The following is a 57,157-nucleotide window of genomic DNA, read 5'->3' as shown; positions in this document are numbered from 1 at the left end:
AGGCCGAACTGTTCCCGACCGAAATTCGCGCCCTGGGCGTGGGCCTGCCGTATGCCCTGACCGTGTCGATCTTCGGCGGCACCGCTGAATACATCGCGCTATGGTTCAAGAGCATTGGCATGGAAACCGGTTACTACTGGTATGTCACTGCCTGCATCGCCGTGTCGTTGCTGGTCTACATCACCATGAAAGACACCCGCAAGCATTCGCGGATCCTCACCGACTAAGTCCAGGCGCGTCTTGGCAAAAGGGGGCAGTCCGTCGGGATCTGCCCCTTTTTTGTTTGTCCTGAGCGCTGTAGGAAAAATCTGTCATGCACAGCGTCAGACGGATTAATCACGAGTTAATGCCCGCCCGCCATCCTGAACACGTCCACTCGATTGACTGCGATTCGCTCATTCAGCTTCTGATAGCGAAAAAGCCTGACGGCCTTAACATCTAATTAATCGATTGTTCTTAGCATTATTTTGCGCTTTTTAATCAGTTTAATTGGCGTAGCATGAAACCCATACCCAAGACACAAAACGCCAAAGAACCTGGAGAAATGAACATGAAAACCAAACTGATCCTCGCCATCGCCCTGTCCGTATTGGCCGCCAACACCTTTGCCGCCGACGGATTCGACCGCACAGGCTCCGCCGTTGCCGCCGATGGTTATGACCGCACTGGCTCCGCCACAGTCGCCGCCGATGGCTACGACCGCACCGGCTCCGCGACCATCGCTGAAGATGGCTATGACCGTACTGGCGGCGCCACCGTCGCCGAAGATGGCTACGACCGTACTGGCGGCGCCACTGTCGCCGAAGATGGCTACGACCATACTGGCGGCGCTTCCGTCAGCTGATTCATTCAAGCGGCATCACAGCCCGGCTTCGGCCGGGCTTAGTCATTTCTGTGGCACCGAAAATCTGCGGGCAAACCATAGAACCTGTGGGAGCGGGCTTGCTCGCGAATGCGGTTTTACATTCAACATTTCTGTTGCATGACACACCGATTTCGCAAGCAAGCCCGCTCCCACATTGACTGATTCCGTACTGGAAAAATGTCGGCGGTCCTTGCACCATGTCCGCCTCCCGTAAGTGCCAGGAATTCCCGCCATGCCCGACGACATCCACTACTACGAACCCGTCAACGGCCACGGCCTGCCCCACGACCCGTTCAACGCGATCGTCGGGCCGCGTCCCATCGGCTGGATTTCTTCACAGGATGCCGAAGGCCGCTTGAACCTGGCGCCCTACAGCTTCTTCAACGCCTTCAACTACATTCCGCCGATCATTGGTTTTTCCAGCGTCGGACGCAAAGACAGCCTGAACAACATCGAACAGACCGGTGAGTTCGCCTGGAACCTGGCCACCCGGCCATTGGCTGAGCGAATGAACCAGAGCAGCGCCATGGTCGAGCCGCAGGTCAACGAATTCGAACTGGCGGGCCTGAGCACTGTTGCCTCGAAAGTCATTCAGGTGCCACGGGTCGCCGAAAGCCCGGTGTCTTTCGAGTGCAAGGTCACGCAGATCATTCAGTTGCAGCGGGCGGACGGCAATGTGGTGCCGAGTTGGCTGATTCTCGGCGAAGTGGTCGCCGTGCATATCGCCAAGTGGCTATTGAAGGATGGGGTGTACGACACCGCCGCGGCAGAACCGATTCTGCGCGGCGGCGGTCCGGCGGATTATTTCCAGTTGGGGCCCGAGGCGTTGTTCAAGATGTACCGCCCGGGGGCGGTGAAGTAATTACCAGATCAGCCCGCCGTCCTCACTGACCCCCTTGAGGTGGGTCAACTGCAGGGCTGCGGCTTCGTCCGCATCTTTGGCGGTCTTGAAAGTCTGTTCTTCCAGCAATTTGTTGAAGCGAGGCGCACCGGAGCCACCGATGGCTTTGGTGGCGATTGCCGCGTAATACCCGCCCTCACGGGGGACTACAGCCGATACGGCTTCGAAGGTTTCAAAGGCTTTACGTGCCATGTCGCGAATCCTGGCTGGTTGAGAATGCCGTCATTAAACCCTCAACCGGCCAGTTTGTGTATATCTGCCCCGGACTGACGCAAGGCCTGCGCCGCCGACACATCCTTGAAGGTGTGAAAATCCAGGCTATCGACCACCAGTTCCTGGACCAATTCGGCAAAAACCTCCATCGCCGGCGTGCTGAAATACGCGGTCATGGCTTGCTGGTTGGCCCAGAAACCGGACACCAGCCACAACTGCGGGTCGCATTGTGAATGCTGCAAGGCAAAATTCAGGCAACCGGGTGCGGCGCGGGACGGCTCGATCAGCGCACTCAGGCGCACACCCAGCTCTTGGGAACGCCCGGCGCGCGCTCGGACAAAGGCCATATGACTGACGGGGATCTGCTTGGACATGTTCAACCCTCCCGGGGAGTCGCGTGGCAGCCAGGGGACGGGCTGCGACAGGATCAAAGGTTAAAGGCCACGGCGCCTGTGTCGTTAGTCGATTCCTGCTGGCGCGTTGCACAATCCTGCGAACGTGCATGGGCGACCTGTAACAATGTGTGAAACCCAGGCAGGCTCGTGCCATACGTGTTTCAAGCAAGTTTTCCCGTCTGCGTCCTGCCTTGTCCGGATCCGCAAACAATCCCGTGCAGAATCAGGCAAGCATCAGGCAGGATGTGTCTACCGCTATTGCTTGCACAAACTTATGCTCTGCCCATCACCCATGCCTTGCCGAGGATGCCTTGCATGTCGTCGTTCGATCAATTCCAAGCCCCGCTTGACACCGACATGGAAAAGCAACGCGCGGAACTGGCGGCGATCATCCGTCGCAACACCGCCGAAGATGGCAGTTATGCCACTGCCATCGGCTCACTGTTCATGTCGCGCCACAGCCAGTCCCACGAGTTCGCCCCGGTGCTCGCGCAACCGGCGCTGTGCATCATGGCCCAGGGGCGCAAGGAAGTTCAGCTGGCTAACGAGTACTTCAATTACGACCCGCTGAACTATCTGGTGGTCTCGGTCTCGATGCCGCTGAGCGGGCGCGTGGTCGATGTCTCGGCCGAGGAGCCGATCCTGGCGTTGCGGCTGGACATCGACCCGACGGAAATCACCGCGCTGATCGCCGACGCCGGCCCTCTCGGCGTACCGACCCGGCCAACCGGGCGCGGGTTGTATGTCGAGCAGCTCGACAGCGCCATGCTCGACGCCGTGCTGCGCCTGGCACGGTTGCTCGACACTCCGAAAGACATCGCCATGCTCGCGCCGCTGATTCACCGGGAAATTCTCTACCGCCTGTTACGCAGCAAGCAGGGGCACAGGCTGTATGAAATCGCCATTGCCAACAGTCAGAGTCATCGCATCAGTCAGGCGATCAAGTGGCTCAACGGCAACTATGAGCAGCCGTTGCGCATCGATGAGCTGGCAAAGGAAGTGAACCTGAGCGTGTCGACCTTGCATCACCGCTTCAAGGCGATGACAGCGATGAGTCCGTTGCAGTATCAGAAGCAATTGCGCCTGCAGGAAGCACGGCGATTGATGCTGGCCGAAGGGCTGGAAGCTTCGGCGGCGGGTTATCGAGTGGGGTATGAAAGCCCCTCGCAATTCAGCCGGGAGTACAGCCGATTGTTCGGGGCTCCGCCGTTAAGGGATCTGGCGCGGTTGCGGTTGACGGTTTGATCCGGCGCCTTCGCTGGCAAGCCAGCTCCTACAAGGGATCGCTGTAACCTGTAGGAGCTGGCTTGCCAGCGAAGGGGGCCTGTCAGGCGCCGAGTACCCGGCAAGCCTCAGCTGGCAATGTCACCGACACCGGATGCCCAACGCTCAAGCCAAAGCCCTGGCACGGCGTACTCAGCGCCGTAAACGACACCCCGGAACACTCCACCGTGGTCTCGATGGTCGCGCCGATATCGCGCACGAACGTCACCTTGCCCAGCAAGCGGTTACCCGCCGTGGCCTGCGGTGCCGACAGTTGCAGGTCTTCCGGGCGAATCAGCATCTTCACTTTCTCCCCCACCACGATGCTGCTGCAGATCGGCACTTGCAGTGCATCGCCGCCCGGCAGGCTGATCTTGCCGTTGCCCAGCGCCGTGGCCGGGAAGATATTGCCCGAGCCAATGAAGTCGGCGACGAACTCGTTGGCCGGGTGCCGGTAGATCTCGATCGGGGTACCCACCTGCTGCACCTTGTGTTCGCCCAATACGACGACGATATCGGCCATGGTCATGGCCTCACGCTGGTCGTGGGTCACCATGATGGTGGTGATGTTCAGGCGCTGTTGCAGCTGACGGATCTCCACCTGCATCGACTCGCGCAACTTGGCATCCAGCGCCGACAGCGGTTCGTCGAGCAAGAGGATTTTGGGGTGCGAGGCAATCGCCCGGGCAATCGCCACGCGCTGACGCTGGCCGCCGGACAGTTTCGCCACCGGCCGATCGATCATGGGTTGCAGCTGGATCAATTCCAGCAACTCCACCACCCGCGCCTGCCGATCCGCCTTGCTGACCCCGCGCAGTTTCAGAGGATAAGCAATGTTTTCGCCCACGGTCATGTGCGGGAACAGCGCCAGCGACTGGAACACCATGCCGAAATTTCGCAGGTGCGCCGGGGTGTGACCGATGTCTTCGCCGTCCAGGCGAATTTCGCCACCGCTCAGGGTTTCCAGCCCGGCGATCATCCGTAGCAAAGTGGTTTTGCCGCAACCCGAGGGGCCGAGGAAACACACCAGTTTGCCTTCGGGCAAATGCAGGTTTACATCCTTTACCGCGCAGGCCGAGCCGTAATGTTTCTCGACGTTTTCCAGAATCAGACCAGTCATGTGAATCACCTCAAGAAATCAGAACGAAACGCCACCTTCACCGACCAGCTTCTCCAGCGCCCAGATCAGGACGAAGTCGATCAGCACGATCAGCACGGCAAACGAAAATACGGTTGGGTCGAGCGAAGACACGGTGCGGCTGTACATCCAGATCGGCACGGTCATGACGTCGATGGTGTAGAGGAAATAGGTCACGGTGAATTCGTTGAACGAAACGATGAACGCCAGCAGCATGCCCGCCAGGATCCCCGACTTCATCAACGGCACGACCACGTCGACAATCGCCCGCAGCGGCGAAGCGCCAAGCATTTGCGCAGCTTCCTCGACTTCGCTGCCGATCGAGAGCATGGCCGCCGTGCAGTTCTTCACCACGAACGGCAAGGCCAGGATCACGTGGGCAATCACCAGGCGCGAGGTGGTCATATGGAACGGCAGGCTGTCGAACACCAGCAGCAGCGCCAGGCCCAACACCACCATCGGGAACACCAGCGGCAACGACATCAGTTGCAGCGCCACGGCCTTGCCGCGGAACTCGCAACGGGTCAGCGCGTAGGCTGCCGGCACCGCGATGATCGTAGCGAAGATCATGGTCAGGCATGACACCAGCAAGCTGGTGGTCATGGCTTGGCCGAGACTCAGCACGTCACTGGAATCAGGTGACACAAAGGTGTGCCAGGCGGCCTTGTACCATTGCAGGCTGTAGCTGCTCGGCGGGAAGTCGAGGTTCGATGCGCCGCTGAACGACATGACGATCATGGTCAGGATCGGCAGTACCGCCAGCAGCAGGATGAAGCCCGAAAGGATGCCGGCAAACTTGCCGGTCTCGCCGGGCAACAGTCCATAACGCTTCTTGGTCAGGGTGCTCATTGGGAAGCCTCCAGCATGCGCCGACGACGGCCAGTGATGTATTCGGACAAGGTCATGATCGCGAGCGTGGTGACGATCAGCACCACGCCGGCAGCGGACGCGGCGGGCCAGTTCATCAGCGGGGCGATCTGGTCATGCACCATCACCGCCAGCATCGGCACGCGCCGGCCACCGAGCAGCAAGGGCACCACGAAGCTGCTGGCGTTGTAGGCGAACACCAGGGTCGCGCCGGTGATGATCCCCGGCATGCTCATCGGCAACACCACCTGGCGGAACACCTGGAAGCGACTGGCGCCGAGGGTGGCGGCCGCTTCTTCGTAACTGCGGGCGACGCCGCGCATGGCGCTGGCAATCGGCAACACGGCCAATGGGAAAGCGGTTTGCACCAGGCCCATCAACACGCCGTTCTGGTTGTAGAGCAGCATGATCGGGCGCTTGATCAGGCCCAGGCCCATCAGCGCCTGGTTGAGCATGCCACCGGGGCCGAGGATCACCAGCCAGCCGTAGCTTTGCAGCAGCAGGTTGACCAGCAATGGCAGCAACACCGCCGCCAGGAAGATCCGTCGCACGAACGGCGAGGTCAGGCGCGACATGGTGTAGGCCACCGGGATCGCCAGGATCACTGCGATCACCGCGCTGATCAGCGCCAGGCGCAGGGTCAGCATCAGCGACTTGAGGTAATAGGGTTCAAGCAACTGGGCGTAACTGGCCAGGCTGAAGCCGGACCATTCCGCGCCCTTGGTGCCCACGCTCATGCGCAGCACCAGCAGGCTGGCGGCAATCAGCACGCCCAGGAACAGCATCGACGGCGTGAGGAAAAACCAGGCGCGGGCGGTCGGCGAAACACCGAGGCGTGGGCGCGACTCAGCGGCGCTGACCGAATGGGTCAAAGGTTGGTGTTCCATAGCAAAGGTCTCGTCAATGGAAAGCAGCTGACAGACACAAGACTTCCAGACACATCGGCCCCCTTGTGGGAGCGAGCCTGCTCGCGAAAGCGGTGTGTCAGTCACATCAATATTGAATGTGCTGACGCATTCGCGAGCAGGCTCGCTCCCACAGGGGATCTTCAGTGTTTGAAGATCCTGTGTAGGTCACTCGATCAGGAAGAAAAGATTTCCGTGTAACGACGAATCCATTGGTCATGCACGGTGGCCAGGAAGGCGTTGTCGTGCATGATCGCCTTCTCGGCAATCTGCTCCGGCGTGAGGATGTACGGGCTCTTGCGCGCTTCGGCGGAGATGATCGCCTTGGCGTTGACCGGGCCGTTGTAGATGTCTTCCGCCATCTTGCCCTGCACCAACGGGTCCAGAGAGTGGTTGATGAACGCGTAGGTCAGGTCGGTATCGCCCGGACGATTCTTCGGCATCACCGAAAGCATCAGGTCGGTGTAGAAACCTTCCTTCATGCCGAAGGTGGCGCCCAGGCCGTAGTTCGGATCGCGGATCTGTTTCGGGAAAAACGCCGGGGCGTACAGGCCGCCCATGTCCAGGGAACCGGTGCGGAACAGTTCGGCGATCTGGTTCGGGTTTTCGCCCAGGGTCACCACACGGTCCTTGAGCTCGGCGAGTTTCTTGAAGCCCGGCTCGATATTGTGCTCGTCACCACCGGCCAGTTTGGCGGCAATGATGATCAGGTCCATGGCCTCGGTCCAGTTCGGCGGCGGCAGGAAGATGTTCGGCGACAGGTCGGCATCCCACAGGGCGGCGTAGCTGTTCGGCGCTTCCTTGATCGTACGGGTGCTGTAGACCAGGCTGTTGCACCAGAGCAAGTAGCCGATACCGTGGCCATTGGCGCCGGTGCGGTATTTCTCAGGTACGTCGACCAGGTTGGGAATGCGGTTGAGGTCGGGTTTTTCCAGCAGGTTGGCGGCGGCCAGGCCTTCGGCGCCGACGCCGGCCAGGGTGATGATGTCGTACTGCGGACGATCACCGCCAGCCTTGAGTTTGGCGACCATTTCCGAGGTACTGCCGGTGCGGTCGGCGATGACCTTGCAGCCGTACTTGTCTTCAAACGTCGCGGCGATGTTGCGCAGCGCAGCCAGACCGGTGTCGTCGGACCAGGTCAGCAGGCGCAGGGTCTTGCCTTGAAAGCGGGTGTCGCTGGCATTGGCCTTGACGAACGGAAGGCTCATGGCTGCCGCGGCAACCGAGGCTACGCCCACGGTCTTGATGAATTGACGTCTGTTCAGATCATGCTCGCCCATTACGGACTCCCTTTGTTTTTGTAGGTATAAGGCAGGTCGAAACTGTTGCTTCCGCGCGGCTGGACCAGCGTTACCCCTCGTATTTTCGGGGGTTTTACTGAGCCAGCGAGGTCATCCTGAGGTCGTGTAAAACAGCTGACTATCGATAAAAACTCATTGAAGCCATGACGCCGGCGCATGCCTCATCACATGGCACGCGCCGACCGTTTTCGTGCCGTCAGACGGCACGAATCACGTGCTTGATTTCCTGGAAAGCCTGCAAGCCCCACGGCCCCAATTCGCGGCCGATGCTGCTCTGCTTGTAGCCACCCCAAGCGGTCTGCGGGAAGATCACCTGCGGCGCGTTGATCCACACAAGCCCCGCCTGTAAGGCGTTGGCGACGCGGTCCGCAGTCTCGGCATTGCGCGTAACCACGCTGGCGACCAGGCCGAACTGGCTGTCGTTGGCCAGGGCAATCGCTTCGGCCTCGGAGGCGAAACGGCGCACGCAGATCACCGGGCCGAAAATCTCTTCACACCACAGCGCACTGTCCAGGGGCACGTCGGTGAAAACCGTCGGCTGCAAAAAATACCCGCGCGGCAGGTCGGCCGGACGATTGCCACCGCACACCAGCCTGGCGCCAGCGCTCAAGCCGCGATCGATGTGGCCGAGCACGCGCTGGTATTGCGCCTGATTGACCAGCGCGCCCATTTCCACGTTCGGGTCGAACGGGTCGGCCACGCGGATGGCTTCAGCGCGGGCTTTCACACGGGTGAGGAATTCATCGGCCAGTTCATCGGCGACCAGCACGCGGCTGGTGGCGGAGCACATTTGCCCGGCGTTGAAGAAACCACCACCGCAGGCCACCTCCACCGCCAGGTCGAGATCGGCATCGGCCAGCACCAGCAAGGAAGATTTGCCGCCCAGTTCCAGGCTCACGCCCTTGACGGTTTCCGCTGCACGCTGCATCACCTGCACGCCGACTGCGTTGCTGCCGGTGAACGACACCTTGGCGATACGCGGGTCCGCTGTCAGCGGTGCGCCAACGGACAGGCCCGTGCCGCACACCAGGTTGAACACACCAGCCGGCAAGCCGGCCTGGGCAATGATCGTCGCCAGTTCCAGCTCCGGCAGCGGCGTCACTTCCGACGGCTTGAGCACCACGCAGCAACCGGCGGCCAGGGCCGGGGCGAGCTTCCACGCGGTGGTGACCATCGGGAAGTTCCACGGCACGATCAGGCCGACCACACCGCAAGGTTCACGGCGCAGGCGCGCACTGAAGTCGCCAGTCGGCAGTTCGACCGGGCTGTCCTGTTTCGCATCCAGCCCCTCGGCCAGGCCTGCGTAATACTCGAACGTGGCGATCACGTCATCGACGTCGATGGCCGCCTCGAACAATGGCTTGCCGTTGTTGCTCGACTGCAGGTGCATGAGTTTTTCGCGACCGGCCTGCACGCCTGTCGCAATTGCGCGCAGGATTGCACCGCGCTCGGCACCGCTGGTGTGCGACCAGGCGGCGAAGGCCTTGGTTGCCGCGCCCACGGCCAGGTCGACGGCGCGTTCGTCGCCGCCGTTGACCGTGGTCAAAAGCGCTTCAGTGGCCGGGTTGATCACCCGCAAATGTTCGTCGCCCGCCGACCATTGACCGTTGATGTACAAGCCGTCCAGGGTGATTGGAAAACTCATTTCGACACCGCCTTGGTCCACTCGGCCTGATCGATTTCAATCAGGGTCGGGCCCTGGCGATCGGTGGCGACACGCAATGCCGTGCGCAGTTGCTCGACACCATTGACCGCCTCGGCCGCGCAGCCCAAAGCCTTGGCGACACCGATGAAGTCCGGGGTATAGATGTCCACGCCGACCGGCTCGATGGCGCGGTTGACCATGTACTTCTTGATCTCTTCGTAGCCCTGGTTATTCCACAGCAGCACGATCACCGGCGTGCGCGCTTCAACGGCGCTGGCCAGTTCCGGCAGGGTGAATTGCAGGCCACCGTCGCCGATCAGGCACACTACCGGAGGACGTGCGCCGCCTTCGACAGTGCCGCCCAACCAGGCGCCAATCGCCGCTGGCAAGGCGTAACCGAGGGTGCCGTATCCGGTGGACGAGTTGAACCAGCGACGCGGGCGCTCAGGGTTGAATGTCAGGTTGCCGGTGTACACCGGTTGGGTCGAATCGCCGACGAATACCGCGTTCGGCAGTTCGTGCAGGACGGTTTCCAGGAAACGGGTCTGGGCCAGGGTCGGCGCATCCCAGTTGGCGGCCAGCGCTTCACGCAAGCGGGCCGCGCGCACCTGGCCCCAATCGTTGCGGCGCTCGGCCAGTGGCTTGTGCGACAGTGCGCTGAGCAAGGCCTGGGCGGCGTTGCGCGAATCGGCCACCAGGGCCACGTGTGGCGGGTAATTGCGTACGGTCTGGTCCGGGTCGATGTCGATGCGCAGCAGTTTGCCGGGAATCTCGAAGCCACCGGCGAAGGTGACATCGTAGTCGGTCTCGGCCAGTTCGGTACCGATGGCCAGGACCACATCGGCCTCGGCGACCAGTGCGCGAGTGGCGACCAGGCTCTGGGTCGAACCGATCAGCAGCGGGTGAGCGGCGTGCAGCATGCCCTTGGCGTTGATGGTCAGCGCAACGGGCGCGTCCAGCAATTCAGCCAGCTCGGTCAGCTCGGCGGCTGCATCGATGGCGCCGCCACCGGCGAGGATCAATGGCCGCTTGGCGCCCGCCAGCAGTTCGGTCATGCGCGAAACGGCGGACGGCGAAGCGCCAGCGCGGTCGATGTGCACCGGCAGGCTGCCCAGCAGGTCGTCGGCGTCTTCAACCAGGACGTCCAGCGGAATCTCGATGTGCACCGGACGCGGACGACCCGCCTGGAACAGCGCGAAGGCGCGGGCCAAGACACCCGGCAACTCGGACGCCGACATCAGGGTATGGGAGAACGCCGCCACGCCGCCGACCAGTGCGCTCTGGTTCGGCAACTCGTGGAGCTTGCCGCGACCGCCGCCCAGTTGGTTGCGGGTCTGTACGCTGGAGATCACCAGCATCGGGATCGAATCGGCATAGGCCTGGCCCATCGCCGTGGTGATGTTGGTCATGCCGGGGCCGGTGATGATGAAGCACACACCTGGCTTGCCGCTGGTGCGGGCATAGCCGTCGGCCATGAATCCGGCGCCCTGTTCGTGACGAGGGGTGACGTGGTTGATGCTCGAACGGGCCAACCCGCGATACAGCTCCACGGTATGCACCCCGGGAATGCCGAACACCTGCTCGACCCCGTAACCTTCGAGTAACTTGACCAATACTTCGCCGCACGTCGCCATGTGATTGCCCTTCTTGTTCGTTTGAGACGCCGGGCCTGCGCAGTGTTTATGATGGATTCGCAGGTCCAGGGATGGCCTCATTGGAACGGGCGACACGTAGCCGCAACAATGGATAAAAAGTCATACTAGCCATGTCCTCACGTCATACCTTGGATCCCAATGAAACGATTGCCTCCCCTGCCGGCGCTGCACACTTTTCTGATTACCGCGCAGTGCTGCAACTTCACCCGGGCCGCCGAGCAACTGCACATCACCCAGGGCGCCGTGAGCCGGCAGATCGCCGGGCTGGAAGATCACCTGGGTTATGAACTGTTCATTCGCCAGGCCCGAGGCCTGGACCTGACCGCCGAGGGACGCGAGTGGCTGCCCCGGGTCCAGCAGATTTTCGGCCTGATCGACGAAGCCGTTGAGCAGATCGGCGAGAAGCGCGAAACCCTGCAACTCAAGGCCCCGACCTGCGTCATGCGCTGGCTGTTGCCTCGGTTGTTGCAGTGGCAAAAAGAACGCCCTGACGTGCCGGTCGAACTGACCACCACGGTCAAGCATGGGGTGGATTTTCACCTCGAACAATTCGATGCGGCGGTGATGTACGGTGCGTCGCCAGACCATTCGCTGGTGGCGCAAAAACTCTTCGATGAGCAACTGACGCCGGTGTGTTCCCGGCCCATGCTCGAAGGCCCCATGGCCCTGCAGACACCGACCGACCTGCAACAACACCTGCTGCTGCACCCGACTCGCGATGAACGGGACTGGAAGGCCTGGTTGAAAGCCGCTGATGTGCAATTGAGCAATGTCGGCAAGGGCCAGCATTTCGAGACCCTGGACCTGGCCATGTCGATGGCGTCCCAGGGGACCGGCGTGGCGATCGGTGACTGGTCGCTGATCGGCGACGACTTGAATGCCGGCCGATTGGTCATGCCGTTCGAATTGAAGGTGAAAACCGGACTGGCGTATTACCTGGTTTTCCCGGAAAAACCCGGGCCTTCGGCGAAGTTGCGTGAATTGATGGGGTGGTTGGTGGAACAGGCGCAGGCGCGTTGAAACGCCCCCGCGCCTTCATTTGATACCGTGGGTTACCACTTCATCTCGCCCTTGGCGACCTTCGCGCTCAACTGCAGTGAGCTCTCTTCACCCAGTGCCGGGTAGCGCTTTTTCATCGCCGCGATCAGGACCGCCGAATCCTTGGCCTTGGCGGTTTCCTCGTCAAAGGCCTTGATGTAATCGGCGGTGAATTGCACGGCGGCCAGGGAACGGGCGCTGTCGCCAAGGTAGTGACCCGGCACGATGGTGGTCGGCTTCAGGGTTTCGATCGAGTGCAATGTCGCCAGCCAGTCGGCGTGAGACTGCGGGGTTTGGGTGTCGGCCATCCACACGTGGATGTTGTCTGCCACGACCACGCCACCGACCACGGCCTTGATCGATGGAATCCACACGAAACTGCGATCCGGTTGCTTGCCCTCAAGGCCGACCACCTGCAGCTTCTGCCCTTCGAGCATCAGGCTGTCGCCCTTGAGCACGTCCGGCACGAGGGTTCTGGCCGGCACATCGGCGCCCATTTTCGGGCCCCAGAACGCCAGTTTGCCGTCGACGGTCTGCTTGATGTGATCCACGGTCGGCTGTGATGCGAGCACCTTGGCCTTGGGGAATGCAGCGGTGAGGGTATCGAGGCCGAAGTAGTAGTCCGGGTCGCCGTGGCTGATGTAGATGGTGGTCAGTTGCTTGCCGCTGGCGCGGATTTTTGCCACCACCTGTTCGGCCTGGGATTTGCCGAACTGGGCGTCCACCAGAATCGCCTCTTTCTCGCCGCTGACCAGCACCGACGTCACCGGGAATATCGCTTTTTCGCCGGGGTTGTACACGTCCAGGGTCAATGTCGTCGCCGCGGCGTGTGCGGCGAAACCGAAGGCGGTTGCCGCCAGCAAAACGCGCTTGAAGGTAGTTAAACCGGTCATCTGTTGCTCCGTTGTTTGAAGGCCTGGGTTGGCCGATAACTGGGAACAGAGCTTAGTTGCCTGGATCAGTACAAAAAATGCGATGCTTGAACATAGTTTGTTTCTGAAATCGGGCAAATCATGGATCGTCTACAAGCAATGCGGGTGTTCGTCACGGTGGTCGATCTGGGCAGCCAATCGGCCGCCGCCGATCATCTGGAGCTTTCAAGGCCGGTGGTTTCGCGTTACCTGGCGGAACTGGAAGACTGGGTCGGCGCACGCCTGATGCACCGCACCACGCGCAAATTGAGCCTGACCGCCGCTGGCAGCGAAATACTGCCGCGCTGCCGGCAGATGCTCGACTTGTCCACGGACATGCAGGCCGCCGTCAGCGTGCCGGATGATGCACCCCGTGGCCTGCTGCGCATCAGCGTCAGCACCTCGTTCGGCCAGGCGCAACTGGCCGATGCCATGGCGGCCTACGTCAAGCGCTATCCCGGTGTCAGCATCGACCTGCAGATGCTCGATCGCACGGTGAACCTGGTGGATGAGCGCATCGACCTGGCGATTCGTACCAGCAATGACCTGGACCCCAACCTGATTGCCCGTCGCTTGACGGTGTGTCGCTCGGTGATCTGCGCCGCCCCTGCCTACCTGCGCGAACACCCGGCACCCCAGCGGATCGAGGACCTGAGCGCACACAATTGCCTGACCCACTCCTACTTCGGCAAAAGCCTGTGGCACTTTGAATTGAAGGGCGAGCAAGTGTCGGTGCCCGTGCAAGGCAACATCAGCGCCAACGAAGCCAGCACGCTGCTGCGCGCCACCCTGGCCGGCGCCGGTGTGGCGATGCTCCCCACTTACCAGGCCGGTGTGCACATCCACAGCGGCGAACTGGTCCGCCTGCTGCCCCAGGCCGAACCGCGGCAGATGAACGTGTACGCGGTGTATGCCTCACGCAAGCACATGCCGGCGGCGCTGCGCAGCTTGCTGGATTTTCTGGTGGCGAGGTTTCCGGAAGAACCGGAGTGGGATGTTGGCCTGTAATCGGATCAAAAATGTGGGAGCGGGCTTGCTCGCGTAGAGGTCGGTACATCCGACGCAAATTTTGCGCGTGAACTACCGCTTTCGCGAGCAAGCCCGCTCCCACAAGGGGGTCATCAGTGTTCTGAATACCAGGTCAAATGCGACGCCCGTAACCCTGGCAACTCACCACCCCTGACCTATGCTCAAGGTAATACCCAAGGGTATCCGTTCAGAGGTCTACGCCATGAACATCAAGACAAGAAGGTACCTCGCCATCTTCATCACCTGCGCGGTCACGCTCGGGCTATACGGTGCTGCCGCGTGGCGCGTCGAGCAGCTGCGCAATCTGCCCCGGGAGTATGCCAGCTGCAATTTCGAGCGCTGCATTCCCCACAACGCGACCCTTAACGCCCTGCGCTAAGCCGGTGGGTCAGGCGTCGTTGTCCTGATCGGCCTTCAGGCGGTCGCGGAACGCCTTCGGCGAGATTCCCACTCGGCGTCGGAACAGGCGCGTGAAGTTGGTCGGATCAGAGAACCCCAACACGTCGGACATTTCATAGATGGTCATGCTGGTGTAGGTCAGCAGTCGCTTGGCCTCCAGCAACTGCCGCTCGTGCATGATCTGCAACGCCGGTTGTCCCGCCAGCTCTCGGCAGGTGCCGTTCAGGTGAGAGACCGAAATCCCCAGGCGATGGGCCAGGTCCTCGACCTTGACGTGCTGGCGATAGGTCTCTTCCACCAGCTGGATGTAGCCATTGAGGTATTCCCGCGCCCGCTGCGGCCGTTGACTGGCCGACCGGCGCTGGATCACCTGGCGGCTGACCCAGACCATGATCACGCTGACCAGCGAATGCATGAGCATTTCCCGCGCCGGTTGATGGCTGGTGTACTCGTTCTGCAACGCGCAAAACAGACTGTTCAGGTACTCGGCGTCCTGGCCTGCGGGGTAGCTCTCGGCCTGGGCCAGGGCATTCACCGAATGCCCCAGTTGCCCCTGAAGGTGCGCGATCAGGGGCGCCGCGAGGGTGACCACGAACCCCTCGACATCTTCGCTGAAGCGGAAGCCATGCACCGACAGCGGCGGCAGGATCTGGATCGCCGGCTCAGTCAGTTGCGTACGTTTGCCTTCGATTTCAAGCTCTGCCTGACCTTTGAATACGAAGAGCAACTGACATAAATCGGCGTGACGGTGGGGTTTGATTTCCCATTGATGTTCGCGACTGCGTTTGGAAATGGTTTCACAGTGCAGCAAGTCCGGAGTCGGCCAATCCAGGCTTTCCCCGTAGAGCTTGAACACCGGAATCGAAGGCAGGTCAGGCTTGTTCATCACTTCAATCCAGGTTTCGGAATGGACGGCGGGCGATAATCGCACCGATTGGCAGAATGTACAGCTATCCGCTCAGTTTTCACCTTCAATTGACAGACCCGCAAGTGAAAAATGCAAGCACTCGATCCATAAAAATCATTCACCGACCCCCGTCGCGTGTAGCTTGCGAGTCATAAAAACAATGAAAACACTGAAAACCCAAGTTGCCATTATCGGTGCCGGTCCGTCCGGTTTGCTGCTCGGCCAGTTGCTGCACAACGCCGGCATCGACACGGTCATTGTCGAACGACAGGCCCCGGATTACGTGCTCGGGCGAATCCGTGCCGGCGTACTTGAACAAGGCATGGTAGAGCTGTTGCGCCAGGCCGGTGTGAGTCAGCGCATGGACGCCGAAGGGCTGGTCCACGGTGGCTTCGAACTGGCGCTGGACGGCCGCCAGGTGCATATCGATCTGCAGGCGCTGACCGGTGGCAAAACGGTGATGATCTACGGTCAGACCGAAGTCACCCGTGACCTGATGGCCGCTCGTCAGGTCGCCGGCGCGCAGACGATTTACCAGGCAGCCAATGTCGTTCCCCACGGCATGAAAACCGATGAAGCGTTCGTGACGTTCGACAAGGACGGCGAAAGCTGGCGACTCGATTGTGACTATATTGCCGGTTGCGACGGGTTCCATGGCGTAGCGCGGCAGTCGATTCCCGCCGAATGCCTGAAGGTCTTCGAACGGGTCTACCCGTTCGGCTGGCTGGGGATTCTCGCCGATACTCCGCCGGTGCACGAAGAATTGGTGTACGCCCGCCATGCGCGGGGCTTTGCCTTGTGCAGCATGCGTTCGGCCACGCGCACCCGCTATTACCTGCAGGTGCCAGCGGACGAAAAGGTCGAGGCCTGGTCCGACCAACGCTTCTGGGATGAACTCAAGAGCCGCCTGCCCTCAGCCTTGGCGGACAATCTGGTGACCGGTCCATCCATCGAAAAGAGCATCGCGCCATTGCGCAGTTTCGTGGTCGAACCGATGCAGTATGGGCGCATGTTCCTGGTCGGCGACGCGGCGCACATTGTCCCGCCCACCGGCGCCAAGGGCCTGAACCTGGCGGCCAGCGATGTCAGCACTCTGTTCAATATCCTGCTCAAGGTTTACCGCGAAGGCCGTCTCGATCTGCTCGAGAAGTACTCCGAGGTCTGTCTGCGTCGGGTGTGGAAAGCCGAGCGGTTTTCCTGGTGGATGACCTCGATGCTGCACCGTTTCGATGATCACGACGCCTTCAGCCAGCGCATTGCCCAATCGGAGCTGGATTACTTCGTCGACTCCGAAGCGGGCCGCAAGACCATTGCGGAAAATTACGTCGGTCTTCCCTATGAGGCTATCGAATAGCTTGCTACCGACTTAAACTGGCGAGCATCCCGCTCGCCTTGCCTCTGGCGGGTCTATCACTGCCGCAGGTTTCCCCGTGACCACTCTCCACCAGCCTGAATTGCCCAAACCGGCCATCCGCAGCGTGCTGATCGCGCTGATGCTGGCCATTTTTCTCGGCGCACTGGACCAGACCATCGTTGCCGTGTCGATGCCGGCCATTTCCGCGCAGTTCAAGGACGTCAGCCTGCTGGCCTGGGTGATTTCCGGCTACATGGTGGCAATGACGGTGGCGGTGCCGATCTACGGCAAACTGGGTGACCTGTACGGCCGGCGCAAACTGATGCTGTTCGGCATGGGCCTGTTCACCCTCGCGTCGTTGTTCTGCGGCATGGCCCAGAGCATGGAACAGCTGGTGCTGGCGCGCATTCTCCAGGGGATCGGTGCCGGTGGCATGATCTCGGTCAGCCAGGCGATCATCGGCGACATCGTGCCGCCCCGCGAGCGCGGCCGCTATCAGGGCTACTTCAGCAGCATGTATGCGGTCGCCAGCGTGGCCGGTCCGGTGCTGGGCGGGTACATGACCGAATATCTGTCCTGGCACTGGGTCTTCCTGATCAATCTGCCGCTGGGCCTGGGGGCGTGGCTGGTGGCCAATCGCACCCTGGTGGGCTTGCCGATTCCACAACGCAAGCCGGTGATCGATTACCTCGGCACGCTGTTGATGATCATCGGGCTGACGGCCTTGCTGCTGGGCATCACCCAGTTCGGCCAGGGCCATTCCTGGCGCAGTGCCGAAGTCCTGGGTTTGCTGGCGTGTGCGGCAGCTGTGCTGGGCCTGTTCGTGCTGCATGAACGACGAGCGGCGGAGCCCTTGCTGCCGATGCACCTGTTTGCCAACCGTAATGCGATCCTGTGCTGGTGCACGATCTTCTTCACCAGCTTCCAGGCCATCTCGTTGATCGTGCTGATGCCGCTGCGTTTCCAGAGTGTCACCGGTGCCGGCGCAGACGCCGCCGCCCTGCACCTGTTGCCGCTGGCCATTGGCTTGCCGATCGGTGCGTATTTTGCCGGCCGCCGTACCTCCATCACCGGGCGCTATAAGCCGATGATCCTGGGCGGCGCTCTGCTGATGCCACTGGCGATTCTCGGCATGGCGTTCAGCCCGCCCCAAGCCTTTTTGCTCAGCAGCCTGTTCATGCTGCTCTGTGGGATCGCCTCGGGGATGCAGTTTCCAACCTCTCTGGTCGGCACGCAGAACTCGGTGCAACAGCGCGACATCGGCGTGGCCACCAGCACCACCAACCTGTTCCGCTCATTGGGTGGTGCGGTGGGCGTTGCATTGATGTCGGCGCTGTTGCTGGCGTTGTTGCAGGATTCGAGCTTCACCCACTTGGCCGGCGCTTCACTGCTGGGCGAGGGTCACTCGGGCAATGTCTTGCTGGACGGCCTGAATGCCGCGCCGGGAGATGCTCAAAACGCCTTGCGCGCTGAATTGCTGCTGACTTTCCGGCATTTGCTGATGATGAGCGCGGCTGTATCGCTTCTGGGTTTGGCGGCGGCGATTGCCATGCCGAACATGTTGTTGCGCGGGCGCGAAGATAAAGTCCTGTAGGAGCCCGGCTTGCCGGCGAACCAGACGCTGCGGTGTGTCTTCAATACCGCGTTATCGTTTTTCGCCGGCAAGCCGGGTTCCTGCAGGTCTGCGATCTCAAGGGCTGTAGTAACCCACCGCCACCAGGAAATGCCCGACCTTCTTCAGGTAGGCATGCTTGTTCTCGACCTTCCCGGTCACCGGGTTTTTCCAGCGGTACTCATACTCGCCGTAATCCTGTTTCGCGATGAGCGCCAGCATCGGCTCACCCACCGGTTTGCCATCCGGATCCTTGATCAGGCTGAAATCAGTGTTGATCAATCGCAGGTTGGTGCCATGGGCCACGTAGCGCCCGGTATCGAGGTCGACGACAAAGACATACAGGTCATCCTGCAGATAGCCGCCCTTGAGGGAGTTGATCGCTGCCAGGGTGCCCTTCTCGTCCTTGGCCAGGTCGGTTGCCGCCTTGTTCAGCAAGGCCATGGCCTGTTCCGCCGAGGCCCGGGGCAGGTAGTAGCCGACCGCGAGAATGCGCTGGCCGACGCGCTGATAGTAGACATGCTTGCGCTCGACCTTGCCGTCGGACCAGTTCTGCCACCGGTACTCCGCTTGCTGGATGCCATTGCCCTCGGGCGTTTTCAGCGCATCCTTGAAGGCCTTCTGCAGATCCGGCCCCAGCACATCCGACACATCCCGGCCAATCAGCGCCGCCGAAGGCCCGCCGCTGGCGAGCATCACACCCTTGGTATCGACAACGAAGACATACCGGTCCTGATCGACGAACTCGCCCTGGCGGCTGAACGCGGCAAAGGCCTTGTCGCCATTGTCGTGGTAGTAGGCCAAGGCCTTTTCCAGCAAGGCGATGGCGGCCTGGCTGTCAGCCTTTTGCGTTTGGGCCGCTTGAACCTGGCCCAGGCACATCAGCAGCATGCCGCATAACCAGGCCAACTTGTGCACAACTCCCATGGCGTGTCCCTCGTTCTTTTTTGATGTTTCAAGAGCGTAGACGGCAATGGCGTGGGTGCGGGAGGGATTCATTCCCGGCGAACCGGGAATGAAGCAGGGCTTACTGGCGAGTGCGCAACTGCTGTTGCAGGTGCTGGATCTGCGCTTGCAGGGAGTTGATGGTCCGGGTGACCTGGCTGCGGAACGCATCGAACTCCGCCAGGTTGGCGCTTTGAGAAGCGCCCGGACGGTTGTCCTGCTGGCTTTTGAGGACAACGATGTCCTGCTCCAGACGGTCGATGGCGGCGCTCGGATTCCCCTGTTTCTTCAGCGCCGTGATGTCAGCTCCCAGGCTTTTAAGCTGCGCATCGAATTTTTCGGTGTCCGCCGGGGTGTTTTTCAGGGTTGTCAGTTCAGCGCTCAAGGCTTTGACCTGCGCCTGCAGTTGCGTATCGGCATTCTGTTGTTCGGTGTACTGGGCCGCCATTTGGGCCAGGCGCTTGTCCAGATCGCTGGTTTGCGCGGTCATCTGCGCCAGGCGCTTGTCCAGGTCCGACGCTTGGCCGGCGACGCCCTGTTGTTGCTTGCCCTGATCCTGCAACTGGTTTTCCAGCTGTTTGATTTGCAGCTTCAGCGCTTCGCTGTCGGTGGTGACGTTAGTCTGGCTGGCGACCACCTTGCCGGAAATGTCCTGCAGGCGCCCCGCCGCTTCTTCACTGATTCGCGCAAAGCTTTCCTGGGTCGCCACCAACTGCTGCTCCATCAGCGAAATCTGCTGGAAGCTCCACCAGGCCAGGCCCGCGAAGGCAAAGAACAAGGCGCCGACCAGGGCCCACAATGGCCCGGTGCTCGCCGCCTTGACCTTGACCACGGGCGGCGTGCGCGAATGCATGGTGGTGCGGGTGTTCTTGGGGAAATCATCGTCATCGAGGATGTCTGCACGCAGGCTCGGTACATCGTCGAAGTCATCGTTGGCATCGTTACGCATGGACATTGAGTCAACCTTTGTGAAACGCGGTGATGGCTTGATGCGGCGCAGTATAACCTTCATGGCCGCATCGATTGACCCTGAACCCGAGCCCTTGTTCAGTGCAGCGGGTATCAGCGGATGTCCTGAGCCTTCCACCACGCGCAGAATTCATCGAGCGCGGTCCAGAGACTGACCTTGGGGTCGTAGTCCAGATAATGCCGGGCGCGGCTGATATCCAGGGTGAAATTCTTGTTCATGACCTGCATGCCCAGGCGCGACAGGGTCGGCTCCGGTCGTCCCGGCCACAGCTTGCAGAACCCCTCGTTGAGCGCCGCGACGCTGTAACCCAGGCCGTAGGAACGGTAGCGCGTCACTTGTGGGACTTCCATCCTGCGCATGACGTAATTGACTACGTCCCACAACGGGATCGGCGCTCCGTTACTGATGTTGTACACCTTGCCCAAGGCTGAACCGCTGGCCAGCAAGCTGCTGAGCAAGGCTTCATTGAGGTTTTGCACACTGGTGAAATCGACCTTGTTCAAACCGTTGCCAATGATCGCCAGACGTCCCTTGCGCTGCATGTTGAGCAACCGCGGGAAGATGCTCATGTCCCCCGCGCCGGTGACGAAACGCGGGCGAAGCGCTACGGTTTCAAGGCCAAACTCCTGGGCACCGAAGACTTTTTGCTCCGCCAGGTACTTGGTCGCGGCATAGGGGTGCTTGAAGCGTTTGGGCACTTGCTCTTCGGTCAGCCCCAGGTGATCGCGGCCATCGAAATAGATCGACGGCGACGACAGATGCACCAGGCGCCGCACCCGCTGTTTCAGGCAGGCTTCGACCACGTTTTCGGTGACCTGGACGTTGCCCAGATGAAAGTCCTGATAACGCCCCCACAGGCCAACGGCACCGGCGCAATGCACCACGGCCTCAACCTCTGAACACAAGTCGCGTGCCAGGAGCGGGTCGCTCAAGTCCCCCTGGATAAATTCGGCGCCGCGGCGCACCAGATGCTCGACACTTTCGGCCCGGCGACCGGTGACCCGCACGTCCAGGCCCTGCTCCAGGGCGAAACGCGCAAAGCGCCCGCCAATGAAGCCGCTTGCGCCGGTGACCAGAATCTTCATGTATTGCTCCGAATATTTCGTTTTGCGTTTTGCATATTGCGTAGGGCGTGAGGACTTGACGCTGCCCGTCAGTCCAACGGCACCAACCATTGCTTCGACGCCTGCACCAATTGCTCGGTCAGCAACCCCAGCAACTGCCCGCCATTGCGCCAATGATGCCAGTACAGCGGCACGTCGATCGGTTTATCTGGCAGAAGCTCCAGCAAAATGCCGCGCTCCAGTTGCTCGCGCACCTGCAATTCCGGCACCAGGCCCCAACCCAGTCCGGCTTCGGTGAGGCGGATAAAGCCTTCAGACGATGGGCACAGATGGTGTTCGAAACCGCCATCAACGCCCAGGGACGCCAGGTAGCGATGCTGCAGGAAGTCGTCCGGGCCGAACACCAGCGCCGGGGTTCGGGCCAACTGGTCGGCACGTACGCCTTGAGGAAAGTGCCGTGCAATGAACGCCGGACTGGCCAAGGCCCGGTAACGCATGGCGCCGAGCAACACGCTGCGCGCACCGGCTACCGGGCGCTCGCTGGCACAGAGGCACGCGGCGACTTCGCCGGCGCGCATGCGTTTGAGGCCAACGGTTTGATCCTCTACCACCAGATCCATCAACAGCTGTTGCTCTGCGCAAAAATCCCCCACTGCCTGGGCCCACCAAGTCGCCAGGCTGTCGGCATTCAGGGCGATCCGCAGGCGCTCCGGCAGGCCCTCTTCGTCCAGCGCCGGCACCAGCGTCTGCAAATCCCGCTCAAGCAGCCGCACCTGTTGCACGTGGTTGAGCAGGCGCCGGCCGATCTCGGTGGGTGACGGCGGCGTACCCCGCACCAATACTGGTTGGCCGACCCGTGCCTCGAGCAATTTGATGCGCTGGGAGATCGCCGATTGCGACAAACCCAACACTTGGGCGGCCCGTTCGAAACCGGCCTGCTCAACCACCGCAGCCAAGGCAGAAAGCAATTTATAGTCGAACATCAGTTTTCCTAATGAGCGATCAGCAATATTGGTTTTTCTTATACAGGCTCGTACCCGACAATGGCCAGCAAGAACTCTTCAAAAGGACCACTGATATGGCTGGCGAAACTTCATTGGCAACGCTGCTAAGCAGCATGAGCCCGCAACTCAACGCCGGCGAGTACGTGTTCTGCACCCTGGGCGACGGCCAGTTGCCTGCGGGCCTGGAAATCGTCGGCAGCTTTCGCGAGCAGGAAGGCCTGACCGTGATTGTCGAACGTTCCCGCGCCGAGCAGGCGGGCTTGAGCTTCGACTATGTCGCCGCGTGGATCACCCTGAACGTGCATTCGGCCCTTGAAGCCGTCGGCCTCACCGCTGCATTCGCCACGGCGCTGGGCCAGGCCCGGATCAGCTGCAATGTGATCGCCGGTTATTACCACGACCATTTGTTTGTCGGTCAGGCCGACGCCGAACGCGCCCTGCAAGTGTTGCGCGACCTGGCGACGAACGCGGAGTAACTACCATGTGGCAAAGCTATGTGAACGGCCTGTTGGTGGCCTTCGGACTGATCATGGCGATCGGCACGCAGAATGCGTTTGTGCTGGCGCAAAGCCTGCGCCGCGAACATCACCTGCCGGTGGCGGCACTCTGCGTTGCCTGTGATGCCTTGCTGGTGGCTGCCGGTGTATTTGGCCTGGCGACGGTGCTGGCACAGAACCCGACACTGCTGGCCATCGCCCGTTGGGGCGGCGCTGCGTTTCTGTTGTGGTACGGCAGTCAGGCGCTGCGCCGTGCCTGCTCGAAACAGAGCCTGCAACAGGGTGAAAACCAGACTGTGCGCTCGCTGCGCGCGGTAATGCTCAGCGCCTTGGCGGTAACGCTGCTCAATCCGCATGTCTATCTGGACACCGTATTGCTGATCGGCTCCCTCGGCGCACAGCAAACAGAACCCGGCGCTTATGTGGTGGGGGCGGCGAGTGCTTCGTTGTTGTGGTTTTTCACCCTGGCGCTCGGCGCGGCATGGCTGGCGCCGTGGCTGGCACGGCCAAGCACCTGGCGTATTCTTGACCTGCTGGTGGCCGTGATGATGTTCGCCGTAGCATTGCAACTGATCAGTGCTGGCTGATTTATTCCAAAAGGCTCTGGAACCTCTATTCCACACAGTTGTTGCGTGGTTATGCCGCACCCCCGGTGCTATGATCCGATCCCTGCGCCGCAAAGAGTACAAACTCCCGGCGCTTGTTTGGCCGCCCGTGATCGGCCTTGCGCTCACCGCAACAGACCTGATTAGGAGAATCATCATGGCTTTCGAATTGCCGCCACTGCCGTACGCACACGATGCCCTGCAGCCGCACATCTCCAAGGAAACCCTGGAGTTTCACCACGACAAGCACCACAACACCTATGTCGTGAACCTGAACAACCTGGTGCCAGGCACCGAGTTCGAAGGCAAGACCCTGGAAGAGATCGTCAAGACTTCCTCGGGCGGCATCTTCAACAACGCCGCTCAAGTGTGGAACCACACTTTCTACTGGAACTGCCTGGCTCCAAACGCTGGCGGTCAACCAACCGGCGCGCTGGCGGAAGCCATCAACGCAGCCTTCGGTTCGTTCGACAAGTTCAAGGAAGAGTTCAGCAAGACTTCCATCGGCACCTTCGGTTCCGGTTGGGGCTGGCTGGTGAAGAAAGCTGACGGCTCCCTGGGCCTGGCCAGCACCATCGGCGCCGGTAACCCGCTGACCAACGGCGACACCCCGCTGCTGACCTGCGACGTCTGGGAACACGCTTACTACATCGACTACCGCAACCTGCGTCCGAAGTACGTTGAAGCGTTCTGGAACCTGGTCAACTGGAAATTCGTGGCTGAGCAGTTCGAAGGCAAGACCTTCACCGCTTAAGCTCGACGCTCCTGAAAAACCCGGCTTTCTTGCCGGGTTTTTTTATGCCCGAAGAAACCGCAGGCAATAAAAAACCCGCTGATTCGTCAGCGGGTTTTTTATTGCGACGATCCAAGGATCAGAAATCCTCCAACCGCCACACTTCATAAGCCGGTGTCTCATAGGGATGGCTCTGCTTCAGAGCCTCCACTACCGGGCGAATCAACTCATCGGCCACCACAAGCTCGACCTTCCATTCCTCGACCTGTTCGACCTGCCCTGCCTCGCCAATGAACGGCTGGCTGCCGTCCAGTGGGCGAAACTGGCCCTGGCCCAATACCTGCCAGGCGCAGTGATCGTAAGCGCCGATCCGCCCGCCACCGGCAGCGAAAACGGCGCTCTTGACCGATTCGACATGACTGTCGGGAACGAAGAACGCAAGCTTGTACACGGCTATCAGTTCACCCACACACGCGCATTACGGAACATACGCATCCAAGGTGCGTCTTCATTCCAGTCTTCCGAACGCCACGAGTTCTGCACGGCACGGAACACACGCTCCGGGTGCGGCATCATGATGGTCACGCGACCGTCGCGGCTGGTCAAACCGGTGATCCCGCGCGGCGAGCCATTCGGGTTGGCCGGGTAGCTTTCGGTGACCTTGCCGTGGTTATCGACAAAACGCATCGCCACGCAACCGGACAGATCGGCTTCCAGCAACGCTTCTTCACTGGCGAACTCGGCATGGCCTTCACCGTGGGCGATGGCGATCGGCATGCGCGAACCGGCCATGCCCTGCAGGAAGATCGAGTTAGATTCCTGGATTTGCACCATGGCCACACGGGCTTCGAACTGCTCGGAACGGTTACGCACGAAGTGCGGCCAGAACTCGCTGCCCGGGATCAGCTCGTGCAGGTTGGACATCATCTGGCAACCGTTGCACACGCCTAGGGTGAAGCTGTCGTTACGCTCGAAGAAGCCCTGGAACGCATCGCGGGCACGGCTGTTGAACAGTGCCGACTTGGCCCAGCCCTCACCGGCACCCAGTACGTCGCCGTAGGAGAAACCGCCACAAGCCACCAGGCCCTTGAACTCGTTCAGGTCGACACGACCGGCCAGAATGTCGCTCATGTGCACGTCGATCGCATTGAAACCGGCGCGGTCGAAGGCAGCCGCCATTTCCACCTGACCGTTGACGCCCTGCTCACGCAGCACGGCAACCTGTGGGCGGATGCCTTTCTTGATGTAAGGCGCGGCGATGTCCTGGTTGACGTCGTAGCTCAGCTTGACGCTCAGGCCCGGGTTGTCTTCTTCCAGCAGCACGTCGAACTCTTGATCGGCGCAATCGGCGTTATCACGCAGACGCTGGATCTGGTAGCTGGTCTCGGCCCACTGGCGTTGCAGCAGACGACGCTGGCCTTCGAACACGGTGTCACCGTTGAAGGTGATGTTGATCTGGCCATTGTTGATTGGCTGACCGATCACCGACACGCATTCGCCTAGACCGGCAGCGCTGAACTGCGCGAGGATGTCTGCGGTAGCGTCCTGGCGAACCTGGATCACGGCGCCCAGTTCTTCGTTGAACAGGATCGCGGCGATGTCAGCGGAAGTTTCCGCCAGGCCGTCGAGATTCAGGCTCAGGCCGCAATGACCGGCAAACGCCATCTCGACCACGCTGGTCAGCAGACCACCGTCGGAACGGTCGTGGTAGGCCAGCAGGTGACCGTCGGCGTTGAGGCCCTGGATCACCGCGAAGAATGCCTTCAGGTCTTCAGCATCGTCAACGTCCGGCGCCTGCTTGCCGAGCTTGCCGTGAACCTGGGCCAGGATCGAGGCGCCCATGCGGTTCTGGCCACGGCCCAGGTCGATCAGGATCAGGTCGGTGGTGCCCTTGTCCATGCGCAGTTGCGGGGTCAGGGTCTGACGGATGTCAGTCACTGGCGCGAAACCGGTCACGATCAGGGACATCGGCGAAGTGACGGATTTGTCGACGCCTTCATCGTTCCAGCGCGTGGCCATGGACATCGAGTCCTTGCCCACCGGAATGGTGATGCCCAGCTCAGGGCACAGTTCCATGCCGACTGCCTTCACGGTGTCGTACAGACGCGCGTCTTCACCCGGGTGACCAGCGGCGGACATCCAGTTCGCCGACAACTTGATGTCGGAGATCTTGCCGATGCGCGAAGCGGCGATGTTGGTCAGGGTTTCGCCGATGGCCATGCGGCCCGACGCCGGAGCGTCCAGCAGTGCCAGCGGCGTACGCTCGCCCATGGCCATGGCTTCACCGGTGTAGACGTCGAAGCTGGTGGCGGTGACGGCAACGTCAGCCACCGGAACCTGCCACGGGCCGACCATCTGGTCACGGGCCACGAGGCCGGTGATGGTGCGGTCGCCGATAGTGATCAGGAAGCTCTTGCTCGCCACGGCCGGGTGATGCAGGACGCGCTCGACGCATTCGCCGATGTCCAGGGTCGACGGATCGAAATCGTCGCCCAGCTCGTTTTCACGCACCACCGAACGGTGCATGCGCGGGGCTTTGCCCAGCAGCACTTCGAGTGGCATGTCCACCGGGCTGTTGCCGAAATGGCTGTCGGTGACAGTCAGCTGCGGTTCGGCAGTGGCTTCGCCGACGACGGCAAACGGGCAACGCTCGCGTTCGCAGATCGCCTTGAAGCGCTCGAAGTCGGCCGGGCCGACTGCCAGCACGTAACGTTCCTGGGATTCGTTGGACCAGATTTCGTGCGGGGCCATGCCCGGCTCGTCGTTTGGAATGTTGCGCAGTTCGAAACGGCCACCGCGGTCGCCGTCGTTGACCAGTTCCGGGAAGGCGTTGGACAGGCCGCCCGCACCCACGTCGTGGATGAAGCTGATCGGGTTCTTGTCGCCCAGCTGCCAGCAACGGTCGATCACTTCCTGGCAACGACGCTCCATCTCAGGGTTTTCACGCTGTACGGAAGCGAAGTCCAGGTCGGCCGAGCTGGTGCCGGTGGCCATGGAGGAAGCCGCGCCGCCGCCCAGGCCGATCAGCATTGCCGGGCCGCCGAGCACGATCAGCTTGGAGCCAACGACGATCTCGCCTTTCTTGACGTGTTCTTCACGGATGTTGCCCATGCCGCCGGCCAGCATGATCGGCTTGTGGTAACCACGCACTTCGTCGCCGTGCGGGGTGCTGATCGACTGTTCGAAGGTACGGAAGTAGCCGGTCAGCGCCGGACGACCGAATTCGTTGTTGAACGCAGCGCCGCCCAGCGGGCCCTCGATCATGATGTCCAGTGCGGTCACGATTCGCTCGGGCTTGCCGTACGGCACTTCCCACGGCTGTTCGAAACCCGGGATCTGCAGGTTGGACACGGTGAAGCCGGTCAAGCCAGCCTTCGGCTTGGCGCCGCGACCGGTCGCGCCTTCGTCGCGGATCTCGCCACCGGAACCGGTGGAGGCGCCCGGGAACGGGGCAATCGCGGTCGGGTGGTTGTGGGTCTCGACTTTCATCAGGATGTGCACCGGCTCCTGCACCGCGCCGTACTGGCGGGTTTCAGGGTCCGGGAAGAACCGCCCGGCCACGGAGCCGACGATTACCGAAGCGTTGTCCTTGTAAGCCGACAGGACACCTTCGCTGTGCATCACGTAGGTGTTCTTGATCATGCCGAACAGGCTTTTTTCCTGGCTCTCGCCGTCGATGTCCCAACTGGCGTTGAAGATCTTGTGACGGCAGTGCTCGGAATTCGCCTGGGCGAACATCATCAGTTCGATGTCGTGCGGGTTGCGCTTCAAGCCGACGAAGGCGTTGACCAGGTAGTCGATCTCGTCTTCGGCCAGGGCCAGGCCCAGCTCGGTGTTGGCTTTTTCCAGCGCAGCGCGGCCGCCACCCAGCACGTCGATCGCGGTCAGGGGCTTGGGTTCGGCGTGGCTGAACAGGCCGGCGGCCTGCTCCAGGTTGCCCAGGACGATCTGGGTCATGCGGTCGTGCAGTGCATCGGCAATCAGCTGGGCGTCAGCATCGCTGAACTGGCCGGCGACGTAGAAGGCAATGCCGCGCTCCAGGCGCTGGATCTTGGTCAGGCCGCAGTTGCGAGCGATGTCGCTGGCCTTGCTCGACCAGGGCGAGATGGTGCCGAAACGCGGCAACACCAGGAACAGACGACCGGTCGGTTCCTGGACGGGAACGCTTGGACCGTACTTCAGAAGGCGCGCCAGCACCTGCTGTTCGTCGCCGGTCAGGACGCCGGTAACTTCGGCGAAGTGAGCGAATTCAGCATACAGGCCGCTGACAGCCGGAACCTTCTGGCTCAGTTGCTCAAGGAGCTTGCTGTGGCGAAAGGCAGAAAGGGCAGGAGCGCCGCGCAGGATCAACATCTTCGGGACAGCCTCGGGAAGGGGTGTGCTTTGAGGCCGTGCATTCTAGCCTAAACAGCCCGCGACAGCACCCGAAACGCTACGCACGGTTGCACCCGAGTGTCGATCTGTGTTTCTGCCCCGAAAGTCAGGTTAATCGGGCGTGTAGCCACAGCTTATTTTTACTGTATCAAAATGCACAAAAGGCCCATTCCTGCGGGGTTTCGCCCGTTTTTCCCATCGCTAGCAGATAGGCCCTTCGCTGTCGAGATATGGCGCCCGTGGTCCTTTGCGTATACTGCGCAGATGTTTTCCCCAATGGCTTTGCGTCCGCGGTACGCCAAATGGCTGATCGCAACCGGACTCTTCCTGATGCTCAGTGGCTGTGTTGATAAACCCAACACACTGGAGCGCGTAAAGGAGGATGGTGTGCTGCGGGTGGTTACCCGAAACAGCCCCGCCACCTACTTTCAGGATCGCAACGGTGAAACCGGCTTCGAATACGAGCTGGTGAAGCGCTTCGCCGACGATCTGGGGGTCGAGCTCAAGATCGAGACGGCCGACAACCTCGACGACCTGTTCGACCAGGTGGGCAAGCCCAATGGCCCGGTACTGGCGGCCGCCGGCCTGGTCAGCAGCGAAGCGCGCAAGAAGCAGGTGCGGTTTTCCCATTCCTACCTGGAAGTCACGCCGCAGGTCATCTATCGCAACGGCCAGTCGCGCCCCACCGACGCCAAGGATCTGGTCGGCAAGAAGATCATGGTGCTCAAGGGCAGCACCCACGCCGAGCAACTCGCACAACTGAAACAGAAGTTTCCTGGCATCGAATACGAAGAATCCGACGCGGTCGAGGTCGTGGATCTCCTGCGCATGGTCGACGAAGGTCAGATCGATCTGACACTGGTCGACTCCAATGAAGTCGCGATGAACCAGGTGTACTTCACCAACATCCGGGTCGCCTTCGACCTGGGGGATGCCAGCAACCAGAGCTGGGCCGTGGCGCCGGGCGACGACAACAGCCTGCTCAACGAGATCAACGAGTACCTCGACAAGGTCAAGAAGAACGGCACCCTGCAACGTCTCAAGGACCGTTACTACGGGCATGTCGATGTACTCGGCTACATGGGCGCCACCACCTTTGCCCAGCACTTGCAGCAACGCCTGCCCAAGTACGAACAGCACTTCAAGGCGTACGCCAAGAAAGAGAAAGTCGACTGGCGCCTGCTGGCGGCCGTCGGTTATCAGGAGTCGTTGTGGCAACCAGCCGTGACCTCCAAGACTGGCGTGCGTGGCCTGATGATGCTGACCCAGAACACCGCGCAAGCCATGGGCGTGTCCAACCGCCTCGATCCGAAGCAGAGCATCATGGGTGGCGCCAAGTACCTGGCCTACATGAAGGACCAACTGGATGACTCGATCCAGGAACCGGACCGCACCTGGTTTGCCCTGGCCGCCTACAACGTTGGCAGCGGGCACCTCGACGACGCCCGCAAGCTGGCGGCCAAGGAAGGGTTGAATCCGGACAAATGGCTGGATGTGAAAAAAATCCTGCCGCGCCTGTCCGAGAAGAAGTGGTACAGCAAGACCCGCTACGGTTACGCCCGCGGCGGCGAGCCGGTGCATTTCGTGGCGAACATCCGTCGCTACTACGACATCCTGACCTGGGTCACGCAGCCGCAGCTTGAAGGCGACCAGGTGGCCGAGGGCAACCTGCATGTGCCGGGGATCGACAAATCAAAACCGACGCAGGAACCTGCGCCGCTCTAACAGTCACCGCAAAGCAAATGTGGGAGCGGGCTTGCTCGCGAAAGCGGTGTCTCAGCCAACAAAGATGTTGAATGATAATCCGCATTCGCGAGCAGGCTCGCTCCCACAGTAGTTTTGGGTTGACCTTTAAGCCTTGGTAGCCGCCGCCAGAATCAGCGCCTTCATCTCCGAAACAGCCGACTTGAAACCAACGAACAACGCATGGGCCACCAGTGCATGGCCGATGTTCAGCTCGTTGATGCCCTTGATCGCCGCCACTGCCTCGACGTTGTGATAATGCAGGCCGTGGCCGGCATTGACGATCAGGCCTTGAGTCAGGCCGAACGCTACGCCGTCGGCAACACGCTTGAGTTCCTCAGCCACTTCGGTCGGCGTCTCGGCATCGGCATAACGTCCGGTGTGCAGTTCGATGGCTGGCGCACCGACGCGACGCGACGCTTCGATCTGTCGCTCGTCGGCATCGATGAACAGCGACACTTCCGAGCCGATCTTCGACAGGCGCTCTACGGCAGCCTTGATCCGCGCTTCCTGCCCCGCCACATCCAGTCCGCCTTCGGTCGTCAGCTCCTGACGGGTCTCCGGCACCAGGCAGATGTGCGCCGGGCGAATGCGCTCGGCGAACTGCATCATTTCTTCGGTGACGCCCATTTCGAAGTTCATGCGGGTTTGCAGCACGTCCTTGAGCAGCAGCACGTCGCGCTCCTGGATGTGCCGGCGGTCTTCGCGCAGGTGCACGGTGATGCCGTCAGCGCCCGCCTCTTCCGCATCCAGTGCCGCCTTGACCGGGTCCGGGTAGCGCGTGCCCCGGGCCTGACGCAGGGTGGCAACGTGGTCGATGTTTACGCCAAGAAGAATGCGGGTGCTGGTGGTCACGGAAGCGCTCCAGAATCAGAAAAAGTTCGGTACACAGCATACGGGGAGACTACGGCTTGCGAAACAGCTCGCGACTGACCAGGGGCCGACCACCCAGGTGAACGGCCAGCGCCTGGCGCATCAAACGCTTGGCCGCCGACAACGCACCCGGTGCGCTCCAGTCGGCGTCAGCCATGGCCAGCAGTTCGGCGCCATTGAACAACCCGGGTTGCAGCAGATAGACCCGCTCCAGTCCCGCATCGACCTGCAAACGGTAAAGACCGTCGGGCGCAATGGCTTCGTCATGGATATCGGCAGTCAGTGAAAAGCCGTAGCCCAGATCATCCAGCAGGCGCCATTCGAACGACCGCAGCAACGGCTCCAGCGCTCGACCTTCGGCCAGGGCCAGCAACGTCGCGGCATAGTGGTCGAACACCGAAGGGAAAGGGTCTTCGGCGGGCAGCAGGCGAATCAAAAGCTCATTGAGGTACAGCCCGCTGAACAGCGCCTCGCCGTTGAGCCAGGTGGCGATGCCGGCACTCTCCATGCGCCCGACGTTCTTCAGTTCGCCACGCCCGCGAAACTCGACCTCCAGCGGCACGAACGGCCGCGCCAGCGTCCCGGCCTTGCCCCGCGCACTGCGCAATACCGCCCGCAGCCGACCTTGCGGCGTCAGGAAGTCGACCAGGGCGCTGCTTTCGCGGTAGGCGCGGGAGTGGAGGACGTAGGCGGGTTGGGGGATGGGTTGGGACATGGAATTCTCAATGAAGGACTGCTGCTTTTCAGACACCCCAAAACCACTGTGGGAGCGGGCTTGCTCGCGATGGGGGACTAACATTCAACAGAGTTGTTGACTGACAGACCGCTATCGCGAGCAGGCTCGCTCCCACAGTTTTATCACCTGTGCTCAGGTATTACAGGTCGCCGTAACCCAGCGAACGCAAGGCGCGCTCGTCATCGGACCAGCCGCCCTTCACCTTGACCCACAGGTTGAGCATGATCTTGGAGTCGAACAGCAGCTCCATGTCCTTGCGCGCCTCGGTGCCGATGCGCTTGATGCGCTCGCCCTTGTCGCCAATGATGATCTTCTTCTGGCCATCACGCTCGACCAGGATCAGTGCATGGATGTGCAGCGTCTTGCCCTGCTGCTTGAACTCTTCGATTTCGACGGTGATCTGGTACGGCAGCTCGGCGCCCAGCTGGCGCATGATTTTTTCCCGTACCAGTTCGGCAGCAAGGAAACGGCTGCTGCGGTCGGTGATCTGGTCTTCCGGGAAGAAGTGATCGTTCTCCGGCAGATGGTCAGCGATGACCTTTTCCAGTGCGTCGAGGTTGTGCCCGTGCTGCGCGGAAATCGGGATGATCTGCGCGTTCGGCAGCTGCTCCTGCAACCAGCTCAGGTGCGGCATCAGCTCGGCCTTGTCTTCGATGCGATCGGTCTTGTTCAAGGCCACGATCAGCGGACCGGTCACGTACTGGACGCGTTCGAGGACCATCTGGTCTTCTTCGGTCCACTTGGTGCGATCAACCACGAAGATCACCACGTCGACGTCTTTCAACGCCGCCGAAGCGGTTTTGTTCATGTAGCGGTTCAGGGCCTTTTCGCCGCCCTTGTGCATACCGGGCGTATCGACGTAGATCGCCTGCACATCACCCTCGGTCTTGATGCCGAGCATGTTGTGACGGGTGGTTTGCGGCTTGCGCGAGGTGATCGCCAGCTTCTGGCCGAGGATGTGGTTCAGCAGCGTGGACTTGCCCACGTTCGGACGGCCGACGATGGCAACATAGCCACAGCGCGTTGCATTTGTATCAGTCATTGCCATTCTCCACACCCAGGGCAATCAGTGCTGCGGCGGCCGCTACCTGTTCGGCAATACGACGGCTCACACCTTGACCTCGGCTTTTTTCATTCAATAGGGTGATTTCACATTCGACGAAGAACGTCCGGCAATGCGGCTCACCCTGGATATCCACCACTTCGTAACGCGGCAGCTCGCAACCACGGGACTGCAGGAATTCCTGCAGGCGGGTCTTTGGATCTTTGTTGGTGTCGACCAGCGTCAGGCCTTCGAACTCTCCAGCCAGCCAGGCCAGCACGCGCTCGCGTGCCACTTCCATGCCCGCGTCCAGGTAGATCGCACCAATCAGCGCTTCCAGGGCATCGGCCAGAATTGACTCGCGACGGAAACCGCCGCTTTTCAATTCACCGGAGCCCAGGCGCAGGTATTCGCCCAGATCGAAACCACGGGCCAGTACAGCCAGGGTTTCACCTTTGACCAGGCGTGCGCGCAAACGCGACAGCTGGCCTTCGCGAGCCAGCGGGAAGCGATCGAACAAGGCTTCGCCAGCAACGAAATTGAGGATGGCATCACCCAGGAATTCCAGGCGCTCGTTGTTGCGCCCGGCAAAACTGCGGTGAGTCAGGGCCAGGACCATCAGTTCCTGATCCTTGAAGGTGTAGCCGAGCTGACGCTCGAGACGGCTTAAGGAGACGCTCACGGTTTACCCACGCTGAGTTCGTGGTTGGATTCCACCGCCATCGCCGTGAGTCGGCGCAGGCTTGGGACAATTAACGCTGTGTTCAAAAATAACGTCCTGAATATCGTTGTTTTCATGCTTCTTTCGCCGATTGTGCCGACTCCAGAAATGCATTCGGCGCTGTGTTCAACAGCGCCGTGTTTGATTACTGGATCAGGCCAACCCGCGAGAAATTCGGCAGGTGACTGAGTTTGGGTTCCGGCCAGCTCATCCAGACCGCGAAGGCCTTGCCGACGATATTCTTGTCGGGAACCATGCCCAGCAGATCCTTGGGAATAGCTGGATCATCCCAGTAGCGACTGTCGTTGGAGTTGTCGCGGTTGTCGCCCATCATGAAGTAGTGCCCGGCTGGCACGGTCCACGAACGGTCCGGCGTTGCGCGATAACGGCTCATTTCCTTGCGGATCAAGTGCTCGGCGGCACCGAGTTTTTCCTTGTAGAGCTCGGCGCTGCCCAGCGTGCCCGGCTCGGAGCCGATCAGCTTCTCGGCAATCGACTCGCCGTTGACGAACAGACGCTTGTCAGCGGTATACCGCACCGTGTCGCCCGGCAGCCCGACTACACGCTTGATGTAGTTGACGTTCGGATCGCTCGGGAAGCGGAATACCATCACATCGCCACGCTGTGGCTCACCGACTTCGATGATTTTCTTGTCGATCACCGGCAAGCGAATCCCGTAGGAAAACTTGCTCACCAGAATGAAGTCGCCGACGTCCAGGGTCGGTTTCATCGAGCCGGACGGGATCTGGAACGGTTCCACCAGGAACGAACGCAGTACCAGCACGATGAACAACACCGGGAAGAACGACTTGCCGTATTCGACCAGCAGCGGTTCCTTGCTCAGCTTCTCGACCACCACCCCATCAGGCTGGCTGACGCTGCCCTGATAAGAAGCGATGGCGGCACGCCGACGCGGTGCCAGGATCAACAGATCAAGCAACGCCAACAGGCCGCAGACGAACACGGCGATGACCAGCAACAGCGGGAAATTTAGTGACATAGGACCTAACTATCCAACCTGAGCACGGCAAGGAAGGCTTCTTGTGGAATTTCCACGTTGCCGACCTGCTTCATGCGTTTTTTACCGGCCTTTTGCTTTTCCAGCAGCTTTTTCTTACGGCTGACGTCACCGCCGTAGCATTTGGCCAATACGTTCTTTCTGAGCGCCTTGACGGTTGTACGCGCCACAATCTGCCCGCCAATGGCGGCCTGGATTGCCACGTCGAACATCTGCCGCGGAATCAGTTCTTTCATCTTCTCGGTCAACTGGCGACCTTTGTAGTGCGCATTGTCACGGTGCACGATCAACGCCAGGGCGTCGACCTTGTCGCCGTTGATCAGCACGTCCAGTTTCACCAGACTAGCCGATTGGTAACGATCGAAATGGTAATCCAGCGAAGCATAGCCGCGGCTGGTGGACTTCAGGCGATCGAAGAAGTCCAGCACCACTTCGTTCATCGGCAAGTCGTAGGTCACCTGGACCTGGGAGCCGAGGAACAGCATGTCGACCTGCACACCGCGTTTTTCGATGCACAGGGTAATGACGTTGCCCAGGTGCTCTTGCGGCACAAGGATGTTGGCGCGCACGATCGGCTCGCGCATGTCTTCGATCGACGACAGATCCGGCAACTTCGACGGGTTATCGACGTAGATCGTCTCACCGGTCTTGAGCAGCAGCTCGAAGATTACCGTAGGCGCCGTGGTGATCAGGTCCAGGTCGTACTCGCGCTCCAGGCGCTCCTGGATGATCTCCATGTGCAGCATGCCGAGGAAGCCGCAACGGAAGCCGAAGCCCAGGGCGTCGGAGCTTTCCGGCGTGTACTGCAGCGACGAGTCGTTCAGGGTGAGCTTTTGCAGGGCTTCACGGAAGTCTTCGAAGTCGTCGGAGCTGACCGGGAAAAGGCCGGCGTAGACCTGCGGCTGAATGCGCTTGAAGCCTGGCAGCACATCGACGTCCGGCGTCGAGCTCAAGGTCAGGGTGTCACCCACCGGTGCACCGTGAATGTCCTTGATACCGGCGATGATGAAACCTACTTCACCGGCCTTGAGGTCGACGGTAGCGGTGTGTTTCGGGTTGAACACGCCCACGCTGTCCACCAGGTGGATCTTGCCGGTGGACTTGACCAGGATCTTGTCGCCCTTCTTCACGCGACCGTGGCGCACGCGCACCAGGGACACGACGCCCAGATAGTTGTCGAACCAGGAGTCGATGATCAACGCCTGCAGCGGATCTTCGATGTTGCCGGTCGGAGCAGGAATGGTGGTGACCAGACGCTCCAGCACTTCATCGACGCCCAGGCCGGTCTTGGCACTGCAAGTGACCGCGTCGGTGGCATCGATGCCGATGATTTTTTCGATTTCTTCTTTTACGCGGTCCGGATCGGCCTGTGGCAGGTCGATCTTGTTCAGGACCGGCATCACTTCCAGGCCCTGCTCGATCGCCGTGTAGCAGTTGGCAACCGATTGCGCTTCAACGCCTTGACCGGCATCGACCACCAGCAGCGCGCCTTCACAGGCTGCCAGCGAACGGCTCACCTCATAGGTGAAGTCCACGTGACCGGGCGTATCGATGAAGTTCAGTTGGTAGGTGACGCCATCGCGAGCCTTGTAATACAGCGTGACGCTGTGCGCCTTGATGGTGATCCCGCGCTCACGCTCAAGATCCATGGAATCCAGTACCTGGGCTTCCATTTCACGCTCGGCCAGGCCGCCGCACATCTGGATGAAGCGATCGGCCAGCGTCGACTTGCCATGGTCAATGTGGGCGATGATGGAGAAATTGCGGATATGACTCAAATCACTCACGGATCAACACTCAAAAAGGCTGCAGGCATAGCCCGCCGAAAAATAGCCGGGAATTGTACCTGATCCACGGCGCAAGCGTCACGTTTGCAGGCCAGACGGCCCGTACAAAAACGCCCCGGTCTTGCGACAGGGGCGTTTTTATCACCAGTCAAGCGTCGTACAGACCGCCATCAACCAGCGCGACGCAACAACCAGAGCCCGGCCAGGGCACAGATACTGGCGGGCACAAGCACCGCAAACAGTGGCGAGAAACCGAAGACCAGGCTCGAAGGACCCAGCAAATCCTGGGCTATACGGAAGGTGAAACCCACCAGTACACCGGTAAACACCCGCTGACCGAGGGTCACTGAGCGCAACGGACCAAAGATGAAGGAAATCGCCATCAGTACCAGGGCAGCGGTGACCAGCGGCTGCAACACCTTGACCCAAAACGCCAGCCAGTAACGGCCATTGTTCAGCCCCTGGTCCGCCAGATAGTGGATGTAGCCCCACAGCCCCGAGATCGATAGCGATTCCGGCGCCATGACCACCGTACTCAACAGTTGCGGGCTCAACGCCACATCCCAGCGCTCGACCGGGGCGGTCACCACTTCGGTGTTCTTCTCATGAAAAACCGTGGTGGTGACATCGGACAGCTGCCAGTGATCCTTGTCGAACTCCGCGCGCTTGGCGAAGCTGGCCGACAGCATGTGGCGTTCCTTGTCGAAGTGATAGCGGGTCACGCCATACAGCAGGCCATTGGGTTGCACGGAGTTGACGTGGATGAATTCGTCACCCTGGCGATGCCACAGGCCGTGCTTGGCGCTTTGCGCGTCGCCACTGCCCTGGGCCAGCGAACGGTTGGCCTGGGCGGTACTTTCGGTCGCCGGCGCAACGTATTCGCCGATCAGCACGCCCACCACCATCAGCACCAGCATCGGCTTCATGACCGCCCAGACGATTCGCCCGATGGACACGCCAGCCGCACGCATGATGGTCAGCTCGCTGTTGCTGGCCAGGCTGCCGAGGCCGATCAGGCAACCGATCAGGGCTGCCATCGGCAACATGTCGTAGAGCCGGCGTGGCGCCGTCAACAATACGTAGCTCAGGACATCGAGCAAGGTATAGGTATCGCTGGCGTCGCCCATTTCGTCGATGAAGGCGAACAACGTGGCCAGGCCGAGAATGATCCCCAGTACCGCCAGGATCGCCACGAACACGCTGCTACCAATGTAGCGGTCGAGCTTAACCACGGGCCACCTCCAGCGCACTGCGGCGACTCGCCCTCTTCAACTGCAAGGGCTCCCAGTAGAGCAAGCCCAGGCCGATGACCAGGAAAATCCCGTGCACCCACCACAACCCCAACGCCGGCGGGATCTTGCCCTTTTCGAGGGCGCCGCGAGCAGCAATCAGGATGGTCAGGTAGGCCATATAAAGAAGGATTGCCGGCAACAGTTTGAGGAAACGGCCCTGGCGCGGATTGACCCGCGACAGCGGCACCGCCATCAAGGTCACGATGAACACCAGCAACGGCAGGGACAGGCGCCATTGCAGCTCGGTGCGGGAACGGAGGTCGTCGCTGCCCAGCAAGGAGCTCGTGGGCATGGCGTCCCGGTCGGTCACTTCGTCGCTCACGTCCGGCTTGGGCAGCAGCACGCCGTATTCGTCGTACTTGATTGCCCGGTAATCGGCCTGACCTGGATTACCGTCATAGCGGTAGCCATTGTCGAGGATCAGGTAGCGGTTGCCGTCAGGGCGGATTTCCTGCCGGCCTTTTTCCGCCACCAGCACCGAGATCCCGCGATCCTTCTTGTCGGAACTGACGTTCTTTTGCGAAATGAAGACCCCGGCCAGATTGATGCGGTCGTCCGACAACTTCTCGGTATAGGTTACCCGCGTGCCGTCGCGCAGGGCCTGGAAACGGCCAGGCTCAAGGGTGTCGAACTCGGTCAGGGCATCCTGCTTGTTCAGCAGCAACTGGAACTGATTGGCGCCCTGTGGCGCCAGGCTCAGACTCAACCAGGCAACGATCAGCGCAACCAGGGTCGCCGGGAACAGGGTCATGCGAAACAGGCGTTGCTGGCTCATGCCCGTGGCCGACAGCACGGTCATCTCGCTTTCCAGGTAAAGGCGGCCATAGGCCAGCAGGATCCCGAGAAACAGGCCCAGGGGCAGGATCAGCTGCAGGAACCCCGGCAGGCGAAAGCCCATGATGAGGAACAGCGAGCCCGGGTCCAGTTGACCCGATGCTGCCTGCGCGAGGTACTTGATGAAGCGTCCACTCATGATGATGACCAGCAACACCGCACTGACGGCACTCAAGGTCAACAGGACTTCGCGGGATAGATAACGGAAGACAATCAAACCAGACACTCCAGGGTTGTCAGGCTAAGGCGGCCAAACAAGCAAACACATCAGACAGCCCACAATGCAGAACTGCCGAAAAAAAAGATGGCGCATTATCCTGTGATTGGGTCCGCCTGTCACTGCGCAATGCATTGGGGGGACTGTAGGAGCGAGCCTGCTCGCGATGGTCGTCAACGATAACGCGGGAAGTCTGATGCCCCGCGGCGGCCTCAGGTTTTTCGCGAGCAGGCTCGCTCCCACAATCGTACAACCGAGGGTTGTCAGGCGCCGCTGGCGAGGTTCAAACTGCCGCCTTCGTCGCCGGTCGATCCTGGCGCCTTCCTATTTATAAGCAAGCGCTGCCCGTACCTTGTCCAGCGCTTGCGTATCGACCATCAATTCAGGGACCCGGACATGGAACTGGTTGTAAAAAGCGTCAACCCGCAAACGTTGAAGACCGCCACGCTGGTGGTTGCCGTCGGCGAAGGCCGCAAGCTCGGCGCTGTGGCCAAACAGCTCGACGAACTCAGCGCCGGCGTCATCAGTGCAGTGCTCAAGCGCGGCGACCTGGCCGGCAAGGTTGGCCAGAGCCTGTTGCTGCACAGCCTGCCAAACCTGAAAGCCGAACGGGTATTGCTGGTCGGCGTGGGCAAGGATGAAGAACTGGGCGACCGCCCGTTCCGCAAGATCATCGCCGGCATCCTCAACACGCTCAAGGGCCTGGGTGGCAGCGATGCAGTGCTGGCCCTGGATGAAATCGTGGTCAAGGGCCGCGACAGCTATGGCAAGACCCGCCTGCTGGCCGAAACCCTGGTGGATGGCGAGTACCAGTTCGATCAGTTCAAGAGCCAGAAAGCCGAGCCACGCGCCCTGAAGAAAGTCACTTTGGTGACCATCAAGGCCGCCGAGGCGGAAGTGCAACGCGCCGTGAACCACGCCACTGCCATTGCCAACGGCATGGCATTCACTCGCAACCTGGGCAACCTGCCGCCGAACATCTGCCACCCGACTTTCCTCGGCGAGCAAGCCAAGAACCTGGGCAAAGCGTTCAAGGACCTGAAAGTCGAAGTCCTCGACGAGAAGAAAATCAAGGCCCTGGGCATGGGTTCTTTCTATGCCGTCGGCCAGGGCAGCGCCCAGCCACCGCGCCTGATCGTCATGCAATACAACGGCGGCAAGAAATCCGAGAAGCCGTACGCGCTGGTCGGCAAGGGCATCACCTTCGACACCGGCGGCATCAGCCTCAAGCCGGGTGCCGGCATGGATGAAATGAAGTACGACATGGGCGGCGCCGCCAGCGTGTTCGGCACCCTGCGTGCCGTACTCGAACTGAAGCTGCCGATCAACCTGGTGTGCATCCTGGCCTGCGCCGAGAACATGCCGAGCGGCAACGCTTCGCGTCCGGGCGACATCGTCACCACCATGAGCGGCCAGACCGTGGAAATCCTCAACACCGACGCCGAAGGCCGCCTGGTGCTGTGCGACGCCCTGACCTACTCCGAGCGCTTCAAGCCGCAAGCGGTGATCGACATCGCGACCCTGACCGGCGCCTGCGTGGTTGCCCTGGGTTCCCACACCTCGGGCCTGTTGGGCAACAACGACGAACTGATCGACCAACTGCTGAGCGCCGGCAAGGCTGCCGACGACCGCGCCTGGCAACTGCCGCTGTTCGATGAATACCAGGAACAGCTGGACAGCCCGTTCGCCGACATCGCCAACATTGGCGGCCCGAAAGCCGGCACCATCACGGCGGCCTGCTTCCTGTCGCGCTTCACCAAGAACCTGAACTGGGCACACCTGGACATCGCCGGCACGGCCTGGACCAGCGGCGGCAAGGACAAGGGCGCCACTGGCCGTCCGGTTCCCCTGCTGACCCAGTACCTGCTGGATCGCGCCAAAGCCTGAAACCGTTGATGGGCGGCGGCGTCACTTTCCGGTGACGCCGCTAGCCGCTCTGGAACCGCCATGACCAAAGTCGACTTCTATATCCTGCCCAGCGCCGATCCTTCGGCACGCCTGGACTTTGCCTGCAAGCTCACCGAGAAAGCCTGGCGCATGGGCCACCGCATCTACCTGCATTGCAGTGATGCGGCCCAGCGCGATGATCTCGATGCACGCCTGTGGGCGTTCAAGGGCGAAAGCTTCGTGCCCCACGGCCCTGCCGACAGCGAACCTGACGGCTTGATTGTCCTGGGGTTGGGCGAAGACTGCGGTCAGCATCAGGATTTGCTGGTCAATCTCGACCTGAAAGTCCCGGCCTTCGCCAGCAAGTTCGCCCGTGTGGCGGAAGTGGTGGTGGAGGATCCGACGATCAGGGCTGCTGCGCGGGAGAGTTTCCGTTTCTACCGCGAACAGGGCTATCCTCTGCAAGATCACCGTTTACAGCGACTCTGAGCATTCCGATGGACACTCCAAAACCGCTGCAACAATCCGCGCACCTGCTGGACGACCTTGAGTCGATCCGCCAACTGCTCGGCGATGACAACCTGCAACCTCCCCTGCTGACCGATACGGTCGAAGAAGGTGACCAGGAACAGATTCCGATGTTGTTCGACACCGTGAACGAGCCTGCGCCGGTCGTCGAGCCACCCGCTCCCAAACCCGCCGAACCGGCACCGACGACCAGCAAAAGCGCTGACGCCCTGCTGTACCTCGACACCGAACTGCGCGCCGCCGCGCAATTGATCATGCAAGACGTGATCGACGACTTCGCACCGCACATCGAAACCGAAATCAAACGCCGCCTCAGTGCGCGCTTGGAGCGGCTTCTCAGCCAGTACAACGACTGAGCCCAAACACAGCTCCCCCTGTGGGAGCGGGCTTGCTCGCGAAAGCGTGTGCCAGCCACCATTCAAGTCGACTGACACACTGCCATCGCGAGCACGCTTGCTCCGACAAGGGGATTTGCATCAGTTTTGCGGACGCGCCCTGTCCGCACCTGCTCGCCCTACGCCCCATGCCCCGCTATACTTGCCGGCTTTTCCTGAATAAATGCCAATAGGGTCCCGCCGCGCATGGATAAGACCTACCAGCCGCACGCCATTGAAACTTCCTGGTACAACACTTGGGAGTCTGAGAATTACTTCGCCCCGCAAGGCGCGGGCGAGTCCTACACCATCATGATCCCGCCGCCGAACGTCACCGGCAGCCTGCACATGGGCCATGGCTTCAACAACGCGATCATGGACGCCTTGATCCGTTTCCGCCGCATGCAGGGTCGCAACACCCTGTGGCAACCGGGTACCGACCATGCCGGTATCGCCACGCAAATGCTGGTGGAGCGTCAACTCGAAGCCCAAGGCCAAAATCGCCACGATCTGGGCCGCGACAAATTCCTCGAAAAAGTCTGGGAATGGAAGGATCAGTCCGGCGGCAACATCAGCCGTCAGATCCGCCGCCTCGGCTCGTCCGTGGACTGGAGCCGCGAGCGCTTCACCATGGACGACGGCCTCTCGGAAGCCGTGAAGGAAGCCTTCGTGCGCCTGCACGAAGACGGCCTGATCTACCGCGGCAAGCGCCTGGTCAACTGGGACACCAAGCTGCACACGGCGATTTCCGACCTTGAAGTGGAAAACCACGACGAGAAAGGTTTCCTGTGGAACCTGAAATACCCGCTGGCCGACGGCGCCAAAACCGCTGAAGGCAACGACTTCCTGATCGTCGCGACGACTCGTCCGGAAACCATGCTCGGCGACTCCGCCGTCGCGGTTAACCCGAACGATGAACGCTACAAAGCCCTGATCGGAAAATTTGTCGAGCTGCCGCTGGTCGGCCGCCGCATCCCGATCATCGCCGATGATTACTGCGACCCTGAATTCGGCACCGGCTGCGTGAAAATCACCCCGGCCCACGATTTCAACGACTACGAAGTCGGCAAGCGTCACAACCTGCCGCTGCTGAACATCTTCGACAAGAACGCCAACGTCCTGCCAGCCGTTCAGGCGTTCAACCTCGACGGCAGCCTGAACGAAACGATCGACGGCAAGATCCCGGCTGAATATGCCGGCCTGGACCGCTTCGAAGCGCGCAAGCAGATCGTAGCGGCATTCGAAGCCGCAGGCCTGCTGGTCAGCGTCGACGATCACGCCCTGAAAGTGCCGAAAGGCGATCGCTCCGGCACCATCATCGAGCCGTGGCTGACCGACCAGTGGTACGTGTCCACCAAACCGCTGGCCGAACCTGCGATTGCCGCCGTTGAAGACGGTCGTATCCAGTTCGTGCCCAAGCAGTACGAGAACATGTACTTCTCATGGATGCGCGACATCCAGGACTGGTGCATCAGCCGTCAGCTGTGGTGGGGCCACCGGATTCCCGCCTGGTACGACGAGTCGGGCAAAGTCTACGTCGGTCGCGACGAAGCTGAAGTGCGCGCCAAGCACAACCTCGGCCCGGACGTGGCGTTGCAACAGGACAACGACGTACTCGACACCTGGTTCAGCTCGGGCCTGTGGACCTTCTCCACCCTCGGCTGGCCGGAACAGACCGAATTCCTGAAAAAATTCCATTCCACCGACGTGCTGGTCACCGGTTTCGACATCATTTTCTTCTGGGTTGCCCGGATGATCATGCTCACCATGCATTTGGTGAAGAACGAAGACGGCACGCCGCAGGTTCCGTTCAAGACCGTGTACGTGCACGGCCTGGTGCGTGATGGCCAGGGCCAGAAGATGTCCAAGTCCAAGGGCAACGTCCTTGACCCGCTGGACATCATCGACGGCATCGAGCTGGAAGAGCTTGTTCAAAAGCGTACCTCCGGCATGATGCAGCCGAAACTGGCGAAGAAGATCGAGAAGCAGACCCGCGAAGAGTTCGCCGAAGGCATCGCCAGCTACGGCACCGACGCCCTGCGCTTCACTTTCTGCTCGCTGGCGTCCACCGGTCGCGACATCAAGTTCGACATGGGCCGCGTCGAAGGCTATCGCAACTTCTGCAACAAGATCTGGAACGCTGCGCGCTACGTGCTGGACAAAGGCGAAGACTGCGGTCAGAACGGCGAAGCCTACGAGCTTTCGCTGGCCGATCGCTGGATCATTTCGCAGCTGCAGCGCACCGAAGCCGAAGTGACCCGTCAGCTCGACCAGTTCCGTTTCGACCTGGCTGCGCAAGCCTTGTACGAGTTCATCTGGAACCAGTATTGCGACTGGTACCTGGAACTGTCCAAGCCCGTGCTGTGGGACGAAAACGCACCGGTCGAACGCCAGCGCGGTACGCGCCGCACCTTGGTTCGCGTGCTCGAAGTGGCCCTGCGCCTGGCGCATCCGTTCATGCCGTTCATCACCGAAGAAATCTGGCAGCGCCTCGCGCCGCTGGCCGGTATCGAAGGCAAGACGATCATGCTGCAACCTTGGCCTGTGGCCAACGAAGCACGCATCGACCAGGCCGCCGAAGACGACATCGAATGGCTCAAGGGCCTGATGCTCGGCACACGTAACATCCGTGGCGAAATGAACATCGGCCCGGGCAAACCGCTGCCGTTGTTCCTGAAGAACGTCAGCGCCGAGGACCAGCGTCGCCTGAGCGAAAACGAAGCCCTGCTGAAGAAACTGGCGCGCCTCGAATCGATCACCGTGCTGGCGGCTGGCGAAGAAGCGCCGCTGTCCGCCACCGCACTGGTCGGCGAGATGGAAGTGCTGGTGCCGATGGCCGGCCTGATCGACAAAGGTGCCGAGCTTGCGCGCCTGGACAAGGAAATCCAGCGCCTGCAAGGCGAAGTGCAGCGCGTCGGCGGCAAGCTGTCCAATGCCGGTTTCGTTGACAAGGCGCCTGCCGAAGTCATCGAGAAAGAACGCGCCAAACTGGCCGAAGCCGAACAGGCTCTGGGCAAGCTGGCGGAGCAACATGCGCGGATTGCCAGCCTGTAACGGCAAATCGCAATAAAAAAGGGAGGCCCGGGTGGCCTCCCTTTTTTATGCCCGCCACTTTTTTCCAAACACCCCTAAACACCTGTGGGACAATGCCAGCCACTTTCAGCCATACCCGAATCGACCACACCCATGACCGCCCCCCGCACACCCAGACCTGCGCGTAAAAAGCCCGAATCCGCGACCCCGGCCAAGGCCGTTGAACCGCGCGAAAAGGCCAGCCTGCACCCGCGCAATCGCCACCAGGGTCGCTACGACTTCCCGGCACTGATCAAGAGCACGCCGGAGCTGGCGAAGTTCGTGATCATCAACCCGTACGGCAAGGAAAGCATCGACTTCGCCAGCCCGGACGCGGTGCGGGTGTTCAACCGGGCGCTGCTCAAGTCGTTCTACGGCATCGCCCACTGGGACATTCCGGCCGATTACCTGTGCCCGCCGGTCCCGGGACGTGCGGACTACGTACACTTCCTCGCCGACCTGTTGGCCAGCGTCAATGACGGCGTCATTCCCCGCGGTGCGGCGGTGAAGGTGCTGGACGTGGGCATGGGCGCCAACTGCGTGTACCCGTTGATCGGCCACAGCGACTACCGCTGGCAGTTTCTCGGCTCGGAAATCGACACCACCGCCATTGCCGCCGCCAAGGCCATCATCCAGTCCAACGGCTTGAACAAGGCCATCCAGGTTCGTCAGCAGGGCAACCGCAAGCAAATCTTGCTGGGCCTGCTGGAGAGCGCCGAGCGCTTTGACCTGACGATGTGCAACCCACCGTTCCACGCCTCGCTGGAGGAAGCCACCCGGGGCAGCAGCCGTAAATGGCGCGCGCTGGGCAAGGCCGATCCGAAACGCAAACTGCCGGTGCTGAATTTCGGCGGTCAGGCGGCGGAGTTGTGGTGCGAGGGCGGCGAAGCGCGGTTCGTTACGCAACTGATCAGCGAGAGCGCGCAAGTGGGCCAGCAGGTGTTGTGGTTCAGCACCCTGGTGTCGAAAGCCTCGAACCTGCCGGCGATCCAGACCGCCCTGAAGAAGGCCGGCGCCCTGCAAAGTCAGGTGGTGGAAATGTCCCAGGGCCAGAAGCAGAGCCGTTTCGTGGCCTGGACCTTCCACACTCAAGAACAGCAGCAGGCCTGGCGCGAGCGTTGGACAAGCAAAAGCTGAACAAGTGATCGACGCAGATCAACTGTGGGAGCGGGCTTGCTCGCGAAGGCGGTGCATCAGTCGACTTCAATGGTGACGGATACACTGCCTTCGCGAGCAAGCCCGCTCCCACATTGGAAATAGGGTGTTCGTGGTAAATCGCAGATACAAAAAAACCGTGCGCGGATCGCTCCGGCGCACGGTTTTTTTTAACAAGTCTTACTTGTTAACAGCGTCGGTCAGGCCTTTGGCCACAACCAGCTTGATCACTTTCTTGGCAGCGATTTCGATGGCAGCGCCAGTCGAAGGGTTACGGCCAGTACGGGCAGGACGCTCAGTCACTTTCAGCTTGCCGATACCTGGCAGAGTGATTTCGCCGCCGTTTTCCAGCTGATCGGCAACGATTTGGCCCAGTTGGTCCAGAGCGTTACGCGCGGTGGTTTTCGGCGCGTCGATAGCTTCAGCGATGTCGGCGATCAGTTGGTCTTTAGTAAGAGCCATGTAGTGTTCCTTCCCTATCAAATTCATATGGATTGCAGAGTGCAGTGTCAGCCATCGAGCCCGATCTTCTGGATCTGGCACCCTCGGTCAAATAACCACGGGATCGGGGTTATAGATTCCGAAATCAGGGTTTGGTTCGACCTGACAAATGCTGAATGCACGCTTAACGCAGTGACTACGCGTAAGACCGGGCAAAACTAGCACAGAGACGGGGAAATATCCGCCTCTAGCTACCCAATTGGTCAGCTTTATTGCTCTAAATCGGGAAAAAACCGCATAAGCACCACCGGTCACCCCGCAATTGCCGTTCGCACCACGCCAAAACCAGTGGTTGCGGTACACTGGGCGCTTTTTCGGGGAGCGCGCACTCCCGTCTTCAATCAGCCGAGAAGCCCATGCCGATCCGTCATTGCATCGTCCACCTGATCGACAAAAAACCCGACGGCACACCTGCAGTTCTGCACGCTCGCGACTCCGAACTGGCCGAGTCGAGCGCCATCGAGAACATGCTTGCCGACCTCAACGAAAGCTATAACGCCAAACAAGGCAAGGCCTGGGGTTTCTTCCATGCCGAATCCGGGGCGCATCCGTTCAGCGGCTGGCTGAAGGAGTATTTCGAGGGCGGCAAGGACTTTACCGCCTTCAGTCGCGTGGCTGTCGAGCACCTGCAAAAACTGATGGAGGAGTCCAACCTCTCGGTCGGCGGCCACGTCCTGTTCGCCCACTATCAGCAAGGCATGACCGATTACCTGGCCATCGCCTTGCTGCACCACAGTGAAGGCGTCGCAGTGACTGACGAACTGGACGTGACCCCCTCCCGCCACCTGGACCTGGGCCAGTTGCACCTGGCGGCGCGGATCAACGTGTCCGAGTGGCAGAACAACAAGCAGTCCAAGCAGTACATCTCGTTCATCAAGGGCAAGAACGGGAAAAAAGTATCGGAGTATTTCCGCGACTTCATCGGCTGCCAGGAAGGCGTCGACGGCCCCGGGGAAACCCGCACCCTGCTCAAGGCCTTCAGTGACTTCGTCGAAAGCGAAGACCTGCCCGAAGACGACGCCCGCGAGAAAACCAAGACCCTGGTGGACTACGCCAGCAGCCAGGCCAAGCTCGGCGAGCCCATGGGCCTGGAAGAGTTGTCGGGGCTGATCGACGAAGAACGCCCGAAAGCCTTCTACGACCATATCCGCAACAAGGACTACGGCCTGTCGCCGGAGATCCCGGCCGATAAGCGCACCCTGAACCAGTTCCGCCGCTTCACCGGCCGCGCCGAAGGCCTGTCCATCAGCTTCGAAGCTCACCTGCTGGGTTCGAAAATCGAGTACGACGAAGAAGCCGGCACCTTGATCATCAAGGGCCTGCCGACCTCGCTCACTGACCAGCTCAAGCGCCGCAACTGATGCTGGGCAACGTACTGAAGAAATGCCTGCTGGTCCTGCTGGTGGTCGTGGTCTATCAGAACTGGGGCAAGATCGAGCGGGTATTCAACCCTTCACAGGTGGTGTCCGAGCAGACCCAGGCCAAGGCCAACGTCGTGCTCTACGCCACTGAGTGGTGTGGCTACTGCAAGCTGACCCAGCGCTTTCTTGATCAGAAGGGCATTGCGTACAAGGCGTTCGATATCGAGAAGGATGCCGAGGCTCGCAAGGCCTACCAGGCGTTGGGAGGCGGCGGGATTCCGATCATCGATGTGAACGGGACCTTGATTCGCGGGTATGAACCGGATGCGATTCTGGCGGCGTTGAAATGACTGGTAGGAGCTGGCTTGCCAGCGAATGCGGTGGTTCAGTCGGCACATTTGTCGACTGAGCCACCGTCTTCGCTGGCAAGCCAGCTCCTACAGGGTCGCGTAGGGCGAAGTTATTGCGCCTCGATACGGAAACCGAATCGCGGAACGTGTACATGCACCACGCCGCCACGCTCGTCTTCTCGACGCACAATCAACTCCTCCCTGCCGGCAAACACCAACTCCCCCGCCACCGGATCAACGCCATAGTCAGTGGCGGCAATCACCACTTGCTGACCCGCCTTGAAACCATTCGGATCTTCGAACGTTTCATCCGGCAATGCAGCAGGCGTCGCGTCACGGGCCACACTCAGCGCTTCTTCAGACGTCATTTCACTCGGCGCACCGTGGCCGAATCCCAGCACCCGCGCCAACCACGCCGAGATCGCCGGGTAGTTATCCACAAGCGGCGAAGTCACGGGTGTTGCCTTGAGGAACCACAGCGGATGAGCCATGGCGAAGTCGGCAATCGACGGCTCGCCAAACAGGTAATCCCCCTCCTCGCGCTGCAGCTGCTGCTCCAGGCGCGCCATGATCGTCGGCCATTGGTGCCGGGCCTGCTCGGCGGACAAGCGGGTCGCACTGCCGCCACTGAACAAACCGGTCCGGTCGGCGATGAAGGCCTTGATCGCTTCAGGGGACAAATTGCCGAAACGCACTGCTATCGATTCCGGCTGGAATACCAGGCTGACCGCATGCTGGAACACCACCGAATCGGCCCACGCCGCGAAGGACGCGGCGATCATTTCCTGTCCTTCGGGGAAGAACGCCGGCAGGGCTTTTTCCTGCTCGAGGCGACGGGCGATCAAGGCGGTGTCGCAATAGATATCCGCGCCGATCTGCAACACCGGGGTCTTGCGATAACCACCGGTCAACGCCGTCAAATCGGGCTTGGGCATTACCGGCGAAATTTTCACCGAGTGCCAGGACAGTCCTTTGAAACCTAACAGCAGCCGGGTTTTTTCGGCGAAGGGGGACGTCGGGTAATGATGCAGAATCAACTCGGACATGCTCGGCTCCGCCGCAAGAATCAGGAACCCGCAGCTTAGCGCGCAATCTGTTCGCAGCCTACAGATCGGCCTGATGGGAACTGATCAGTCAAATTGATAAGGCGGTATTCGCGCTCGCCACCAGGCACTCCTTGGCACTCTTCCTGAGTTTCTTTATCAGGCGCTCCTGGCGCAACGCGTCGCTCTTGTCGCGACAGGCTTCGGTGTAGACCAGCGCCATGGCCGGACTGGAGAGAAAGAAGCGTGCGCCCTTACCGCTTTGGTGCTTGGCGAAACGTTTTTGCGGATCGTCACTGATCCCACAATAAAGCGATCCATTGGCCGCGCGAACGAGGTAGACGAACCAGGTTCTACTGACGGGTGTGGGTTCGGCGGCAATGGCGCAGGATTCGCTTGGGCTGTTCACGTGACGATCGGGGCTTGGAGGGAAACAAGCCGCAATCTTATCAGCGACTGGCCTGGAATGCCTTCAGGCCCTTCAGCGCCTGTGCTCGAACGGCGTTGCGCACCAGTGGGCTCCAACCCAGCAGCAGGCCTTTGAGGCCCAGTGCCTGACGCGACCACTTCCACAAATCAAAGCGGTCGTGATGCTCGCAAATCTTGCCGTCGCGAAAGACGAAGCGCGCATGGATGTCGTTGATCACCGTGTTGCCCGTCTGGCTGAACAGGTACGTCGCCACCCAATGAGCAGTACCGGTGCGCTCGCCCGCTTGAACGTTATCGAAGGTCAGGGAAAAATCCTTGGCCCGGGTCGTGAGCATGCGCCACATGTCACCCGCATCGCGCCCGCGAAGCTCGCCGAACGCCGGATCACTGAACACCACGTCATCGGTATAGCAGGCACTCATGGCCTCGGCATCCAGCCGCTGGAAGGCTTGGTAGAACTGGGTGATCAATGCGCTATGGGCATCACTCATGGGCAGGCTCCGTACGGTTGATGAATTGCCTGCACGATAGTCTGCAAATACACCGAACACTATCGGCATTCGCAAGGCGAATACCGATAGTGGGCAGGGGTCAGACTTTTTCGCTTGCGACTTGCACGTACAGTGCCCGCCCGGCACCGAGCCCGGCGATGATCGCACCCAGGCCGATGACGCCGAAGATCCAGCCCACGGCGTTCCAGCCACCGGTCCAGTCATGCACGATGCCGACCGCGAACGGCCCCATGGACGCCAGGGTGTAACCGAAGCCCTGGGCCATGCTCGACAGGTTCGCGGCCACATGGGAGTCCCGTGAGCGCAGCACGATCAGGGTCAACGCCAGGCTGAACGTGGCGCCCTGCCCCAGTCCCAGCACAATCGCCCAGCCCCACAAGCCATCGATTGGCGCGTACAGGCAACCGAACAGGCCACCCAGGGTCAGCGCCATGACGATCACGATCGCCAGGCGCTGATCCTTGCCGCGTGTCGCCAGCCAGGGTGCCGCGAGGGAGCTGACCAACTGAACGATCACTGAACCCGACAGCACCAGGCCGGCCTGGGTCGGGGTGAGCCCGCGACCGATCAGGATCGACGGCAACCAACCGAACACGATGTAGGCCAGCGACGATTGCAAGCCCATGTACAAGGTCACCTGCCAGGCCAGCGGGTCGCGCAGCAGGCCACGCACTCGATAGGCCACGTTGTGCGCGCCGTGTTTGTGCCCGACCTGGGGCAACCAGAACAGCGCCGCGACCAGCGCCGGAATCACCCAGAAACCGAGGCCCATGGCCCAGCTTTTATCGAAATGTTCACTCAGCGGCACCGTCGCGCCCGCCGCCATGGCCGCACCGAGGCACAGGGCCATGGTGTAGACGCCGGTCATGGTCCCGGCCTGTTTGGCGAAGTCGCGCTTGACGATGCCAGGCAGCAACACGCCGATCACGCCGATGCTGGCGCCTGCCAGCACGCTGCCAGCGAACAGGCCGATCTCGCCAAAGGAACTGCGCAGGATGATCCCGCCCGCCAGGGTCAGGAGAATGCCCAGCACCACCCGCTCCGCGCCGAATCGACGCGCCAGCACCGGCGCCAGCGGCGCGAACAGGCCAAGACAAAGCACCGGCAAGGTGGTCAGCAACCCGGCCTGTGACGCCGACAGCCCGAGGCTTTTCGACACTTCACTCAGCATCGGCGCCATGCTCGACAACGCCGGGCGCAGGTTCAGTGCCACCAGGATCAAACCCAGCAGCAACAGCCACGGCCGAACCAGGATCGGTTGGGTTTGCTGGACCTGTTCGTCATCGGCCTCGGCATCGATCAGCAGCTCTTCCAGCTCTGCCGTGCGCTTGGGTGATGGGAGATCTCTGGACATGGGGTTCTCGGTTTCAAGGTTCATTGATCAACTGCCTCGACAGGGCTTTGGCCCGTTCCGGGTCGCGTTGCTCCACGGCATCGAGCAATTCGACGTGCAGGTCGAAGACCTCCTGGCGCCGTGGCGTGATGTTCAGGCAGTGGCGCAATTGTTCGCCGACGACGCTGGAGAAATAGCGATACAGCTCGCTGAGGGTCGGGTTGTGTGCGGCGTCCACCAAGCGGCGGTGGAACACCAGGTCACAGGCGATGTAGGTGTCGAGATCGCCGTGATAGTGGCTGCCGCTGACACCCAGGGCCTCGCGCAATGCCACCAGGTCTTCATCGGTACGGCGCAGGGCAGCAAGGCCGATGGCCTCGACTTCGAGGATGTGCCGGGTCTCGCGTGCCTGCTCGAGGGAACAGCGGGACAGCGCCTTGAGGGTGTCCAGCGGGTCGACCAAGGCTCGCAGGTAACTGCCGTCACCCTGGCGAATCTCGATCAACCCGGAAAACGCCAGCACACGCATGGCTTCGCGCACCGTGTTGCGACTGATGCCCAGTTCGGCGGACAGCTCGGGCTCGGTCGGCAGGCGTTGCCCCACCGTCCAGACGCCCTGGTTGATGCGCAAGCGCAATTGCTCCAGGGCCTGGTCGACCAGGGAGCGTTTTACTAGCGGAGAAATATCAGACATCGGATTCGCCCTGTCATCCAATCATAGGATGAATTTTCTGACATGTTAGTCAGCTTCATCCGGCAGGACAACCCCGATGATTTTTCCCGGGGCGAAAAAAAACCCTTCACGAATAACCGTGAAGGGTTTTTTTGATGCCCTGTATCAGGCTTCGGTCTTGGCTGCTGCAGCTTTGGCTGCCGCGTCCTTGATCAGGGACTGCAGCGAACCGTCAGCGGACATCTCGGTCATGATGTCGCTACCGCCGACCAGCTCGCCCGCTACCCACAGCTGCGGGAAGGTTGGCCAGTTGGCGTACTTTGGCAGGTTGGCGCGGATTTCCGGGTTCTGCAGGATATCCACGTACGCAAATTTTTCGCCACACGCCATCACGGCCTGCGCGGCTTTCGCGGAGAAGCCACACTGCGGGGCATTCGGCGAGCCTTTCATGTAAAGCAGAATGGTGTTGTTGGCAATCTGCTCTTTAATCGTTTCGATGATATCCATGGAGCACCTCGGCTGAACTTTCCGACTCATGGGTCGGCACGGTGGCGCATTGTAACGGAAAGCCGAGCGCCCTGCTCGGTCTCTCCGTCAGATGCGATCAGGCCGCTACCACGGTCACCGGCACACCGTTCAACGCCGCGTTACCCGACAACTCGTCGAGCTGACACTCGTCGGTCAGGTCATTGGCGCTGGAGCCCGGTTGGCCGCTGGCGATGGTCATCTGTACGCCTGGTCGCGCATGACCCCAACCGTGCGGAAGGCTGACCACACCTTTCATCATATCCAGGCTGGCCAACACTTCCACCTCGATCACCCCGACCCGCGAACTGACCCGTACCCGCTGCCCGTCGTTCAGCCCGCGACTGGCCAGATCCTGCGGATGCATCAACAACTGGTGGCGCGGCTTGCCCTTCACCAGCCGGTGATAGTTGTGCATCCACGAGTTGTTGCTGCGCACATGGCGCCGGCCGATCATTAGCAACTCATCGGCGGCGGGCGCCCGCAATGCCGCGAAGCGCGCCAGGTCGGCGAGGATGGCGACGGGGGCCGCCTGGACTCGCTGGTTGGCGGTTTTAAGACGCGGCGCCAGGTTGGGTTTCAGCGCGCCCAGGTCAACCCCATGGGGATGATCGAACAGGGTGGCCAGTGACAGCTTGTGCCGGGACGCGTCGCCGTAAAGTCCCAGGCGCAAACCGCGGTCGATCATCTGCGCCGGGGCGATGGTGGGCTTCAACTCCTTGCCCGTTTTTGCCGCGAACGCCTTGGCCAAGCCGACGAAAATCTCCCAGTCGTGCAAGGCACCTTCAGGCTTGGGCAGTATGGCGCGATTGAAGCGGCTGACGTTGCGCACCGCAAACATGTTGAAGGTGGTGTCGTAATGATCGTTTTCCAGCGCCGAGGTGGACGGCAGGATCAGGTCGGCATAACGCGTGGTTTCATTGATATACAGGTCGATGCTGACCATGAACTCCAGGCCATCCAGCGCCTGTTCCAGCTGACGACCGTTGGGCGTGGACAGCACCGGGTTGCCCGCTACGGTAATCAGCGCGCGAACCTGCCCTTCGCCTTCGGTCAGCATCTCTTCGGCCAACGCCGACACCGGCAGTTCGCCGCCGTACTCAGGGCGCCCTGACACCCGGCTCTGCCACAGATTGAAATGCCCGCCCGACGTCGAGGCCACCAGGTCAACCGCAGGCTCGGTGCACAACGCGCCGCCGACGCGGTCGAGGTTGCCGGTGACCAGGTTGATCAACTGCACCAGCCAATGGCACAGCGTGCCGAAGGCCTGGGTCGAGACGCCCATGCGGCCGTAGCAAACCGCCGTGGGTGCTGCGGCAAAATCCCGCGCCAACTGGCGGATCTGCTCCGCCGGCACCGCGCACAAGGGACTCATGGTTTCGGCGCTGAAACCTGCCACGGCTTCGCGCACGTCATCCAGGCCGTCCACCGGCAAATGACTGTCGCGGGTCAGGCCCTCGGCGAACAAAGTATTGAGCAGACCGAACAGCAGCGCCGCATCGCCACCGGGACGCACGAACAGATGCTGGTCGGCAATCGCCGCCGTTTCGCTGCGACGCGGATCGACCACCACCACTTTGCCGCCCCGGGCCTGGATGGCCTTCAAGCGTTTTTCCACGTCCGGCACGGTCATGATGCTGCCGTTGGAGGCCAGCGGATTGCCGCCGAGGATCAGCATGAAGTCGGTGTGATCGATGTCCGGTATCGGCAACAGCAAACCGTGGCCGTACATCAAGTGACTGGTCAGGTGATGGGGCAACTGGTCGACCGACGTCGCGGAAAACCGGTTGCGGGTTTTCAACAGGCCAAGGAAGTAATTGCTGTGGGTCATCAACCCATAGTTGTGCACGCTGGGGTTGCCCTGGTAAACCGCTACCGCGTTCTGCCCGTGGCGCGCCTGGATGGCCGCCAGGCGTTCGGCAACCAGGTCGAAGGCGGCGTCCCACTCGATCGGCTGCCATTCGCTGCCCACCCGCAGCATCGGTCGATGCAGGCGATCCGGATCGTTCTGGATGTCTTGCAGGGCCACCGCCTTGGGGCAGATGTGCCCGCGGCTGAAGCTGTCCTGGGGGTCGCCCTTGATCGAGGTGATCTGCAGGTTTCCGGCTTCGACTTCGGTGGTTTCGATGGTCAGGCCGCAGATGGCTTCACACAAATGGCACGCACGGTGATGGAGAGTCTTGGTCATGGCCAGTCTCTGTCTTGTTCTGGGCGGGCAATAGCGACCGCGGGAACAAAACTATGGCGCCAGCCCCGCCACCGCGCCAGCGACGTTCGTCTTGTGAATCGGTGGCCATCAGGCCTGCCGATAACCGCCGGCGATCATCGCGACGACAGCCTCGGTGGCGGCGACGGGTAACCGTGCGCAAAGCGACTGCCTGCGCACCATCCCCGCCCCCTCTGATTGCCAAGTTCCACGGCGCCGGTGTACAAATACCTGGCTGCAGTCAGGAAACAGGCTTCAAAAGCGCTATCGCGGTCATCCCGTAGCCCCTCCGAATCCCCTAAAAACCGTAGCCCTATTGGTAAGACGCGACATTTAATTATAAGATCGCGCCTTCCCCTATTTCGTCGCCCCGTGCGGCTTACGCCGCAGGTCTCGCCCGTTGTTCCGTTAAACAAGGCTTTGAGCATCTGCGGTTTGTAGCAAAAAGGTAGTCAATGATGAGCGCAAGGCACTTTCTCTCCCTGATGGATTGCACGCCCGAAGAGCTGGTCAGCGTGATCCGTCGAGGCGTTGAGCTCAAAGACCTGCGTAACCGCGGCGTACTGTTCGAGCCCTTGAAAAATCGCGTGCTCGGGATGATTTTCGAAAAGTCCTCGACCCGCACCCGCATTTCCTTCGAAGCCGGCATGATCCAGCTCGGTGGCCAGGCGATCTTCCTGTCGCCCCGCGATACCCAATTGGGCCGTGGAGAGCCGATCGGCGACTGCGCGATCGTCATGTCGAGCATGCTCGACGCCGTGATGATCCGTACCTTTGCCCACAGCAACCTGACCGAATTCGCCGCCAACTCCCGCGTGCCGGTGATCAACGGCCTGTCCGACGACCTGCACCCGTGCCAGTTGCTGGCCGACATGCAGACGTTCCTCGAACACCGTGGCTCGATCCAGGGCAAGACCGTGGCCTGGATCGGCGACGGCAACAACATGTGCAACAGCTATATAGAAGCGGCGATTCAGTTCGACTTCCAGTTGCGCGTGGCCTGCCCGGAAGGTTACGAACCCAACCCCGAATTCGTGGCCAAGGCCGGCGACCGGGTGACCATCGTGCGCGATCCAAAGGATGCCGTGCGTGGTGCGCACCTGGTGAGCACCGACGTCTGGACCTCGATGGGCCAGGAAGAGGAAACCGCCAAGCGCCTGCAACTGTTTGCGCCGTATCAGGTCAACCGCGCCCTGCTCGACCTGGCTGCTGAAGACGTGTTGTTCATGCACTGCCTGCCGGCTCACCGCGGCGAAGAAATCAGTGTCGACCTGCTCGACGATGCGCGTTCGGTGGCATGGGACCAGGCTGAAAACCGCCTGCACGCGCAAAAAGCCCTGCTCGAGTTCCTCGTCGAACCGGCGTACCACCACGCATGAGCCAGCCATTACTGCTTAACCTGCGTAACCTTGCCTGCGGCTACCAAGACCAGCGGGTGGTGCAAAACCTCAACCTGCATTTGAACGCCGGTGACATCGGTTGCCTGCTCGGCTCTTCAGGGTGCGGCAAGACCACCACCCTGCGTGCCATTGCCGGTTTCGAACCGGTGCACGAAGGGGATATCCAGCTGGCGGGCGAGACCATCTCCAGCGCCGGTTTCACCCTGGCGCCGGAGAAACGCCGGATCGGCATGGTGTTCCAGGATTACGCGCTGTTTCCGCATTTGAGCGTGGCCGACAACATCGCCTTCGGTATTCGCAAGCATCCGCACAAGGATCGCGTCGTCGAAGAGTTGCTGGAGCTGGTCAATTTGAAGAACCTCGGCAAGCGCTATCCCCACGAACTCTCCGGCGGCCAGCAGCAACGGGTCGCACTGGCGCGCGCACTGGCGCCGGAACCGCAATTGCTGCTGCTGGACGAACCCTTCTCCAATCTCGACGGTGAGTTGCGCCGCAAACTCAGCCACGAGGTGCGCGACATTCTCAAGGCCCGGGGTACAAGCGCGATCCTGGTGACCCACGACCAGGAAGAAGCCTTCGCGGTCAGCGATCACGTCGGTGTGTTCAAGGAAGGCCGGCTGGAGCAGTGGGATACGCCCTACAACCTCTATCACGAACCGCTGACGCCGTACGTGGCCAGCTTCATCGGCCAGGGGTATTTCATCCGCGGCCAGCTGAGCAGCCCGGAGTCGGTGCAAACGGAACTCGGGGAATTGCGCGGCAACCGCGCCTACACCTGGCCGGTTGGCGGTGCGGTGGATGTGCTGCTGCGTCCGGACGATATCGTTTATGCACCTAACAGTGCATTGAAGGCGCGGATCGTCGGCAAGTCTTTCCAGGGCGCCTCGACGCTTTATCGTTTGCAATTGCCTACCGGCGCGCAGCTGGAATCGATCTTCCCAAGCCATGTCGATCA

At 61.0% G+C, this 57,157-nt stretch carries 54 protein-coding genes (2 of these 54 cut by a window edge); 22 read left to right on the top strand and 32 right to left on the bottom strand.

The annotated features are described in order from the left end of the window. From BKX96_RS19790 to BKX96_RS19780, 3 genes are all read left to right on the top strand, one after another. On the top strand, positions 1–227 hold the end of the coding sequence (locus BKX96_RS19790; RefSeq protein WP_046818842.1) for an MFS transporter. It extends 1,093 nt beyond the left edge of the window; 227 of the gene's 1,320 nt are visible here — the last part of the coding sequence; the start codon falls outside the window, past its left edge; it ends in the stop codon at positions 225–227. 323 nt (positions 228–550) lie between these two features. Next, positions 551–844, top strand: coding sequence for a hypothetical protein (locus BKX96_RS19785; RefSeq protein WP_077185260.1), 294 nt, complete (start codon positions 551–553; stop codon positions 842–844). A gap of 253 nt (positions 845–1,097) precedes the next feature. Continuing rightward, a complete protein-coding gene (locus BKX96_RS19780) occupies positions 1,098–1,727 on the top strand; it encodes a flavin reductase family protein (protein WP_046818844.1) in 630 nt (209 codons plus the stop codon). Here the strand turns inward: BKX96_RS19780 and BKX96_RS19775 are convergent, their stop codons facing one another. Both BKX96_RS19775 and BKX96_RS19770 read right to left on the bottom strand, forming a co-directional pair. After that, positions 1,728–1,958: a hypothetical protein gene (locus BKX96_RS19775; RefSeq protein WP_046818845.1), complete on the bottom strand. Its 231-nt coding sequence runs from the start codon at positions 1,956–1,958 to the stop codon at positions 1,728–1,730. It lies immediately after the preceding gene. 41 nt (positions 1,959–1,999) lie between these two features. Beyond that, positions 2,000–2,353 (bottom strand): putative quinol monooxygenase, encoded by a 354-nt coding sequence (locus tag BKX96_RS19770; protein ID WP_046818846.1) that lies wholly within the window; start codon positions 2,351–2,353, stop codon positions 2,000–2,002. Positions 2,354–2,689: 336 nt separating this feature from the next. On the opposite strand from BKX96_RS19770, the gene BKX96_RS19765 reads away from it, so the two are divergent. Next, entirely contained in the window at positions 2,690–3,619 is a 930-nt protein-coding gene (locus BKX96_RS19765; RefSeq protein WP_077185258.1) for an AraC family transcriptional regulator, read from the top strand. Positions 3,620–3,701: 82 nt separating this feature from the next. On the opposite strand, the gene BKX96_RS19760 is transcribed toward BKX96_RS19765, so the two are convergent. The 6 genes from BKX96_RS19760 to BKX96_RS19735 all read right to left on the bottom strand — a co-directional run bounded on the left by BKX96_RS19760 (position 3,702) and on the right by BKX96_RS19735 (position 11,127). Continuing rightward, the gene (locus BKX96_RS19760; RefSeq protein ID WP_077185257.1) at positions 3,702–4,757 is read right to left on the bottom strand and encodes an ABC transporter ATP-binding protein; all 1,056 of its coding nucleotides are present in this window, start codon (positions 4,755–4,757) and stop codon (positions 3,702–3,704) included. Between the two features lie 18 nt (positions 4,758–4,775). Then, entirely contained in the window at positions 4,776–5,624 is an 849-nt protein-coding gene (locus tag BKX96_RS19755) for an ABC transporter permease (protein ID WP_046818849.1), read from the bottom strand. After that, positions 5,621–6,529, bottom strand: coding sequence for an ABC transporter permease (locus BKX96_RS19750; protein ID WP_046818850.1), 909 nt, complete (start codon positions 6,527–6,529; stop codon positions 5,621–5,623). Before BKX96_RS19750 ends, BKX96_RS19755 begins: the two co-directional genes overlap by 4 nt. A gap of 194 nt (positions 6,530–6,723) precedes the next feature. Further along, entirely contained in the window at positions 6,724–7,827 is a 1,104-nt protein-coding gene (locus BKX96_RS19745) for an extracellular solute-binding protein (protein ID WP_046818851.1), read from the bottom strand. 217 nt (positions 7,828–8,044) lie between these two features. After that, positions 8,045–9,493, bottom strand: coding sequence for an aldehyde dehydrogenase family protein (locus BKX96_RS19740; protein ID WP_077185256.1), 1,449 nt, complete (start codon positions 9,491–9,493; stop codon positions 8,045–8,047). Beyond that, positions 9,490–11,127, bottom strand: coding sequence for a 5-guanidino-2-oxopentanoate decarboxylase (locus BKX96_RS19735; protein ID WP_046818853.1), 1,638 nt, complete (start codon positions 11,125–11,127; stop codon positions 9,490–9,492). Before BKX96_RS19735 ends, BKX96_RS19740 begins: the two co-directional genes overlap by 4 nt. 159 nt (positions 11,128–11,286) lie before the next feature. Between BKX96_RS19735 and BKX96_RS19730 the strand changes: the two genes are divergently transcribed. Beyond that, the gene (locus tag BKX96_RS19730; RefSeq protein WP_046818854.1) at positions 11,287–12,168 is read left to right on the top strand and encodes a LysR substrate-binding domain-containing protein; all 882 of its coding nucleotides are present in this window, start codon (positions 11,287–11,289) and stop codon (positions 12,166–12,168) included. 32 nt (positions 12,169–12,200) lie between these two features. Here BKX96_RS19730 and BKX96_RS19725 read toward each other — a convergent pair whose 3' ends face one another. Next, positions 12,201–13,079: an MBL fold metallo-hydrolase gene (locus tag BKX96_RS19725; protein ID WP_077185255.1), complete on the bottom strand. Its 879-nt coding sequence runs from the start codon at positions 13,077–13,079 to the stop codon at positions 12,201–12,203. Between the two features lie 120 nt (positions 13,080–13,199). Here BKX96_RS19725 and BKX96_RS19720 point away from each other — a divergent pair, with 120 nt between their 5' ends. Both BKX96_RS19720 and BKX96_RS32885 read left to right on the top strand, forming a co-directional pair. Then, a complete protein-coding gene (locus BKX96_RS19720; RefSeq protein ID WP_218639279.1) occupies positions 13,200–14,105 on the top strand; it encodes a LysR family transcriptional regulator in 906 nt (301 codons plus the stop codon). A gap of 223 nt (positions 14,106–14,328) precedes the next feature. Continuing rightward, the gene (locus tag BKX96_RS32885; RefSeq protein ID WP_162837843.1) at positions 14,329–14,505 is read left to right on the top strand and encodes a hypothetical protein; all 177 of its coding nucleotides are present in this window, start codon (positions 14,329–14,331) and stop codon (positions 14,503–14,505) included. Between the two features lie 9 nt (positions 14,506–14,514). Here BKX96_RS32885 and BKX96_RS19710 read toward each other — a convergent pair whose 3' ends face one another. Next, a complete protein-coding gene (locus tag BKX96_RS19710; RefSeq protein WP_046818858.1) occupies positions 14,515–15,411 on the bottom strand; it encodes a helix-turn-helix domain-containing protein in 897 nt (298 codons plus the stop codon). Between the two features lie 190 nt (positions 15,412–15,601). Here BKX96_RS19710 and pobA point away from each other — a divergent pair, with 190 nt between their 5' ends. Together pobA and BKX96_RS19700 are read left to right on the top strand one after the other, a co-directional pair. Beyond that, entirely contained in the window at positions 15,602–16,786 is a 1,185-nt protein-coding gene (pobA, locus tag BKX96_RS19705; RefSeq protein WP_179092164.1) for a 4-hydroxybenzoate 3-monooxygenase, read from the top strand. 76 nt (positions 16,787–16,862) lie between these two features. Further along, positions 16,863–18,380 (top strand): MDR family MFS transporter, encoded by a 1,518-nt coding sequence (locus BKX96_RS19700; protein WP_077185253.1) that lies wholly within the window; start codon positions 16,863–16,865, stop codon positions 18,378–18,380. Between the two features lie 96 nt (positions 18,381–18,476). On the opposite strand, the gene BKX96_RS19695 is transcribed toward BKX96_RS19700, so the two are convergent. From BKX96_RS19695 to BKX96_RS19680, 4 genes are all read right to left on the bottom strand, one after another. Continuing rightward, positions 18,477–19,325 carry a cache domain-containing protein gene (locus tag BKX96_RS19695; RefSeq protein WP_046818861.1) on the bottom strand — a complete coding sequence of 283 codons (849 nt, stop codon included), beginning with the start codon at positions 19,323–19,325 and terminating at the stop codon, positions 18,477–18,479. 100 nt (positions 19,326–19,425) lie between these two features. Further along, on the bottom strand, positions 19,426–20,298 hold the full coding sequence (locus tag BKX96_RS19690; RefSeq protein WP_046818862.1) for a hypothetical protein: 873 nt from the start codon (positions 20,296–20,298) through the stop codon (positions 19,426–19,428). Between the two features lie 107 nt (positions 20,299–20,405). Further along, complete coding sequence (locus BKX96_RS19685; protein WP_046818863.1) at positions 20,406–21,398, bottom strand: NAD-dependent epimerase/dehydratase family protein; 993 nt, start codon at positions 21,396–21,398, stop codon at positions 20,406–20,408. 68 nt (positions 21,399–21,466) lie between these two features. Continuing rightward, complete coding sequence (locus BKX96_RS19680) at positions 21,467–22,360, bottom strand: LysR family transcriptional regulator ArgP (protein ID WP_077185252.1); 894 nt, start codon at positions 22,358–22,360, stop codon at positions 21,467–21,469. 95 nt (positions 22,361–22,455) lie between these two features. On the opposite strand from BKX96_RS19680, the gene BKX96_RS19675 reads away from it, so the two are divergent. From BKX96_RS19675 to BKX96_RS19665, 3 genes are all read left to right on the top strand, one after another. Next, on the top strand, positions 22,456–22,857 hold the full coding sequence (locus tag BKX96_RS19675; protein WP_077185251.1) for an ACT domain-containing protein: 402 nt from the start codon (positions 22,456–22,458) through the stop codon (positions 22,855–22,857). Between the two features lie 5 nt (positions 22,858–22,862). Beyond that, positions 22,863–23,465 (top strand): LysE/ArgO family amino acid transporter, encoded by a 603-nt coding sequence (locus BKX96_RS19670; protein WP_046818866.1) that lies wholly within the window; start codon positions 22,863–22,865, stop codon positions 23,463–23,465. A gap of 175 nt (positions 23,466–23,640) precedes the next feature. Continuing rightward, the gene (locus tag BKX96_RS19665; protein WP_008052532.1) at positions 23,641–24,237 is read left to right on the top strand and encodes a superoxide dismutase; all 597 of its coding nucleotides are present in this window, start codon (positions 23,641–23,643) and stop codon (positions 24,235–24,237) included. Positions 24,238–24,355: 118 nt separating this feature from the next. Here the strand turns inward: BKX96_RS19665 and BKX96_RS19660 are convergent, their stop codons facing one another. Both BKX96_RS19660 and purL read right to left on the bottom strand, forming a co-directional pair. Beyond that, positions 24,356–24,667, bottom strand: a complete 312-nt coding sequence (locus BKX96_RS19660; RefSeq protein ID WP_077185250.1) for a YqfO family protein — start codon at positions 24,665–24,667, stop codon at positions 24,356–24,358. Positions 24,668–24,672: 5 nt separating this feature from the next. Further along, a complete protein-coding gene (gene purL, locus BKX96_RS19655; RefSeq protein WP_077185249.1) occupies positions 24,673–28,569 on the bottom strand; it encodes a phosphoribosylformylglycinamidine synthase in 3,897 nt (1,298 codons plus the stop codon). Positions 28,570–28,854: 285 nt separating this feature from the next. Here purL and mltF point away from each other — a divergent pair, with 285 nt between their 5' ends. Next, the gene (gene mltF / locus BKX96_RS19650; RefSeq protein ID WP_046818869.1) at positions 28,855–30,315 is read left to right on the top strand and encodes a membrane-bound lytic murein transglycosylase MltF; all 1,461 of its coding nucleotides are present in this window, start codon (positions 28,855–28,857) and stop codon (positions 30,313–30,315) included. Positions 30,316–30,441: 126 nt separating this feature from the next. Here mltF and pdxJ read toward each other — a convergent pair whose 3' ends face one another. From pdxJ to lptF, 8 genes are all read right to left on the bottom strand, one after another. Continuing rightward, positions 30,442–31,188, bottom strand: a complete 747-nt coding sequence (gene pdxJ / locus BKX96_RS19645; protein WP_046818870.1) for a pyridoxine 5'-phosphate synthase — start codon at positions 31,186–31,188, stop codon at positions 30,442–30,444. 49 nt (positions 31,189–31,237) lie between these two features. Beyond that, complete coding sequence (gene recO, locus BKX96_RS19640; protein WP_046818871.1) at positions 31,238–31,921, bottom strand: DNA repair protein RecO; 684 nt, start codon at positions 31,919–31,921, stop codon at positions 31,238–31,240. 160 nt (positions 31,922–32,081) lie between these two features. Beyond that, positions 32,082–32,984, bottom strand: coding sequence for a GTPase Era (gene era, locus BKX96_RS19635; RefSeq protein WP_046818872.1), 903 nt, complete (start codon positions 32,982–32,984; stop codon positions 32,082–32,084). Further along, the gene (gene rnc, locus BKX96_RS19630; RefSeq protein WP_008056598.1) at positions 32,977–33,666 is read right to left on the bottom strand and encodes a ribonuclease III; all 690 of its coding nucleotides are present in this window, start codon (positions 33,664–33,666) and stop codon (positions 32,977–32,979) included. The genes era and rnc overlap by 8 nt, the downstream gene beginning before the upstream one ends. A 184-nt stretch (positions 33,667–33,850) precedes the next feature. Then, a complete protein-coding gene (gene lepB, locus BKX96_RS19625) occupies positions 33,851–34,705 on the bottom strand; it encodes a signal peptidase I (protein ID WP_046818873.1) in 855 nt (284 codons plus the stop codon). Positions 34,706–34,710: 5 nt separating this feature from the next. Further along, positions 34,711–36,510 carry a translation elongation factor 4 gene (lepA, locus tag BKX96_RS19620; RefSeq protein WP_046818874.1) on the bottom strand — a complete coding sequence of 600 codons (1,800 nt, stop codon included), beginning with the start codon at positions 36,508–36,510 and terminating at the stop codon, positions 34,711–34,713. 170 nt (positions 36,511–36,680) lie between these two features. Continuing rightward, a complete protein-coding gene (gene lptG / locus BKX96_RS19615) occupies positions 36,681–37,742 on the bottom strand; it encodes an LPS export ABC transporter permease LptG (RefSeq protein ID WP_046818875.1) in 1,062 nt (353 codons plus the stop codon). Further along, a complete protein-coding gene (lptF, locus tag BKX96_RS19610) occupies positions 37,735–38,853 on the bottom strand; it encodes an LPS export ABC transporter permease LptF (protein WP_046818876.1) in 1,119 nt (372 codons plus the stop codon). The genes lptG and lptF overlap by 8 nt, the downstream gene beginning before the upstream one ends. A gap of 396 nt (positions 38,854–39,249) precedes the next feature. Here lptF and BKX96_RS19605 point away from each other — a divergent pair, with 396 nt between their 5' ends. From BKX96_RS19605 to rlmF, 5 genes are all read left to right on the top strand, one after another. After that, positions 39,250–40,740: a leucyl aminopeptidase gene (locus BKX96_RS19605; protein ID WP_077185248.1), complete on the top strand. Its 1,491-nt coding sequence runs from the start codon at positions 39,250–39,252 to the stop codon at positions 40,738–40,740. Between the two features lie 60 nt (positions 40,741–40,800). Then, the gene (locus tag BKX96_RS19600) at positions 40,801–41,229 is read left to right on the top strand and encodes a DNA polymerase III subunit chi (protein ID WP_046818878.1); all 429 of its coding nucleotides are present in this window, start codon (positions 40,801–40,803) and stop codon (positions 41,227–41,229) included. A gap of 8 nt (positions 41,230–41,237) precedes the next feature. Beyond that, the gene (locus tag BKX96_RS19595; RefSeq protein ID WP_077185247.1) at positions 41,238–41,624 is read left to right on the top strand and encodes a DNA polymerase III subunit chi; all 387 of its coding nucleotides are present in this window, start codon (positions 41,238–41,240) and stop codon (positions 41,622–41,624) included. Between the two features lie 225 nt (positions 41,625–41,849). Beyond that, positions 41,850–44,696: a valine--tRNA ligase gene (locus BKX96_RS19590; protein ID WP_046818880.1), complete on the top strand. Its 2,847-nt coding sequence runs from the start codon at positions 41,850–41,852 to the stop codon at positions 44,694–44,696. Between the two features lie 132 nt (positions 44,697–44,828). Continuing rightward, a complete protein-coding gene (gene rlmF / locus BKX96_RS19585; protein ID WP_077185246.1) occupies positions 44,829–45,851 on the top strand; it encodes a 23S rRNA (adenine(1618)-N(6))-methyltransferase RlmF in 1,023 nt (340 codons plus the stop codon). 198 nt (positions 45,852–46,049) lie between these two features. On the opposite strand, the gene BKX96_RS19580 is transcribed toward rlmF, so the two are convergent. After that, the gene (locus BKX96_RS19580; protein WP_007905514.1) at positions 46,050–46,331 is read right to left on the bottom strand and encodes an HU family DNA-binding protein; all 282 of its coding nucleotides are present in this window, start codon (positions 46,329–46,331) and stop codon (positions 46,050–46,052) included. A gap of 395 nt (positions 46,332–46,726) precedes the next feature. On the opposite strand from BKX96_RS19580, the gene yejK reads away from it, so the two are divergent. After that, complete coding sequence (gene yejK, locus BKX96_RS19575; RefSeq protein ID WP_046818882.1) at positions 46,727–47,731, top strand: nucleoid-associated protein YejK; 1,005 nt, start codon at positions 46,727–46,729, stop codon at positions 47,729–47,731. Further along, positions 47,731–48,081: a glutaredoxin family protein gene (locus BKX96_RS19570; RefSeq protein WP_077185245.1), complete on the top strand. Its 351-nt coding sequence runs from the start codon at positions 47,731–47,733 to the stop codon at positions 48,079–48,081. Before yejK ends, BKX96_RS19570 begins: the two co-directional genes overlap by 1 nt. Before the next feature lie 110 nt (positions 48,082–48,191). Here BKX96_RS19570 and BKX96_RS19565 read toward each other — a convergent pair whose 3' ends face one another. From BKX96_RS19565 to BKX96_RS19535, 7 genes are all read right to left on the bottom strand, one after another. Beyond that, positions 48,192–49,127: a glutathione S-transferase family protein gene (locus BKX96_RS19565; RefSeq protein ID WP_077185244.1), complete on the bottom strand. Its 936-nt coding sequence runs from the start codon at positions 49,125–49,127 to the stop codon at positions 48,192–48,194. An 88-nt stretch (positions 49,128–49,215) separates the two neighbouring features. After that, a complete protein-coding gene (locus BKX96_RS19560; protein WP_046818885.1) occupies positions 49,216–49,533 on the bottom strand; it encodes a GIY-YIG nuclease family protein in 318 nt (105 codons plus the stop codon). 40 nt (positions 49,534–49,573) lie between these two features. Further along, positions 49,574–50,044 (bottom strand): nuclear transport factor 2 family protein, encoded by a 471-nt coding sequence (locus BKX96_RS19555; protein ID WP_046818886.1) that lies wholly within the window; start codon positions 50,042–50,044, stop codon positions 49,574–49,576. A gap of 100 nt (positions 50,045–50,144) precedes the next feature. After that, entirely contained in the window at positions 50,145–51,443 is a 1,299-nt protein-coding gene (locus tag BKX96_RS19550) for a CynX/NimT family MFS transporter (protein ID WP_077185243.1), read from the bottom strand. Next, positions 51,433–52,092 (bottom strand): FadR/GntR family transcriptional regulator, encoded by a 660-nt coding sequence (locus BKX96_RS19545; protein ID WP_046818888.1) that lies wholly within the window; start codon positions 52,090–52,092, stop codon positions 51,433–51,435. Before BKX96_RS19545 ends, BKX96_RS19550 begins: the two co-directional genes overlap by 11 nt. A 144-nt stretch (positions 52,093–52,236) precedes the next feature. Continuing rightward, positions 52,237–52,578 carry a Grx4 family monothiol glutaredoxin gene (gene grxD / locus BKX96_RS19540; RefSeq protein WP_046818889.1) on the bottom strand — a complete coding sequence of 114 codons (342 nt, stop codon included), beginning with the start codon at positions 52,576–52,578 and terminating at the stop codon, positions 52,237–52,239. 97 nt (positions 52,579–52,675) lie between these two features. Next, the gene (locus BKX96_RS19535; protein ID WP_077185242.1) at positions 52,676–54,784 is read right to left on the bottom strand and encodes a molybdopterin oxidoreductase family protein; all 2,109 of its coding nucleotides are present in this window, start codon (positions 54,782–54,784) and stop codon (positions 52,676–52,678) included. A 476-nt stretch (positions 54,785–55,260) separates the two neighbouring features. Here BKX96_RS19535 and argF point away from each other — a divergent pair, with 476 nt between their 5' ends. Both argF and BKX96_RS19525 read left to right on the top strand, forming a co-directional pair. Continuing rightward, a complete protein-coding gene (gene argF / locus BKX96_RS19530) occupies positions 55,261–56,181 on the top strand; it encodes an ornithine carbamoyltransferase (protein ID WP_046818891.1) in 921 nt (306 codons plus the stop codon). Next, positions 56,178–57,157, top strand: partial view of an ABC transporter ATP-binding protein gene (locus BKX96_RS19525; protein WP_046818892.1) — the 5' portion only. Its footprint extends 130 nt past the window's final position; only the first 980 of its 1,110 coding nucleotides appear in the window; it begins with the start codon at positions 56,178–56,180; its stop codon lies beyond the right edge, outside the window. Before argF ends, BKX96_RS19525 begins: the two co-directional genes overlap by 4 nt.

The organism is Pseudomonas putida (assembly GCF_001976065.1).
Lineage (GTDB): Bacteria > Pseudomonadota > Gammaproteobacteria > Pseudomonadales > Pseudomonadaceae > Aquipseudomonas > Aquipseudomonas serbica.
The sequence above is the reverse complement of the archived record's forward strand: the minus strand, read 5'-3'. Positions and strand labels throughout refer to the sequence as shown.

What these genes read in the sequence shown, in the direction of transcription:
- BKX96_RS19785 (WP_077185260.1), top strand. Translation starts at nt 551, where the DNA reads ATGAAAACCAAACTGATCCTCGCCATCGCCCTGTCCGTATTGGCCGCC.
- BKX96_RS19780 (WP_046818844.1), top strand. Translation starts at nt 1,098, where the DNA reads ATGCCCGACGACATCCACTACTACGAACCCGTCAACGGCCACGGCCTG.
- BKX96_RS19775 (WP_046818845.1), bottom strand. Translation starts at nt 1,958, where the DNA reads ATGGCACGTAAAGCCTTTGAAACCTTCGAAGCCGTATCGGCTGTAGTC.
- BKX96_RS19770 (WP_046818846.1), bottom strand. Translation starts at nt 2,353, where the DNA reads ATGTCCAAGCAGATCCCCGTCAGTCATATGGCCTTTGTCCGAGCGCGC.
- BKX96_RS19765 (WP_077185258.1), top strand. Translation starts at nt 2,690, where the DNA reads ATGTCGTCGTTCGATCAATTCCAAGCCCCGCTTGACACCGACATGGAA.
- BKX96_RS19760 (WP_077185257.1), bottom strand. Translation starts at nt 4,757, where the DNA reads ATGACTGGTCTGATTCTGGAAAACGTCGAGAAACATTACGGCTCGGCC.
- BKX96_RS19755 (WP_046818849.1), bottom strand. Translation starts at nt 5,624, where the DNA reads ATGAGCACCCTGACCAAGAAGCGTTATGGACTGTTGCCCGGCGAGACC.
- BKX96_RS19750 (WP_046818850.1), bottom strand. Translation starts at nt 6,529, where the DNA reads ATGGAACACCAACCTTTGACCCATTCGGTCAGCGCCGCTGAGTCGCGC.
- BKX96_RS19745 (WP_046818851.1), bottom strand. Translation starts at nt 7,827, where the DNA reads ATGGGCGAGCATGATCTGAACAGACGTCAATTCATCAAGACCGTGGGC.
- BKX96_RS19740 (WP_077185256.1), bottom strand. Translation starts at nt 9,493, where the DNA reads ATGAGTTTTCCAATCACCCTGGACGGCTTGTACATCAACGGTCAATGG.
- BKX96_RS19735 (WP_046818853.1), bottom strand. Translation starts at nt 11,127, where the DNA reads ATGGCGACGTGCGGCGAAGTATTGGTCAAGTTACTCGAAGGTTACGGG.
- BKX96_RS19730 (WP_046818854.1), top strand. Translation starts at nt 11,287, where the DNA reads ATGAAACGATTGCCTCCCCTGCCGGCGCTGCACACTTTTCTGATTACC.
- BKX96_RS19725 (WP_077185255.1), bottom strand. Translation starts at nt 13,079, where the DNA reads ATGACCGGTTTAACTACCTTCAAGCGCGTTTTGCTGGCGGCAACCGCC.
- BKX96_RS19720 (WP_218639279.1), top strand. Translation starts at nt 13,200, where the DNA reads ATGGATCGTCTACAAGCAATGCGGGTGTTCGTCACGGTGGTCGATCTG.
- BKX96_RS32885 (WP_162837843.1), top strand. Translation starts at nt 14,329, where the DNA reads ATGAACATCAAGACAAGAAGGTACCTCGCCATCTTCATCACCTGCGCG.
- BKX96_RS19710 (WP_046818858.1), bottom strand. Translation starts at nt 15,411, where the DNA reads ATGAACAAGCCTGACCTGCCTTCGATTCCGGTGTTCAAGCTCTACGGG.
- BKX96_RS19695 (WP_046818861.1), bottom strand. Translation starts at nt 19,325, where the DNA reads ATGGGAGTTGTGCACAAGTTGGCCTGGTTATGCGGCATGCTGCTGATG.
- BKX96_RS19690 (WP_046818862.1), bottom strand. Translation starts at nt 20,298, where the DNA reads ATGTCCATGCGTAACGATGCCAACGATGACTTCGACGATGTACCGAGC.
- BKX96_RS19685 (WP_046818863.1), bottom strand. Translation starts at nt 21,398, where the DNA reads ATGAAGATTCTGGTCACCGGCGCAAGCGGCTTCATTGGCGGGCGCTTT.
- BKX96_RS19680 (WP_077185252.1), bottom strand. Translation starts at nt 22,360, where the DNA reads ATGTTCGACTATAAATTGCTTTCTGCCTTGGCTGCGGTGGTTGAGCAG.
- BKX96_RS19675 (WP_077185251.1), top strand. Translation starts at nt 22,456, where the DNA reads ATGGCTGGCGAAACTTCATTGGCAACGCTGCTAAGCAGCATGAGCCCG.
- BKX96_RS19670 (WP_046818866.1), top strand. Translation starts at nt 22,863, where the DNA reads ATGTGGCAAAGCTATGTGAACGGCCTGTTGGTGGCCTTCGGACTGATC.
- BKX96_RS19665 (WP_008052532.1), top strand. Translation starts at nt 23,641, where the DNA reads ATGGCTTTCGAATTGCCGCCACTGCCGTACGCACACGATGCCCTGCAG.
- purL (WP_077185249.1), bottom strand. Translation starts at nt 28,569, where the DNA reads ATGTTGATCCTGCGCGGCGCTCCTGCCCTTTCTGCCTTTCGCCACAGC.
- mltF (WP_046818869.1), top strand. Translation starts at nt 28,855, where the DNA reads ATGTTTTCCCCAATGGCTTTGCGTCCGCGGTACGCCAAATGGCTGATC.
- recO (WP_046818871.1), bottom strand. Translation starts at nt 31,921, where the DNA reads ATGTCCCAACCCATCCCCCAACCCGCCTACGTCCTCCACTCCCGCGCC.
- era (WP_046818872.1), bottom strand. Translation starts at nt 32,984, where the DNA reads ATGACTGATACAAATGCAACGCGCTGTGGCTATGTTGCCATCGTCGGC.
- lepB (WP_046818873.1), bottom strand. Translation starts at nt 34,705, where the DNA reads ATGTCACTAAATTTCCCGCTGTTGCTGGTCATCGCCGTGTTCGTCTGC.
- BKX96_RS19605 (WP_077185248.1), top strand. Translation starts at nt 39,250, where the DNA reads ATGGAACTGGTTGTAAAAAGCGTCAACCCGCAAACGTTGAAGACCGCC.
- BKX96_RS19600 (WP_046818878.1), top strand. Translation starts at nt 40,801, where the DNA reads ATGACCAAAGTCGACTTCTATATCCTGCCCAGCGCCGATCCTTCGGCA.
- BKX96_RS19595 (WP_077185247.1), top strand. Translation starts at nt 41,238, where the DNA reads ATGGACACTCCAAAACCGCTGCAACAATCCGCGCACCTGCTGGACGAC.
- BKX96_RS19590 (WP_046818880.1), top strand. Translation starts at nt 41,850, where the DNA reads ATGGATAAGACCTACCAGCCGCACGCCATTGAAACTTCCTGGTACAAC.
- rlmF (WP_077185246.1), top strand. Translation starts at nt 44,829, where the DNA reads ATGACCGCCCCCCGCACACCCAGACCTGCGCGTAAAAAGCCCGAATCC.
- BKX96_RS19580 (WP_007905514.1), bottom strand. Translation starts at nt 46,331, where the DNA reads ATGGCTCTTACTAAAGACCAACTGATCGCCGACATCGCTGAAGCTATC.
- yejK (WP_046818882.1), top strand. Translation starts at nt 46,727, where the DNA reads ATGCCGATCCGTCATTGCATCGTCCACCTGATCGACAAAAAACCCGAC.
- BKX96_RS19570 (WP_077185245.1), top strand. Translation starts at nt 47,731, where the DNA reads ATGCTGGGCAACGTACTGAAGAAATGCCTGCTGGTCCTGCTGGTGGTC.
- BKX96_RS19565 (WP_077185244.1), bottom strand. Translation starts at nt 49,127, where the DNA reads ATGTCCGAGTTGATTCTGCATCATTACCCGACGTCCCCCTTCGCCGAA.
- BKX96_RS19555 (WP_046818886.1), bottom strand. Translation starts at nt 50,044, where the DNA reads ATGAGTGATGCCCATAGCGCATTGATCACCCAGTTCTACCAAGCCTTC.
- BKX96_RS19550 (WP_077185243.1), bottom strand. Translation starts at nt 51,443, where the DNA reads ATGAACCTTGAAACCGAGAACCCCATGTCCAGAGATCTCCCATCACCC.
- BKX96_RS19545 (WP_046818888.1), bottom strand. Translation starts at nt 52,092, where the DNA reads ATGTCTGATATTTCTCCGCTAGTAAAACGCTCCCTGGTCGACCAGGCC.
- grxD (WP_046818889.1), bottom strand. Translation starts at nt 52,578, where the DNA reads ATGGATATCATCGAAACGATTAAAGAGCAGATTGCCAACAACACCATT.
- BKX96_RS19535 (WP_077185242.1), bottom strand. Translation starts at nt 54,784, where the DNA reads ATGACCAAGACTCTCCATCACCGTGCGTGCCATTTGTGTGAAGCCATC.
- argF (WP_046818891.1), top strand. Translation starts at nt 55,261, where the DNA reads ATGAGCGCAAGGCACTTTCTCTCCCTGATGGATTGCACGCCCGAAGAG.